At 56.0% G+C, this 57,671-nt stretch carries 44 protein-coding genes (2 of these 44 running past the window's edge); 15 read left to right on the forward strand and 29 right to left on the reverse strand.

Features of this window, described 5'->3' with window-relative positions:
* From G6R38_RS18705 to G6R38_RS18725, 5 genes are all read right to left on the reverse strand, one after another.
* Nucleotides 1-262 carry the beginning of an ankyrin repeat domain-containing protein gene (locus G6R38_RS18705; protein WP_166829696.1) on the reverse strand. Its footprint begins 389 nt before the window's first position, so the window shows 262 of its 651 coding nt (coding positions 1-262); it begins with the start codon at nucleotides 260-262; its stop codon lies off the left edge, out of view.
* Nucleotides 263-275: 13 nt separating this feature from the next.
* On the reverse strand, nucleotides 276-3,320 hold the full coding sequence (locus G6R38_RS18710; RefSeq protein WP_166829699.1) for a PSD1 and planctomycete cytochrome C domain-containing protein: 3,045 nt from the start codon (nucleotides 3,318-3,320) through the stop codon (nucleotides 276-278).
* 136 nt (nucleotides 3,321-3,456) lie between these two features.
* Nucleotides 3,457-4,482, reverse strand: coding sequence for a hypothetical protein (locus G6R38_RS18715; protein WP_166829702.1), 1,026 nt, complete (start codon nucleotides 4,480-4,482; stop codon nucleotides 3,457-3,459).
* Nucleotides 4,483-4,591: 109 nt separating this feature from the next.
* Nucleotides 4,592-5,377: a leucine-rich repeat domain-containing protein gene (locus G6R38_RS18720; RefSeq protein ID WP_206028637.1), complete on the reverse strand. Its 786-nt coding sequence runs from the start codon at nucleotides 5,375-5,377 to the stop codon at nucleotides 4,592-4,594.
* Between the two features lie 136 nt (nucleotides 5,378-5,513).
* On the reverse strand, nucleotides 5,514-6,053 hold the full coding sequence (locus G6R38_RS18725; protein WP_315852363.1) for a metallophosphoesterase family protein: 540 nt from the start codon (nucleotides 6,051-6,053) through the stop codon (nucleotides 5,514-5,516).
* A gap of 289 nt (nucleotides 6,054-6,342) precedes the next feature.
* On the opposite strand from G6R38_RS18725, the gene G6R38_RS18730 reads away from it, so the two are divergent.
* From G6R38_RS18730 to G6R38_RS18750, 5 genes are all read left to right on the forward strand, one after another.
* On the forward strand, nucleotides 6,343-8,436 hold the full coding sequence (locus tag G6R38_RS18730) for a type II and III secretion system protein family protein (RefSeq protein WP_240928284.1): 2,094 nt from the start codon (nucleotides 6,343-6,345) through the stop codon (nucleotides 8,434-8,436).
* A gap of 247 nt (nucleotides 8,437-8,683) precedes the next feature.
* Entirely contained in the window at nucleotides 8,684-9,430 is a 747-nt protein-coding gene (locus G6R38_RS27880; RefSeq protein ID WP_206028638.1) for a hypothetical protein, read from the forward strand.
* 239 nt (nucleotides 9,431-9,669) lie between these two features.
* Nucleotides 9,670-10,050 carry a hypothetical protein gene (locus G6R38_RS18740; RefSeq protein ID WP_166829711.1) on the forward strand — a complete coding sequence of 127 codons (381 nt, stop codon included), beginning with the start codon at nucleotides 9,670-9,672 and terminating at the stop codon, nucleotides 10,048-10,050.
* A 426-nt stretch (nucleotides 10,051-10,476) separates the two neighbouring features.
* Entirely contained in the window at nucleotides 10,477-11,670 is a 1,194-nt protein-coding gene (gene metK, locus G6R38_RS18745) for a methionine adenosyltransferase (protein WP_166829714.1), read from the forward strand.
* 59 nt (nucleotides 11,671-11,729) lie between these two features.
* Nucleotides 11,730-12,575 carry a hypothetical protein gene (locus G6R38_RS18750; protein ID WP_166829717.1) on the forward strand — a complete coding sequence of 282 codons (846 nt, stop codon included), beginning with the start codon at nucleotides 11,730-11,732 and terminating at the stop codon, nucleotides 12,573-12,575.
* 10 nt (nucleotides 12,576-12,585) lie between these two features.
* Here G6R38_RS18750 and G6R38_RS18755 read toward each other — a convergent pair whose 3' ends face one another.
* Entirely contained in the window at nucleotides 12,586-12,996 is a 411-nt protein-coding gene (locus tag G6R38_RS18755) for a hypothetical protein (RefSeq protein WP_166829720.1), read from the reverse strand.
* Nucleotides 12,997-13,447: 451 nt separating this feature from the next.
* Here G6R38_RS18755 and G6R38_RS18760 point away from each other — a divergent pair, with 451 nt between their 5' ends.
* The gene (locus tag G6R38_RS18760; RefSeq protein ID WP_166829723.1) at nucleotides 13,448-14,644 is read left to right on the forward strand and encodes a 3-oxoacyl-ACP synthase III family protein; all 1,197 of its coding nucleotides are present in this window, start codon (nucleotides 13,448-13,450) and stop codon (nucleotides 14,642-14,644) included.
* A gap of 62 nt (nucleotides 14,645-14,706) precedes the next feature.
* The gene (locus G6R38_RS18765) at nucleotides 14,707-15,519 is read left to right on the forward strand and encodes a zinc ribbon domain-containing protein (RefSeq protein ID WP_166829726.1); all 813 of its coding nucleotides are present in this window, start codon (nucleotides 14,707-14,709) and stop codon (nucleotides 15,517-15,519) included.
* A gap of 111 nt (nucleotides 15,520-15,630) precedes the next feature.
* Here the strand turns inward: G6R38_RS18765 and G6R38_RS18770 are convergent, their stop codons facing one another.
* The 6 genes from G6R38_RS18770 to G6R38_RS18795 all read right to left on the reverse strand — a co-directional run bounded on the left by G6R38_RS18770 (nucleotide 15,631) and on the right by G6R38_RS18795 (nucleotide 20,695).
* Nucleotides 15,631-16,149, reverse strand: a complete 519-nt coding sequence (locus G6R38_RS18770) for a hypothetical protein (RefSeq protein WP_166829730.1) — start codon at nucleotides 16,147-16,149, stop codon at nucleotides 15,631-15,633.
* A 71-nt stretch (nucleotides 16,150-16,220) separates the two neighbouring features.
* Nucleotides 16,221-16,784: a phosphonate degradation HD-domain oxygenase gene (locus G6R38_RS18775; RefSeq protein ID WP_166829733.1), complete on the reverse strand. Its 564-nt coding sequence runs from the start codon at nucleotides 16,782-16,784 to the stop codon at nucleotides 16,221-16,223.
* A gap of 202 nt (nucleotides 16,785-16,986) precedes the next feature.
* Nucleotides 16,987-17,838: a hypothetical protein gene (locus G6R38_RS18780; protein ID WP_166829736.1), complete on the reverse strand. Its 852-nt coding sequence runs from the start codon at nucleotides 17,836-17,838 to the stop codon at nucleotides 16,987-16,989.
* 121 nt (nucleotides 17,839-17,959) lie between these two features.
* On the reverse strand, nucleotides 17,960-19,348 hold the full coding sequence (locus G6R38_RS18785; protein WP_166829739.1) for an RtcB family protein: 1,389 nt from the start codon (nucleotides 19,346-19,348) through the stop codon (nucleotides 17,960-17,962).
* 47 nt (nucleotides 19,349-19,395) lie between these two features.
* Nucleotides 19,396-19,920, reverse strand: coding sequence for a GNAT family N-acetyltransferase (locus tag G6R38_RS18790; RefSeq protein WP_166829742.1), 525 nt, complete (start codon nucleotides 19,918-19,920; stop codon nucleotides 19,396-19,398).
* 31 nt (nucleotides 19,921-19,951) lie between these two features.
* A complete protein-coding gene (locus G6R38_RS18795) occupies nucleotides 19,952-20,695 on the reverse strand; it encodes a DUF1559 family PulG-like putative transporter (protein WP_166830648.1) in 744 nt (247 codons plus the stop codon).
* A 232-nt stretch (nucleotides 20,696-20,927) separates the two neighbouring features.
* On the opposite strand from G6R38_RS18795, the gene G6R38_RS18800 reads away from it, so the two are divergent.
* Nucleotides 20,928-22,220 (forward strand): porin family protein, encoded by a 1,293-nt coding sequence (locus G6R38_RS18800; RefSeq protein WP_166829745.1) that lies wholly within the window; start codon nucleotides 20,928-20,930, stop codon nucleotides 22,218-22,220.
* Between the two features lie 17 nt (nucleotides 22,221-22,237).
* Here G6R38_RS18800 and G6R38_RS18805 read toward each other — a convergent pair whose 3' ends face one another.
* Nucleotides 22,238-24,127: a sulfatase-like hydrolase/transferase gene (locus G6R38_RS18805; protein WP_166829748.1), complete on the reverse strand. Its 1,890-nt coding sequence runs from the start codon at nucleotides 24,125-24,127 to the stop codon at nucleotides 22,238-22,240.
* Between the two features lie 201 nt (nucleotides 24,128-24,328).
* The gene (gene ypfJ, locus G6R38_RS18810) at nucleotides 24,329-25,186 is read right to left on the reverse strand and encodes a KPN_02809 family neutral zinc metallopeptidase (RefSeq protein ID WP_166829751.1); all 858 of its coding nucleotides are present in this window, start codon (nucleotides 25,184-25,186) and stop codon (nucleotides 24,329-24,331) included.
* Nucleotides 25,187-25,468: 282 nt separating this feature from the next.
* Between ypfJ and guaB the strand changes: the two genes are divergently transcribed.
* Entirely contained in the window at nucleotides 25,469-26,953 is a 1,485-nt protein-coding gene (gene guaB, locus G6R38_RS18815) for an IMP dehydrogenase (protein WP_166829754.1), read from the forward strand.
* Entirely contained in the window at nucleotides 26,886-27,647 is a 762-nt protein-coding gene (locus tag G6R38_RS18820; protein WP_166829757.1) for a hypothetical protein, read from the forward strand. Before guaB ends, G6R38_RS18820 begins: the two co-directional genes overlap by 68 nt.
* 66 nt (nucleotides 27,648-27,713) lie before the next feature.
* Here G6R38_RS18820 and G6R38_RS18825 read toward each other — a convergent pair whose 3' ends face one another.
* Together G6R38_RS18825 and G6R38_RS18830 are read right to left on the reverse strand one after the other, a co-directional pair.
* A complete protein-coding gene (locus G6R38_RS18825) occupies nucleotides 27,714-28,205 on the reverse strand; it encodes a hypothetical protein (RefSeq protein ID WP_166829760.1) in 492 nt (163 codons plus the stop codon).
* A 104-nt stretch (nucleotides 28,206-28,309) separates the two neighbouring features.
* Nucleotides 28,310-29,071: an endonuclease/exonuclease/phosphatase family protein gene (locus G6R38_RS18830; protein ID WP_166829763.1), complete on the reverse strand. Its 762-nt coding sequence runs from the start codon at nucleotides 29,069-29,071 to the stop codon at nucleotides 28,310-28,312.
* A 426-nt stretch (nucleotides 29,072-29,497) separates the two neighbouring features.
* Between G6R38_RS18830 and G6R38_RS18835 the strand changes: the two genes are divergently transcribed.
* The gene (locus G6R38_RS18835; RefSeq protein ID WP_166829766.1) at nucleotides 29,498-30,466 is read left to right on the forward strand and encodes a hypothetical protein; all 969 of its coding nucleotides are present in this window, start codon (nucleotides 29,498-29,500) and stop codon (nucleotides 30,464-30,466) included.
* Nucleotides 30,467-30,485: 19 nt separating this feature from the next.
* On the opposite strand, the gene mch is transcribed toward G6R38_RS18835, so the two are convergent.
* The 5 genes from mch to G6R38_RS18860 form a co-directional block, all read right to left on the reverse strand.
* Nucleotides 30,486-31,436, reverse strand: a complete 951-nt coding sequence (mch, locus tag G6R38_RS18840; protein WP_166829769.1) for a methenyltetrahydromethanopterin cyclohydrolase — start codon at nucleotides 31,434-31,436, stop codon at nucleotides 30,486-30,488.
* Nucleotides 31,437-31,486: 50 nt separating this feature from the next.
* Nucleotides 31,487-31,999 (reverse strand): hypothetical protein, encoded by a 513-nt coding sequence (locus G6R38_RS18845; RefSeq protein WP_166829773.1) that lies wholly within the window; start codon nucleotides 31,997-31,999, stop codon nucleotides 31,487-31,489.
* A gap of 76 nt (nucleotides 32,000-32,075) precedes the next feature.
* Complete coding sequence (locus G6R38_RS18850) at nucleotides 32,076-32,759, reverse strand: hypothetical protein (protein ID WP_166829780.1); 684 nt, start codon at nucleotides 32,757-32,759, stop codon at nucleotides 32,076-32,078.
* A gap of 182 nt (nucleotides 32,760-32,941) precedes the next feature.
* On the reverse strand, nucleotides 32,942-34,339 hold the full coding sequence (locus tag G6R38_RS18855; RefSeq protein WP_166829787.1) for an MFS transporter: 1,398 nt from the start codon (nucleotides 34,337-34,339) through the stop codon (nucleotides 32,942-32,944).
* Nucleotides 34,340-34,431: 92 nt separating this feature from the next.
* On the reverse strand, nucleotides 34,432-36,051 hold the full coding sequence (locus G6R38_RS18860) for a nucleoside permease (protein WP_166829794.1): 1,620 nt from the start codon (nucleotides 36,049-36,051) through the stop codon (nucleotides 34,432-34,434).
* Between the two features lie 224 nt (nucleotides 36,052-36,275).
* Between G6R38_RS18860 and G6R38_RS18865 the strand changes: the two genes are divergently transcribed.
* Nucleotides 36,276-38,141 (forward strand): hypothetical protein, encoded by a 1,866-nt coding sequence (locus tag G6R38_RS18865; protein ID WP_166829799.1) that lies wholly within the window; start codon nucleotides 36,276-36,278, stop codon nucleotides 38,139-38,141.
* A gap of 83 nt (nucleotides 38,142-38,224) precedes the next feature.
* Here the strand turns inward: G6R38_RS18865 and G6R38_RS18870 are convergent, their stop codons facing one another.
* Together G6R38_RS18870 and G6R38_RS18875 are read right to left on the reverse strand one after the other, a co-directional pair.
* Nucleotides 38,225-39,286: a potassium channel family protein gene (locus tag G6R38_RS18870; RefSeq protein ID WP_166829805.1), complete on the reverse strand. Its 1,062-nt coding sequence runs from the start codon at nucleotides 39,284-39,286 to the stop codon at nucleotides 38,225-38,227.
* Nucleotides 39,287-39,537: 251 nt separating this feature from the next.
* The gene (locus tag G6R38_RS18875; protein ID WP_166829809.1) at nucleotides 39,538-42,150 is read right to left on the reverse strand and encodes a PSD1 and planctomycete cytochrome C domain-containing protein; all 2,613 of its coding nucleotides are present in this window, start codon (nucleotides 42,148-42,150) and stop codon (nucleotides 39,538-39,540) included.
* 109 nt (nucleotides 42,151-42,259) lie between these two features.
* Between G6R38_RS18875 and G6R38_RS18880 the strand changes: the two genes are divergently transcribed.
* A complete protein-coding gene (locus G6R38_RS18880; protein ID WP_166829815.1) occupies nucleotides 42,260-43,687 on the forward strand; it encodes a sulfatase-like hydrolase/transferase in 1,428 nt (475 codons plus the stop codon).
* Nucleotides 43,688-43,694: 7 nt separating this feature from the next.
* Here the strand turns inward: G6R38_RS18880 and G6R38_RS18885 are convergent, their stop codons facing one another.
* The 6 genes from G6R38_RS18885 to G6R38_RS18910 form a co-directional block, all read right to left on the reverse strand.
* Nucleotides 43,695-44,126, reverse strand: a complete 432-nt coding sequence (locus tag G6R38_RS18885; protein WP_166830649.1) for a VOC family protein — start codon at nucleotides 44,124-44,126, stop codon at nucleotides 43,695-43,697.
* Between the two features lie 154 nt (nucleotides 44,127-44,280).
* Entirely contained in the window at nucleotides 44,281-45,579 is a 1,299-nt protein-coding gene (locus G6R38_RS18890; RefSeq protein ID WP_166829819.1) for a Gfo/Idh/MocA family protein, read from the reverse strand.
* Nucleotides 45,580-45,802: 223 nt separating this feature from the next.
* On the reverse strand, nucleotides 45,803-46,267 hold the full coding sequence (locus G6R38_RS18895) for a hypothetical protein (RefSeq protein ID WP_166829824.1): 465 nt from the start codon (nucleotides 46,265-46,267) through the stop codon (nucleotides 45,803-45,805).
* Between the two features lie 215 nt (nucleotides 46,268-46,482).
* On the reverse strand, nucleotides 46,483-55,122 hold the full coding sequence (locus tag G6R38_RS18900; protein WP_166829829.1) for a beta strand repeat-containing protein: 8,640 nt from the start codon (nucleotides 55,120-55,122) through the stop codon (nucleotides 46,483-46,485).
* A gap of 378 nt (nucleotides 55,123-55,500) precedes the next feature.
* Nucleotides 55,501-55,929, reverse strand: coding sequence for a DUF983 domain-containing protein (locus G6R38_RS28485; RefSeq protein ID WP_166829834.1), 429 nt, complete (start codon nucleotides 55,927-55,929; stop codon nucleotides 55,501-55,503).
* Nucleotides 55,929-56,408 (reverse strand): cytochrome c, encoded by a 480-nt coding sequence (locus G6R38_RS18910; RefSeq protein ID WP_166829837.1) that lies wholly within the window; start codon nucleotides 56,406-56,408, stop codon nucleotides 55,929-55,931. Before G6R38_RS18910 ends, G6R38_RS28485 begins: the two co-directional genes overlap by 1 nt.
* Nucleotides 56,409-56,677: 269 nt before the next feature.
* On the opposite strand from G6R38_RS18910, the gene G6R38_RS18915 reads away from it, so the two are divergent.
* Nucleotides 56,678-57,496: a phosphoribosylformylglycinamidine synthase subunit PurQ gene (locus G6R38_RS18915; protein ID WP_166829840.1), complete on the forward strand. Its 819-nt coding sequence runs from the start codon at nucleotides 56,678-56,680 to the stop codon at nucleotides 57,494-57,496.
* Between the two features lie 97 nt (nucleotides 57,497-57,593).
* Nucleotides 57,594-57,671, forward strand: the 5' portion of a protein-coding gene (locus G6R38_RS18920) for a DUF6263 family protein (protein ID WP_166829843.1). It continues 867 nt past the right edge of the window; only the first 78 of its 945 coding nucleotides appear in the window; its start codon is at nucleotides 57,594-57,596; its stop codon lies off the right edge, out of view.

Raw genomic sequence — 57,671 nt, forward strand, 5'->3', positions numbered from 1 at the left:
TGGCTCCGGCTTCAAGCATCAGACGCATGCACTCGACATTGCCCGACGCACCGAGAACCGGTGAAATGTTTTCATTGCGTTGCGCATCCGGGTCGGCACCATGTTCGAGTAGAAAACGAGTGATTTCTGGATCGAAATTCAACAGCGGCCCCATTCCATGTTGGTCGACGCTGTTCGGATCGGCTCCCGACTCAATTAGTCTTCGAACCGTTTCAAAATCCCCCGTAACCGCAGCATGAATTAACTCGTCGTTTCGCGGCATGGTGCAGGGGTCCTTACTCCCGCGTGATGAATTCATCGAGGTTGATCAACACCCGGGCGACGGCGGTCCAGGCGGCGGCTTCGGTCGGGGTAATTTCTTTCGGCAAACCCGATGGTGCAGCAGCGCCGGCGGCGGTTGGGTCAGACTCGAACCGGGCGTACTCGCTGTTGTAGAATTCGGTGATGGTCGAGAGTTCCACGTCGGAAGGTTCGCGGGACAGAGCGGTCCGAAACGCAAAACGAATCCTGCCTTCGAGATACGAAGGTGCCGCCGACAGAATCCGCATAGCGAACGCCTGTGCCAATTCGTGGAACGCGATATCGTTCGCCAATGTGAGCGACTGCAACGGTGTGTTGGAACGGACGCGGCGAGTGCAAGTTGTAATGCCGTCGGCGGCGTCGAATGTCATCAACATCGGATACGGGCTCGACCGCCAGAAGTACGTGTAGAGACCACGCCGGTAGCGATCGCCATCGGTTTCGGTGTTCCAAGGTTTCTTGGTTTGCGTCAGCACATAAATGCCCTGCGGCTGCGGCGGGTGTACACTGGGGCCCTTCATCGCCGTTGAAAGCCGCCCACTGACTGCCAAAGCTGAATCGCGGATGGACTCCGCTTCCAACCGCATTCGACTCTGCCGAGCCAACTGGCGATTCCGTGGATCACGTTGCCAGCTTTCATCGGTCATCCGAGACGATTGCCGATATACCGCCGACGTGACAATCAGCCGATGAAGTGATTTCATGGACCACTCTTGCCGAACCAACTCGGTCGCCAACCAATCCAGCAGTTCAGGGTGTGTCGGTTTCTCGCCTTGGCGTCCGAAGTCGTTTTCGGTTTCGACCAAGCCCCAGCCGAAGTACCGTTGCCAGATTCGATTGACGGTCACACGGGCCGTCAATGGATTCGCCGGATCGACCAACCAACGTGCAAAGTCCAAACGGTTTGGTGTTCCATCACTTTCGATTGGCGGCAATACGTCGGGCACATCCGGTTTCACGCGGTCACCATGCCGCAGGAAATCACCGCGAATGTGGATGAAGGTTTCCCGTGGAGTTTTGCGTTCACTCAGCACCATCGTCGTGGGAACCGATTTCTCCGTTGTTTGCAACTTGCGTTTTAGCTTGTCGACTTCCGCAACGAACACTTTGCGGCTGTCATCGGTACTGCGATACGCTGCCCAAAGTTGATCGCGTTCGGCGTCGCTGCGTTCGGACTCGGTTTTGGCAAGAATCTTGTGAACCGACTCGGGAATTCGCAGAGCCTCCGCGTTGTTATCCGTGACTGCCAATCGAAAATGTCCCAATACATACCGTGAGCCGTGGTTCTGATGAAGTTGAACTTCCAACGACTCCCCATCGGCCAACTCAACGGGCTCGCCAAAAAAGAAAACCGCTTCGCGTGGCACATTGGGATTCCCGCGTTTCACATTGATTGCCCAACCGGTCTTCTGTGTGTCGCCATCAATGGCATCAATGACTGGGTAACCGGATTGCGAATGATCCGCGATGGCATCCGACAGTCGCAACGGCCGACGGTTTCCCTGGGGATCGACGGCGAAGACTTTCACTTCGTTCAATACAAAGTTCCCATTCCCAGCTCGCCCAGGGCCTTTCTTTGGCAGACTCGCATGTGTGAGGGCTTCCAAACGAATGGCCGTTGGATTCGAGAGTGAGACGGGAGCGGTGACGACAAACGTGTCTTTCCCCGGACCGCTGAAGTCGACGAACAACGCCTTATTATCCTGCGGGACAAGAGTGGAACCGTTGGTGGTTTTGTAGGACGTTGGTTCGAGAACCGTCCACGCCGGAGTTGATGAAACCCCGCGTTGCATTTGATCGACCCACTCCCCAAAACCGGCTTTCGCTTGCTCGTCGTGCTGACTGAGGTTGGCTTCCGCCGATTTGAGGTCATTCCGAAGTTGCTCAAGCGTCGCGGTTTGTGCCGCTGTGGGAACTTTCAACGTCGGTTCGTCTTGGCTGTTGAAAATCGCGAATAGCTCGTAGTAGTTCCGCTGCGAAATCGGATCGTATTTGTGTTGATGACATCGCGCACATCCCAGGGTGAGCCCCATCCAAGCCGCTCCGGTCGTGTCGACACGATCGGCAACCGCTTCGATCCGAAACTGTTCCGCGTCTGTGCCGCCTTCCTGATTGACGAGCGTGTTCCGATGAAACCCCGTGGCAATTTTGTCTTCGATGGTCGCATCGGGCAGCAAATCGCCCGCGAGTTGAGCGATGGTGAACTCGTCGAACGGTTTGTCGGCGTTGAATGCATCGATGACCCAATCCCGGTACAGCCAGATTTGCCGAGCACCGTCGATCGTGAAACCGTGTGAGTCGGCATACCGAGCCACATCGAGCCAATGCCGCCCCCAACGTTCGCCGTACTGCGGTGACGCAAGCATGCGATCGACAAGTTTTTCATATGCATTCGGCGAGCGGTCCGCGAGGAATTCCTCGACTTCACTCCAACTCGGCGGCAATCCTCGCAAGTCGAGACTCAATCGCCGAATGAGCGTGCGACGTTCCGCAGCCGGAGACGGTTTTTGATTCGACTCTTCGAGCCGACGCAGCACGAACCGATCAATCGGCGTGCGACACCAATCGGCCTGCTTGACTACCGGAATGCCGTGACGCTTCACCGGTTGAAACGACCAGTGTTTGACAGCATGATCGTTCTGAGCAACTTTCTCGTCGTCCGGAAAGTCAGCACCGGCGTCGATCCATTTTTTGATGATCTCAATTTCTGTCTTCGTGAGCGGATCGGAATCCAGCGGCATCGCGGTGACGTCACCCTCGCTCTCATCAACGAGAACTTGATACAGCAGACTCTCCGTGCTCTTGCCCGGCACGATCGCTGGTCCCCGGTCACCGCCGTCCAACATCAACTGGCCGGCATCCACTCGCAAGCCCGATTCGGCCTCGTCCGGCCCGTGACACATGACGCAGTGTTTCTCAAGAATCGGTTTGACGTGTTTCGTGTAGTCAACTTCCGCGGCAGCGAAACAGTTCGTGCTAAGTGCAAGAAGAACTCCGAACGACATGAAACTGCGAAGCATGGTGCTTTCCGATTTCTATCCAAACGACCCATCATCAATTGTTGATCTTATCGTAGCAGCGCGTGCAAAACCACGGAAACCGTTAACGGGTCCCGTGGTTCTGACGTGTCGAATTGAAATTTACGATTGCTCGACCTTAGCGTTTTTTCCGCTCGGCGAGACGTTTGAAGTATTCTTCCATCGCTTTGCGATAGTGGGGCGGGAAGTTCTTGTCCATGTACTGCTTAGCGGCCGCTTGCTCTTTCTCGGGCAACATTCCCCATCCCGATTGCTCCGCGATGCGTTTTTCATCGGCATCACCAGGAGCAGTGCTGCCTTTGACGGAGCTATCTTTGGCCGGATTGTTGGACTTGTTTGATTTGCCACCAAGACCGTTGCAGGGACAATCTCCGCTGCTCGCACCGCTGCTTTCGGCTTTTTCGATGAGGTAATCCAAAGCCGCGATGATTTCCGCTTCACGTTTCTGGACTTTGCGACCGGCCCGAGCCAGATCCAAACGCCGCTCGACATCGCTCATCATTCGAGCCACTTCGTCGAGGGTGTCTTTGCGAAGTTTTTCAAGTTCGAACTGCATCAGCTTGGCCACCGACGAATACCGCACTGGCACGTCTTCGGTCTGGCTGAGCAGCATTTCCGCCGATTTGAGACCGTCATCTTTGAGCATTAACTCGTGCTCGGCAACGGTCTTGTAGAACAACAGGGTCGCGGGGTCGATTACGGAGGCGGGATCGAGTTGCGTGAGTTGCTCCAATGCTTCGTCGTACATCCGGCGTTGGGCCAAGTATCGACCGTAATACAACCGCATGGTGTTCGTATAGAACTCGTCTTGCGAATCGACGGACATGAACTCCGGCGGTGCCAATGGCGCGTCGATCAAACGACATTCGTCGATGAATTTCTGCGAGACCGGATCAACCATCGCGAACGTCTGCACAACCTGATCGAATCGGGCTGTTGATGTGGCGGCTTCGGAATTGGTCCAAAGTTCCTTGATCTGCGTTTGAAGCTCTGGATCGGCTTGCCGGGCTTCCACCCATTGCAGCGTTTGATCTTGGAGTCGTTGGGCAGTTGGTGGGGCGAAGTGTTGATCGCCCGCGGCGAATGCGGCGGTGGACATCAGCAATGTCGCCGCAGTCAAAGTCCCGATCAGAGTGTTCGGCATCAATTCGACTCCTGCAGAAAAAGGGAGCACAGTCCGGAACGGACCATTCCTAACGATATCAATGAAGCTTCATGCGTCAAGATCAATTTTGGCTAATCTGTTGTGACAACTAACTTTCCGGTGCATCGGCCGCTTGAATCTCCAAATCTGGCAAGGATTCTTGCAAGGCATCGATGGCGGCTTGATCGATGGATTCGGTATCGAGTTTGATGACTTCTAATTGTTTCAGTGGATACAGCGACTTCAAGCCTTTTTCCGTAATGGTCCCGGTTGTCGCCAGGTGAAGAACGGCTAACCGGTCCAACGATGAAAGGTGCGGCAGCCCGTTGTCACTGACGGTCGTTTCATCCAAACACAGGTGTTCAAGACGTGGCAACTTCTCCAAGGATGGTAAACCCTGGTCCGACACCAAAGTTCCGTACAATGCAAGACGTCGAAGGTAATCAAATTGTTCCAGGTATTTGAGTCCCGTGTCGGAAACTTTGGACTCCGAAAGGTTTAGGTCCGCAAGCAGGAAAAATGGATCCAAGAGTTTCAAATGTTCGTCGGTGACAGGCAGCGAGCGAAAATCGACAGCATCCACGTCACCGTTCTTGTTGAAAGTGACTTCCGCCCCCAATTTTTCCAGTTCCTTGGCCGCCAAATCTTGCGTTGAAGGCAATTTGGGAGGCAGTTCCGGCAAACGTGGTACGGGCGGTTTGTCTTCTTCTTGCGGGGAAGGGGGTGCAGATTCCGTACCCGAATCACCAAGCGAATCCGCAGGAATGGCATCCGTCGCAACCTCTTTCTCCACAACAGGTTCTGCCGGCTGTTCCGGCTCGTTGTTTGAACAGCCCGCCAGACCGCCTAAGAAGCAAACGATGAGTGCCCATCGAGTAGGCATATTGCGATTCATGGCTTCAATCCATCCGACCATCTTCGGCCTCGCGCATCATTTTAACGGACGTTGTCATAACGCCCTCAATTATTAGACGTAAACACAACGCAATTCTAACCGGATTGATTTGGGAAACGAGTCTTTGATTTCGCGATCAGCGGGGAATCGTCAGGAATTGCAGGTGGTCGGTCCGTAAATCCAGGATGGCTACCGTAAATTCCGAGGCCCGAAATAACGCCCCAGGATTGATTCGCCGCGTCGCCCCGACCATCCGATCGTGAGTCGCGTGGGAGTGACCTGTCAAAAGGTAGTCCGGTTCGGCATCGAGCAGGGGTTGGAGATCCGAGCGGAGATGCCCGTGCGTCATTGCAATCCGTCTGCCGGCCAGCTCGACTTCCCCTCCCCAAGCCAGGCATGTCGCTCCGAATTCCTGAGCCGCACGAGTGAGGTCGGGCACTTCGTCCGCATCGTGATTTCCGAAGACGAAATAGAACGGCAATACGGAACACGCAACGAGAATTTCCGGCGTCGCCAGGTCACCACAGTGAAAAATGGCTTCCACCGAACATTCCACAAGCCGATCGACCGCCACTTTGGTCCGGTCTAGGTGATTGTGAGTATCGGACATGATTCCAATTTTCATCTTGACATTCCGCGTAGAGACCATCGCCGTTCGCCCGTAAAAAACGGGCATTTTGCAACAAAACACGGTTTTTAGCTGGCTCAAAATGAGACACTTTGTCAATGGTCTCGTCTACCAAAAAGCGAGAAATCTGATGAATTTCTTCGACATAACGCATATTTCTCTCAGTTGTGATTCAACCCGGGCAAGTTGCATAACCGATACATTCAGTACGAAATAGCTCGCTGTGCAGCTCGGTCGAGTTCCAGACAGCGCAATTCCACCTGATTAGAAAATGGCATCCCAACACAGCGAGTGAAGCTGAGGGTGTCGGCTTCTGATACCGAAGGAGTGGCAGTCCATGAGGGGTTTACGCGACTGGAACACGGTCGGTTCAAACGGCACGATGGGATGGTGCAACATGCGACGACTCGGGAAACGACTCTTGCTCGCTTCGCTCTGGGGACCCGCCGCTCTTGGAAGTGCGGTTTGGGCTCAGGGACCCAACTCTTCGGCACCGTATGATCCGGTGATGGGCCCTCCTGGAATCTATCAGCAAACCGATGCTGGTGGACCGCAGATGGCTCCGCCACAACGACACATGACGGCACCACAACCGTTGATCATCGGTCCTGCACCGGACTCCCGACAGTTCGGAACCAGCCCGATCCAACAAGCACCGGGCGCACCGATCCAACTGACGCAAAGCCAAGCGGCTCCTGAGAAGCCATTGCCACCAGAGATTGCGGCAATGCCGAAGCCGCAGGAAGAACTGGAAATCATCAACCACCGCAGTCAATTGATTGTGACTCGCAAACGTGTCAGCAAAATCGCGGTGGCTGATCCCAGCGTAATCGATGTCGTGCAGTACAGCCCGACGGAACTTTCGGTCATCGGAACCGAACGCGGTAAAACCAACCTGATGTTCTGGTTCGAAGGCGAACAGAACCCGTTGATCTACGAAGTCACGGTGATTCGTGACCCCGACATCGAAGATCAAAAACGAATCGATTACGGTCGACTCGAACGAAAACTTCAGATTCTGTTCCCCGACAGCAAAGTCTACCTGATCCCGCTGTCCTACAAGATTCTGGTCAAAGGTCAGGCTCGGAACGCCGAGGAAGCGGCGCGAATCCTGCAAATCATTCGCGGCGAAGTCATCAACCAGGAAGGTTTCCTCAACGGACCTCAACCGGTGGGTGCTCTCGGCGGCGGTGTGGGTGCCGGATTCGGGAACGACAACTACCTAGGATTGAACGGCAACTTTGGGACCGACCGGCTGTCCTCGTTGATCGTTAACATGCTCGAAGTCCCCGGCGAACAGCAGGTGATGCTGCGAGTGCGGATCGCCGAATTGTCGCGATCGCAGTTGCGACGTATGGGGATCGATCTGAACTACATCTTCAACAACGCCGCTCATGCTGTGACCAGCACGGTGGCCGGAACACCTGCGAACCTTTCGGGGATTTTCTCGAACGGGGAAGTCTCGGTGCTGTTGAACTGGCTGGAATCCAACGGGACCGCCAAGGTTCTCTCCGAGCCAGTGCTGACCGTGCTCAGCGGACACTCGGCGAGCTTCCTCTCGGGTGCGGAATTTGCGGTTCCCACGATTGTGGGCATCGGCGGAGCTGCCGGTCAAACGACGAGTTTTCGTGGATTCGGAACTTCCGTGATCGTCACGCCAACCGTGGTTGATCGCGACCTGATCCGCATGCGAATCGTGCCGGAGTTCAGTCAGGCGAACCAAGGTTTGGCCGTCGGTGGAATTCCGGGATTGAACTCTCGACGGGTGCAAACGACGGTGGAACTTCGAGAAGGTCAAACGATCGCGTTGGCGGGTTTGATTCTGAACGAGACCAACACCGAAGTGAGCCGCATCCCGTTCCTTGGGGAAATCCCATATATCGGTGCGAAACTGTTTGCAGCTAAGCAAGCCTCGCAGGACGAGACGGAATTGTTGGTCCTCGTGACACCGGAAATCGTGCGACCAATGGACGCTGACGAGGTGCCACCGGTTCCCGGATACGATGTCACTTGGCCAAGTCGCTGGGAACTGTGCGAACTCGGCATGACCGAAGGTGTGCCCGATACCGGGGTCTACCAAGTCCCGCCGTTGGGAACGGACAGCAATCACGGCATCAACGTGCCTTATCGGTTGTACAACCCAACTCCGGCGGCGGCTCAGTACTCACCGGTTCCGACAAACAGCTACGGTGCCCAACCGCAAGGGGCTCCGAGTATGAACAACGGCCCGGCATATCCGACACAACCGACATATCCGAGCCAACCGGGTTATCCGTCGAACCCGAACGCCCCTATGGGTCTATCGCCGAACATGCCTCCCGCACCGGGAGCAGCGGCGAACAATCATCCCGGCGGAAACATCGTGCCGACCGGCTACGAAACGGAAGCCAAGAAGACCGGCGGACTTTGGGGCCGGTTGCGAGGTCGCTAGACCGGATTGAGGTCTGCTGTGTCCACGGTGGTTGCGAAAACAATTTGTTTCCTGGCCTTTTGGACACAGAACCAAAAATTCACTGCCTTTGTGCTGAATCCGGCTTGGATCAGTCAGGCATCGCGGCAACCGTTTTTACAGAAGAATCAATCTTCGCGATCATTTCGCCGATAACGATTTGGGAACCCATGGAACGGGACGGTCCTCCCGCGGACCAAGTGACGGATCACCAACCGCAAGGTATGTCATGACTCAGCATAGCTTAAAAACAATCCTTTGGGGGACGCTGCTGGTCACCGTCCCCATGCTCGCCGGCTGTGGCGGCATCTTCGGCAAACGTAACTGTGCCAGTACCGCATCAACGGATGCTGGCTGCCGAGATGGTGCATGCCCGCCAGGAGGCTCCTGCCCACCGGGAGGTTCCTGCCCACCAGGAGCTGGTGGCGGTGGACTCTGCAACGGCCACTCACTGTGCAACGGAAGTTGCTTGGCGTTCCTTCACGGGCACGCTCCGAACCTCGCCATTCCGGATCGGCAACCGCTTGGCAGCGTGAACCGAGCCCACTATCACACCATGCAGACCAATGGCGAAGCGACCGACTTCATCCTGCACCGAAACGACTTTGTCGGCAAAACCGCCGAGTTGTCACCTGCGGGGAAAGATCACATCATGGAAATCGCCGCACGGATGCGAAGTGCACCGTTTCCTGTGATCGTCGAACGTTCGGAACACAACTCCGACCCGGAACTGGATGCTCACCGACGTCATATCGTGGTGCAAATCCTTTCGCACATGGGCAATCCCGACGCTCAACAACGTGTGTTCGTCTCACCGAATTACGGCCAGACACGAAACTCGGTTGAAGCCGAAACCGATTACTATCGCACGATTTACACTCGCGGTGGGTTCGGCAACGGATTCAACAACGGTGGATTCGGTGGCGGCGGGTTCGGTGGTGGATTCGGTGGCGGCGGTGGAGGGTTCGGTTTCTAGACCAAACGCCTCACGAAAACCAAACTTTCAAGACGGCCTCGAACCATGTTGTTCGGGGCCGTTTTTCGATGGATTGACCAAACTGAAAAGATTCCCGAAGTCCTGCTGGACAATGGCTCGGAATGGACAGTATATTTTACCTGAATGCCCTAACGTCGCGCGCAAAGCATCGTGATGGAGATCGGCACGTTCCCAACCATTGAGTATCCCTCAAAACATCCAGCAGGAGTGACTGACAGATGAAACGCAGTGCCTTTGTTCTTGGGTTCGCATTGCTGGTCGCAGCATGCGCAACCTCGTTGATGCAAGAAGAAGCCGAAGCCGGCATCTATTTCCACGCCGGATTTGGAATCGGCCACAGCTACCCCGCATACGGTTATGGCTACGCACCGGCATACTACGCCGCTCCAGTCTATACCGCACCGGTTTACACGGCACCTGTCTACGCAGCCCCGGTGACCACCTACTACGCACCAACTCCGATCTACCGCAGCAGCTACTACGCCGCTCCCGCATACTGGGGTTACGGCTACGGTCCACATTACGGTCGGGGAGAATTGGAGATCGAGTACAAGTTCCGCAACGGCTACTACTCCGTCGAATATGATTACGACGACTAAATCGTAAATCGCTTGTGGTTCGCATCAGTCACGACAAGATTCAGCCTTGGACGAGAGCTGCCAAGCTGCACCGACAAAAATCGAAACCCCGCTTCACATCGAAGCGGGGTTTTTCGTTGGCCGAGGTAATTGCCCCCCAAGAATCGAAACTATGATCCGATGACCACCATAGAAACCACGGGCCTCAGGTTCGGCCCCTGAGCGTTGCCGAGGCGAGAAAAGTAAGATCATCTTGTGCCAATTTGCCTAGAACCCTAGAATTCTCGGGGTTTATTCGTAAAGATCGGTCAGCGGCGACGGATTAATCCCTCACGAAATGCGTGCTGGTCGATAGATTCGCGAACTGGCGATTGTTGTTCGCAGTTCGAAACGCCGATGGTTTTCTGCCACGATGATTTAGAGTTGCGAAGAGATTAGGAGTTTCGAATGTCGCAGTATGCGTTCACCAGTGAATCGGTCAGCATGGGCCACCCCGACAAAGTGTCGGATCAAATTTCAGATGGGATTCTCGATGCCCTATTGACTGGCGATCCGCAATCGCGTGTTGCATGCGAAACTCTCTGCACGACCGATTTGGTCGTTCTTGCCGGTGAGATCCGCTCAAACGCAAACGTGGACTATGAAAAGATTGCTCGCGAAGTTATTCGTGACATCGGCTACGTCAAACAAGACGAAAACGACGACGACATCGGCTTCGATGCCGAAACCTGCAAAGTGCAAGTTGCGTTGCACAGCCAAAGTGCCGACATCGCTCAAGGTGTCGATGCGGACGGTGCTGGCGACCAAGGTCTGATGTTCGGCTACGCCTGCACGCAAACCGAAGAACTCATGCCATTGCCGATCGCGTTGTCACATCGCATCATCAATCGCATCACCCAACTCCGAAAAGACAAGAAAGTCGACTGGCTACGTCCGGACAGCAAAAGCCAAGTCACTGTCAACTACGAAGGCACGAAACCCGTCGAAGTCTCCGCCGTTGTGGTATCCACCCAACACCGGGATACCGTCTCTCAAGAAGAGATTCACGAATTCGTGATCGAAGAAGTCGTCAAGCCGTCGATCCCGACGAACATGCTTTCCGAAAACGTCAAGTACCACATCAACCCAACCGGAAATTTCGTGGTTGGCGGTCCGCACGGGGACTGTGGATTGACCGGCCGAAAGATTATCGTCGACACTTACGGTGGTTGGGGACGTCACGGGGGTGGAGCTTTCAGTGGGAAAGACTCGACCAAAGTCGACCGGTCCGCAGCTTACATGGCTCGTTACGTCGCCAAGAATGTGGTCGCCGCCGGATTGGCCACCGAATGTGAAGTTCAACTCGCCTATGCCATCGGTGTGGCGGAACCAGTCAGCATTCACGTTGAAACCAACGGAACCGGCGTTGTGAATGATGACCAGATCGCAAAAATCATTCGCGAATTGTTCCCGCTGACACCGCAAGGAATTATCAGCCACTTGCAATTGCGTCGGCCGATTTTCCGTAAAACCGCTGCTGGTGGTCACTTCGGTCGCAGCGACAGCGACTTCAGCTGGGAACACACCGACAAAGCCTCCGAAATTCGCTCGGCGGCCGGTTTGGGGTCTGATGTGCCGAAAGTGCAGCCCGCGACCGTCTAAATTTTTCTTGTCGCTTTGGAGATTGATTTCCAAAGCCACACAGTCAAGGAATGGGCACGATGCTTGGGATGGCGTCCGTGTTGCCGGAGTCCCGGCGTGATTGGTTTCAATTGGCGGTGAATGGTCTCTGGATGGGGCCCGCCGTCATTGTCTTCGTGTTAGCGTGCCGACGGTTTGTCGGTGCGTTCGCCGATGGCATGACCGAGCCAGCCGTTTGCCTCGTCGCCAGCGGCACCAGTGTGCTGGTTCTGTTGGCAGTCGCACTCGAACGACTCAACTTCGACGAGTTCCAAGAATCCTTCGACTTCCGTTGGCGGACGGCGATTCAATTGGCCCCCGCCATCGTGGTCGGCTGGTTGCTCCTGGTGAGCCCTTCGGAAGCGACCATCGCCTTTCTCACCATCCAAACCGTCTCGGTAGCGACCATCGGTTGGGGTATCACCCGACTCCAACATGAAGTGCTCGCCGACATTGTCCTGGCGTTCTCGAAAGACCCATTCCTCAGACAACCCACAACCGAGCACCCCACGCTCAAGGTCTCCATCGAGCCTCCTGCGACCGAAGCTTCCTCTGAACAAGAGGAAATGTTCCACGAGATGACTCGACGTCACGTGTTGGAAGACGAAACTGGGTGGGATGTCCTTCAAGGGGTGTTGACGGTCGACTTTCAACCGAATCAACGGAAAGTCGCACTGCACATTCCAATTTGCCCTCCGATGCACCAACTCCCCGAAACCGAATGTGTCGTGCTGGACGACGACACCGCCGATGTCGACATCAGCTCGGTTCACCCCTACGGCGTTCGGTTGGAAGTTCGGCGTCCGTCCGGCAAGGGAAACGCTCGTGTTCGCTTGGACTACACGATCGCCAGCGAATTGACTTCGCCGACTAGACACGTCGCCTAAATGGTGTCGGTCATGCGTTCGATTGAATCTCGATCACGGCTCCCTCGAAGACTTCGTGCGTAGACAGGGTGTCCGGATCGGTCCGATTGAGTTCTATCGTGAGCCTGTTTGCCGGTTCAAGCTGTTGTGTGATCTCGAACCGGTACCCGTCCTGCGGTGTCGCCTCGGGGTGAATTTCGCCATCGTTCAACAACACTCGGATGTTGTGCGTGGGAAGTTGCGGGAGCAGAAGACTGACCTGATCGGTCTCTCCCAATCCGGTCGGGCAGTTGAATCGACGCGACAGCACAACCAGCCCCGCAGCATCTTCCAAGAGGGTTTCCCATCGCTCGGGAAGCGTCACCCGACGGTTCCCGGTCGCTCCGTCGGCTTCGGTGTGCAGATTCCAGGGGCCTCGAAGACGAATAGAGTGACAGTTCATCAGATGGTTGCACGCGGAGAGAAGCAATTTCGCTGAGTTTTCGACGCCAGCGAAATGGGAAGCGGTGTCATGGTCCGCTCAAACTACCGAGTTTGCCCTCGATTTCCAATCCCGAGAAACGTGCGATGGGGTTCCATTTGGGAAGAAGCAGTCTGTCAATAATTTTCTCGCTAGTTCTCATTCCCTAAAGGCGGTATACTCCGAACCGTTGACAGCGTCCAGGGGAAGGTCTCGTCCGGATTTTCGAGCACTGGATGCGTCCGATCGGAACACGTAGGGAACGCCGATCCGATGGAATCGAAATCTAGGCTACCCAATAGCTTATTGAAACGCCCCATCACCAATCGCGTGTCGTTTTACGATCCCGCGTCGCATGCCGATGCGCGGATTAGCACGCTTTTCACCATCCCAATCCTCTTCGACTGAAATCCATCCGCGGAATTGTTCAACCATGCCGCATTCGAGTCCGCATTTTCCACCGAATCGACTGGACGACCAGTCTGAATCGGTTAATCATTCGACGACCACTAAAGTCGCAGTTGCTCCCGAGTCGGCCGTCAACCTGCATAAAAACCGATCCGGTGGCCCCCATATTCGTCCGAACGTCCCGGTCGAACAGCCGAAAAAAGACAAGCGAAAACTGTTTCGCACCAGCCCGCGAACACAGTCATTGACCGGCATTCAGATTGTCGGCACTGGAAGTTATGTTCCTGAGAAAGTTGTCACGAACGCCGAACTCGAAGAACAATACGGGTTCGAAAAAGGTTGGATCGAACAACGCAGCGGCATCCAAACGCGACGCTACGCCGGTCCTCATCAAGCGACCAGCCACTTGTGTGTCGAAGCGGCCCAGAATGCCATTCGAGCCGCTGGTGTTACCGCGAAAGACATTGATCTCTGCGTGGTCGGCACATTTACGCCCGACTATCCCTGTCCGTCGACCGCATGTTTGGTGCAAAATGCACTGGGCCTAGACGCCCCCGCATTCGATGTGCAGGCGGCGTGCTCGGGGTTTGTGTATGCATTGGTGACGGCGGCTCAGTATGTGGCGTCGGGCAACAGTAAGTTGGCGTTGGTTCTGGGTGGTGATGTCAACAGCCGAATCGTGCAACCAGACGATCAGCGAACCGCGCCGCTGTTCGGAGACGCCGCAGGAGCCGTCTTGCTTGCCAAGGGTGACGATGAGCAAGGGCTGACTTGCTACCAACTTGGTTCCGACGGAAGCGGTGGACCGCTCTTGACGGTGCCCGCCGGTGGCACAGCACGTCCGCTGACAGTCTCCGACTTGAACGTGGGTGAACAATATCTGCAAATGGATGGACGAAACGTCTTCAAGTGGGCCATTCAAGCACTCACCGAAACCATTCGGTTGATTCTCGATCGCTGCCAAATGGAAGCCAACGACGTCGACTATTACCTCCTCCATCAAGCGAATGTGCGAATCCTCAATCATGCGACCGACACATTGGGCATCGCGCCGGAGAAGGTTTTCAACAATCTGACCAACTACGGCAACACTTCGGCGGCTTCGATCCCGCTGGCACTGGATGAGGTGTTTCGACAAGGCCGTGTGAGTCAAGGAGATTCGCTGCTCGTCAGCGGTTTCGGTGCCGGATTAACTTGGGGTACCGCCATGTTCCGATGGTAGTGGCGGTCTGATTCGCTCGAAGGATTGGCGAGCGCCGCCGTTCAATCACTCGAGGAATGATTATGTCGAGAACCGTTTGCCCTCATTGTTTGGCACGTGTCGTCGTCCGTCGCGATGGGAAATGCCCGTCCTGTCAGCAAGCGATCGAAACCGAAACCGACTTCGAAGACTACGAAGCCGAAGACTATGAGGTTGAAGATTACGAAGCGACCGACGACGAGTTAGAAGACTACGAAGCGGAACCGGCGACGCCATCCCGAAGAGGGCAACGCTCCCGACGTTCACGGGGCCGCTCTGGCAAATCGATCGAGTGCCCCGCTTGTGCCGAGTTGATCTCGTCGACACACGAATTCTGCCCGTATTGCGGCGAGAACCTCGACGAAGGTGATTCCGCTGGTGTCTGGAGAGATGGCAATGTCCTGGTCTTCGAAAAGGGGGCTCGCTTGCCCAATCGTTGCATCAAGAGCAACGAACCGGCCGAACGGTTTCTGAGCCGCGATCTCGTTTGGGCCCCGCCTTGGGTTTACCTCGGACTATTGGGCGGGGCGATTTTGGTGATCGTGTTTTACCTGATCGCCAAGAAGACGGCTCACGCGGACTTTGGCATCACGAAGGAATGGGTCAAACGTCGTCGTCTTCGCATCGCCACGGTTTGGTTGCTGTCGTTCTTCGGATTGTTCCTGATCGTCGCGGGAGCGGCCACCGAATTCTGGGCGATACTCGCGGCTGGCGTTCTCACCTGGATCGGTGCATTGTTCTACGCAGCTATCGCCGTGCCACTCTATTCGGTCCAGCGGATCGACGAGCGTTACGTCTGGCTCAAAGGAATCAATCCGGAATACCTGGCCGAACTACCGTCGTTTCACCGCCGTTGACCCAATGCGATTCGCCCAGAGGGTGGCAGCGGCGAATTCCGATCGAGTATCCACAAAAAAAGCGGGGCTCGTCTGGAAGACGAATCCCGCTGGCGATGATTTCGGCGAACGCTACTGAGCCGCTCGGAATGGGAAACCTTGGTTGAGAGGGATCAACGGAATCGGTGTGGCTGAGCGTTGGTTGTCGCTGTATGGGAAGCCGTAGGCCATCACCATGCCGCTATTGAGTTCGCCCACGTAGATCACGCCCGTCGACATTTGCACGCGGCCCTGGTTCGGCAAGTTTGCGACTCCCGTTGTGATCGCGTACCGAGCCGTCGCTTGCGGATCGACGTTGAAGTCTGCCGCCACCGACCGCAAATACGCAGTGCTGAATTGACCGCTTCGTGGATCGAGCACGGCTCCTCGCAATTGACCGGTCAGGAAGTCCAACACGAAGATGCCGTCCAGCGAGTCTTTCACACCGGCAAATTGCACGTCCTTCACGGGAACGGTGATCATGGCGAACTTTTCGTCACGGTCCGCCGTCGCCGCGTGCATCGGCTCGTGCGGCCACATCCAAGAGATACACAAGCCCAACCCCAGCCCGGCAATAATCCAGGGCATGCGATTCGTATTCGACTTCGTCATTCGTCTCTCCTCGACAGGTTTCATGGGGAAATTTTGTTGCACTTGAGTCTACCACTGAATCCAAAGACTCGCTAGACAGAGTCGTCTTGACGCAAGTCCATCCGTGAGGCTTCCAACTCGGGCCGGAAGTCCTCGATTCGTGGTGTTTCCAGGCCGACAATTTTGGCATCGTCGTCCCAGCGTCGCAGTTGAACAGCGGCTTCCGCGTATGGATTCTTTTGAAACGCAGCGATTTCCTCGGGACTCATCGGACCGCCCTGCAGTTGTAAACTTTGCACCGATGGTTGGCTGAGATGGTGCAGGTAACTTTGATCCACCGCGCACAGGTAGCGTTTCGCGGGCACATGGAGCACAACCGGTTGCCAAACTTCCGGCGGGAAGTGCTGTTGCAGCCAGCGTGCACCGATTGTCTCGTGCCGATCGTCAATGCCTTGGTCCGGTGCGTCCTCGGGAAGTTTGTGTAACAGATGCCCCACGTCATGGAGCAACGCCGCGGTGACCAACTCCGCAGAGGCATCCGCCTGCCGTGCCAACATCGCGGTTTGTAATGCGTGTTCCCGCTGCGTGACGGCCTCTTGCCCGTACTGCGAATCTCCCCGGGTTTCCCAAAGTTCCAGAATCTGCTCAACAACCATCCGGTACGTCCTTCACACGAGACCAAGTCATGTCTTGATGAAGCGATTGGCCATGTGCTCCCAATAGAGAATGTCGCTTCCCGAATGCAGCCCACGGTCGAAACTGCTCTACGGTTTTTTCTCCGTTTGTTGAATCTTCACAATGTGGCGGCGTTTCGATTCATCGCGTTTGAAGATCGGGCCCACTTCAACGCGGCATTGTTCACCATTGGGGGACCACATAAGCGCAGTCGGGAGAACTGGTCACGCCGGTGGACTCAGTCGGATAGAACGCGGTCGTTTTCTTGACGCCGACCTTCTCGCCGTTGATGCGGGGCCAGCCGAACGTCACGTTCACTTTGGGAATATGCGACTTGGGAATTTTGGCAGTCGAGTAAACTTCCACGAATGCCGAATGTCGTCCCCAGAATGTGAACGTCTCGCCTTCAAACAATAGACTGCCGACCGGAACAACCTCACCGCTGGCATGGTCGCGGACGGAACATCGGAACCATGTGGCCGGTTTTCCCTTGTGAGTCACGGTGTCGGCTTTGTTGATTCGCCAGGTGTATGTGCCTTTCGTCCACGAGAACGGTCGCCGCACGCTGGCAAACTCGCCCTCGTATCCCGCACTTTCGACGAGGCAATTTTCAGCGACCGTTTGCACATGATCGAGACCGATCGGGGTTTTCTCGTCCTCCGACCATCGCGAGAAAATCGCCCCTTTGCCGCGATGCACGCGTTTGCGTTCGTTCTTGCTGGGCCAACCGTTGATGTTCGTTTGGATGCCGCCATAGAACTTCAAACCGTTGATTTGAGCAATGCCACACGGCGACACATACAAGTTGTACGTTTCGGGCACATCCCGGTCGATTGTGATATCCATCTCCAGCGAGCGGAAATCCCGTGTGGGGCCGTCGAGGTCCCACCAGACGTTCGCGAGGTGCCACGGTCGCCGAGGCAACTTCACTCCAACAGCGGCCGCCATCTCTTCGGGAGACGACTGGGCACACGGGTCTTCCTCCGCGAAAAGTATTGATGGAGCCAACACCACAATGGCAAGAAACATTCGCATGAGCAGGGGTCTTCCAGTCCGGGGACGGTCGAATTCCGACCGAGTTTTCACATTCGAGTTGTGAAAATCTAACGGATTGCGTTCCCCGTCGAAAGTTGAAGCCCACTCAACGATGGCGATTTCAGTCCTCCGCGCGGCTGTTGTCACCACACATTTTGACAATTCGCGGATTGAAGCGGCCGACAATTTCCACCAAATCGGCTTGTTGCTGCATCACCGTATTAATGTCCTTGTAGACACCCGGAACTTCATCCGCACCGGCGGACAGAATGCGGATTCCTTTCTTCTCTAAGTCTTTGCGGACGGCATTGAACGTGAACTTCGCCTTGGCTTTTTTGCGACTCATCTGACGACCAGCCCCGTGCGACGCGGACCGCAAACTCGCTGCATGACCAGTCCCACGAACCACAAATGCCGGGTCGGCCATCGAACCGGGAATCACACCAAGTTCCCCCGCCGACGCCGGTGTTGCCCCCTTGCGATGCACGATGACTTCCTTCCCATCGTGCACTTCCTTCCACGCAAAGTTGTGGTGATTCTCCACGCCACTAATGATGTCCACGCCGAGCAACTTCGAAACCAGCCGATGGATCACATCGTGATTGGCCGCCGCGTAATCGCCCATCAAGTTCATGGCGTTCCAGTAGTCCTGACCTTCGGGCGAGTCGAGATCCAACCACGCGAGCCGACCGAGATCTTTGTACTTTCGCGGCAACTTTGCCTGGGCAATCGCCGAGTACGTGGAACACACCGACGCCCCGGTTCCGCGACTTCCGCTGTGCGTCATCAACGCGACATATTCGCCCGCATCGAGGTTCAATTCCTCATCGCGAACGGGCAGGGTGAACACACCGAATTCGGCAAAGTGATTCCCGCTACCGGATGTGCCAAGTTGTCGCCAGGCTTTGTCTTTGTTTTCGCGAGTGACGCGGGTGATGGACCAATCCGCATCCATCACGGCGTGTTCTTGCGGTCGCTTGTGTTTCGCCCCGATCCCGAACCGTGTCCCCTTTTCCAACGCGGTGCGATAATCTTCGAAGCGGGTTTTCAAGGATTCCGTAGGCATATCCAAAATCGACAGCTTCATTCGACACGCGATATCCACGCCGACTGCGTACGGAATCACAGCGTTCTCGCAGGCCAACACGCCACCGATCGGCAACCCGTAACCCACGTGCGCATCGGGCATCAATGCAGCCCCGACGGCACTCGGCACGGAACACGCTTGCCGCATCTGTGCATGGGCGGCTTGATCAATGTCCTCGCCCCAGGTGCGATACTCGATCGGCTCGGCGGGTTCAAATTGTCGATCTTCGATGATCGAAGTGGCCAACCCGCCAAAGTAGGGATGGTCGGTATGCTGATCGGGGGCACTCACAATGTCGCGAACAAGTTTTTTGACGTTCAGCGATTTCAGTTCACCGGCTTTCGCGGCCGCTTGAATTGCCGTGAGCGCCGCCGGAATACAGTCATCCGGCACACCGAGCTTACGCAGTTGATTGTTGTTCATGTTAGAAGGACATCATTTTCGCGAACGGGTTCGCCCTGCGGTGACGTTCAATATTCCCGCTGGATTTGTTTTTCGTCGTAGAGCACGAAGCCCGCTTTCTGGTACATCGCCAAAGCGGCCGGATGGTCGAAAGTGCACGTATGAAGCCAGAACCGTTGCGGCGAACCTTGCCAAATCTTGTCGATCACCCACCGCAAAAACCAGGAGCCAATTCCCTGCCCATGCCAATCGGGCATGAGTCCGAATTGCACGAGTTCTATGTTCGCTGGTTCCCGTCGGCAGATTTCCGCGAAGCCGATCGGTGTACCGTCGAGATGCAACACGAGAACGTCATCGAGCGGATCATGGATGATCTCCGTGAGTTCCTCATCCGAGAGTTTTCGACGACTCAGCCAGCGATAGTTCTCCCCAACCGCGTTGTAGAGAAATCGGTAATACGGAACCGACGGATTCACCGCATGAATCACCGTCAGCCCGTCACGCGGCGGCTCCAACGAGAGTTCCGGTCGAGACAGCATCTCCAGGTAGTACACGGTGACATCGTGAAGTTTCGGCGAGTCGGCTTGTGTCATGGGCGGTCTGTGTTGCAAATGAGAGTTGGTTTCAAGTTCCGTCAGCGTCCGAAGTGTTCTTGGTAGGATCCTGGGTGATGGTGACAATCGCTCGTCGTTCCGCGATCGGCATGTCGGCCCCGATCGGTGCACAAACTCCGTCGGCGAAACTCAGATGCATGTTGTGATCATGCGGGAAATTGAGTTCCTCTGTCAAACCGATGAGATATGCTCCATCGGTGTCCTGCGGTGCCATCCACGGGACGGCGTCATCGACAGAAACTTCGAGCACCATCCCGGTGTGTTCCAACCCTTGCGAAAATTCCGAAACCGGCCGGCCACGAGTCGGATGAAATGCGTGATCCTGACCGACGATTCCCAAATATGTCGTGTGAAAGGCGGGGAGTTCGATCGACGGACACCGGTAGTATTGCAGATCGAGATTGGGCGTCACTGCATTGACTGGGTCATCCCAAGGTTTGGATAGATCGAGGGAATCATACAAGCTTCCTTGTTCGAAGAAGGGCAGAATCAGCGTTCGCCAACTGTGCAACCGCTCGCCATCGTCATTGGTGGTCGATGCGGGCGGAAAGACACCGTGCACATCCAAGTAGTTATGGAGTGCAAGACTGTGATGCTTGAAGTATCCGCGACACTGCGTCCGTCGGGCCGCCTCTCGGGCATCGATGACCGCGGGAATCAACAATGCGAGCAGAATACCAATGATGGCCAAGATGACGATCAACTCCAACAACGTGAAGCCATCACGGCATTTCGCATCGGTTTGAGCTCGCATGAAAACCTCGGGAAAATGACGGGGATGAAATGCTCCCGTGTCGTCAACTCTAACAGTTCACAACCGGGATTGCAGGAATTCTTGGTTTTCCGGACCTCGGAGCGTTGTCACGGGTGGGCATTGGGCCAAACCAAGAAAAGCTGGAGAAGTTAGCGGAAGATTGCCGATTCTTCCGATTAGACCTCCGGGTACCGGTCTACACATTAGAGGATGACCAGAGGCGGAATCACTCGTGCATCGTTTGCTTCGATCTGCGGACATCATCTGCCTGATTGCAGCGGGTCTCCTCATCGCCTGGTCTCCAGCCAACGTATTCGGCGAAGACGTCAAATCGCAGACGGAATGGTTCGAAGCGGGCTACGATAACGGCCTCTTCCTACATGCTTTGCAGGACAACGGACATTCATTCGCGCTGAAGTCCAACGTTCGTGGACAGTTTCGCTACTCGGCATTCATACCGAACAGCGATGTTCCACCGCCGCTGGTGCAGACGGAATCGAATAACGAAAGCCGAAGTGCTTTCGATGTGGAACGAGCGAGGCTCTTGTTCTCCGGCCATGCATTTGATCCCGATTTGACGTTCTTCACGCAAATCGATGGCGACACGGACGGCGACCAAACTCTCGAATTCCTAGACTATTGGGTCGCCAATCGCAGAAACGAACACCTCACACTGTTGGTTGGTCGGCGACGCGTTCCCGGTGTCCGGCAGTGGTTATTGAGTTCAATGAACACGCGATTGGTCGATCGCCCCGTGCCCGTGGACTTCTTCCGTCCCGGCCGAACAGTCGGGCTTTGGGCATTCGGAAAAATCGTTGACGACCTGCACTACGAAACAATGGTCGGGAACGGCTATCGCACGTCGAATTTGGCGTCGGGGGAGTTTGGCGAAGGGTTCGTGGTCGCGGGGCAGGTTCGCTGGACGCCGCTCGCGGAATTCGGCGTTGGCGTGACGGATTTTGAATACCACGATGAACTGGCGGTGGCTCTCGGTCAAACGCTGACGTTCTCATCCCAGAACGATCGACGCTTGGGAGAAACGTCGTTGCCGGAAGTGGACACGGTCCGCGAAATCAACGGTGTTCGCCTTGCGGAAGCGTTCGCAATGTTCGGCCGAGTGACAGGTTACGACGTGACCGTTTACTCCGTCGATGCCGCTTTCAAGTATCGCGGTTGGAGCATGAATGGCGAGTACATCTTTCGATCCATCGGAGATCTGCACACACAATCGGGGCTTTCACCGTCCGTGGTGATTGATCAGCACGGGTTCTATCTCGAAGGTGGAAAGTTTTTGATTCCGCAACGTCTAGACGTCAACGCTCGCATCTCGAAAGTTTTTGGCCGACTCGGTTCCGCGTACGAGTACGCCTGCGGTCTCAACTACTTCCCAACGAGCGATCGCCGCATCAAACTCTCGATGGATGCCACCCGGCTGATCGACGTTCCCTTGCAAAACCCGAGCAGCGACATCAACGTCGGCGACAACGGCGTGTTGATTCGCACGCAATTGCAACTGATGTTCTGAGATCGCCTCGCCGCCCCCTACGGCACGGTCCGGGTTGTGCCTTCGAGTTCGTTCAACGCTCGGTTGATCACACGGACGACGTACTTGCCATTCGCGTAGAGATTCTTGCGAGGTTTCAGAGCTTGATGCATGGCATCAAGCACGGGGCGGGCTTGGTCGTCAATTTCATCGAGCACGATCGCCGCGTGCAACCGCTCCCACTGAGCACCGTTGTCCAGAACGTTGGTCAGAACGGGGAGGGCTTGCTGATCGGCACCGAGTCGGCACAACGCTCGGGCAGCCGCGACCCGCACAACGGCGGAATCGTCTTCCAACGCATTCGCGACCTCATCTTTGGCGGAAACCGCCTCGGAACCTATGTTGCCCACGCCAACGGCCCCCCAATATCGGACGGCAGCATCATCATGACTCAACGCATTTTTCAGAACCGGTAGGGCATCCAAACCATCGGATGCCGCCGCGGAGACTTTCGCAACATCGGCTGCCAAGGCGTCTCCACCCTCTTGACGCAGAATCGAATACCGATCACCCAATTCCTCCTCCCGTTCGACGAGAATCGGTTCGGCGATCAACCCGGTGTCTTTGGTTCGCCTGACCCAATCGAAATGGGCGTCGCGAAGACGTTTGAGCACGTCCGCATATTTCGGATCGTCCGCAAGGTTGTGAACTTCGTGTGGGTCGGCTTCGGTGTCGTAGAGTTCCTCGACCGGTTTGGTCGGGGCGAAGAATTTCTCGGCGTGCACCCCCAATTCCCCCGCCGCATGCACCCGCCGAAGTTCCCGCATAGTGGCTCCTTTTTCGGGTGTGTTCATGTACTGATAATACGTCTTCAACGGTTCGTAATTGCGGATGTACTGAAAGCGTTTGTCACGAGCCATGCGGATGATGTCGTAGCGTTCATCCATCCGATCCCGAGCGCCAAAAATGTACTCACGCGGAGCGGGTTGATTCGGACCAAGAAACGGTTTTCCTTGAACGTGCTGCGGAATTTCCACTCCCGCGAGATTCAACACGGTCGGACCGAAGTCGATGGAACTCACCAGCCGATCGGTCACGGTTCCCGGTTCGGTGTTCCCATCGGTCCGGAGATTCGACGGCGTCCGCACGATGAGCGGAATCCGTGTGCCGGAGTCGTACAACCACCGTTTTGCTCGCGGCAAACCGACACCATGATCCGACCAGAACCAAACAATCGTGTTCTCGTAAAGGCCATCATCTTTGAGTTGTTGAATCAGATCGCCCGCCCAGGCGTCCATTGCGGTGATGAGTTCGTAGTTGCGTTTCCAATCCTCCCGCACGATCGGCGTGTCGGGGTAATACGGCGGCAGCGTGGTCAGTTCTTTCGCGTTCTGTCGCTCATCGGGTGACAGGTCTTTGGTGACGCTTTCATACTTCGATTTTGAAGCGATCCCGCTTTCATGACAGCCGGTGAAGTTGAACACCGCGAAGAACGGTTGCGACTTGTCCGGTCGATTTCGCCAATGGGCTTTACGGCTGGATTCGTCCCACGAACCCTTCGGAGTTTTGAACTGGTAGTCTTGCTTGGAATTGTTGGTGCAATAGTAACCAGCGTTTCGCAGATAGGTGGGAAACGGTTTGACGTATTCCGGCAGCTTGGCATTGCCTCGCATGTGTTGTGTGCCGAGCGTGGTTTGATACATCCCCGTGATGATCCCACTCCGACATGGGGCACACACGCCCGCCGTCGTGAATGCATGGGTGTAGCGAACGCCTTCGGTCGCCAACTGATCCAAGTGCGGCGTGATCGCATGGGGATCACCGTAACATCCCAGATGCGGACTGATGTCCTCCGCCGAAAGCCACACGATGTTTGGTCGCTCGGCCGCGAACGCGGATTGGGAAACAATCACGAAGGTCAGAGCAACAAGGGTTCGAAGCGCGTTCATAGTGTTCAACAATCGTGTTTCTTGGCTGAGTTGCGTGGAACATTCTAGCAAACCGCGTTTGTCAGTGAGGAGCGTGCCACTGCTGGCTCGTCCCGCAGCGTTTTCAACCGTTTTTTATTGTAAGCTGGTGATTCGCACTCTTTCCTCAAGAATGTTCCGTCCTCGATGATCTTGAGTTCTGGTCTTACTGACCCTGACGAACTACAACCGATCGTAAGGGAGTTCAAAGAGTTCATCCATGAGACTGACGTCGCCGGTTTCGAATCCTCTGCGGAACCAACGGGCACGTTGGGCTGCCGTGCCATGCGTAAACGAATCCGGTACGGCGTGGCCTTGGGCTTCGCGTTGGAGGGTGTCGTCGCCGATCTGGTTGGCGGCGTTGATGGCTTCTTCGATGTCGCCCGGTTCGAGAAATTTCTTTTCTTTCTGTCCGTAATGGGCCCAGACCCCGGCGAGAAAATCGGCCTGCAACTCCAGGCGGACGGACATCCGGTTCTTGCCCTCGCGGGATTCGCCTCGTTTGGAACGCGCCATTTGCTCGGTCATGTTTTGCACATGATGACCGACTTCATGGGCGACGACATAGGCCATCGCGAAGTCCCCCGGTGCCCCGAATCGCTGGCTGAGTTCGTGGAAGAAACCCAGATCGAGATACACCTTCTGATCGGCCGGGCAGTAGAACGGCCCCACTTGCGAACTGGCATACCCACAACCGGAATTGACGGACTGTGTAAACAACACCAGGTCCGGCTCGCGGTATTGTCGGCCGAACTCCTCGGGGAAGACTTTGTTCCAAACGTCTTCGGTGTCGGCCAGAACGACGCTAACGAAGTCCTTAAGTTCTTGGTTCTGTTGCTGAGCCGCCGGATTCTGGGGAGCGGGTGCACCGCCGCCACCGCCGCCCATTTGCAATAGAGCCCGCGGGTCGATCACCCCGAGCAGCACCAACACAATGATAATGATCGTCCCCAATCCACCGCCGCCGAGCGCGACACGGCGACCAGGCGAACCGCGACGATCTTCCACATTTTCACTCTGCCGTCGTCCACGCCATCGCATCGCCGATTCCTCACGACCCGTCGATTGGGAAACAATTGAATGCTCTCAGTTTGGCGAGTTTCCCAGCGTTCGCAAGCCTGCCTGGATCTCCCTTCCGGGAATTCCCCACAGGAAGATCCGACTCTCACCGATTCCACTTGGAGATGGCTAGCAATTCGGGACGGAGTTTGCCACAATCTACGTGAAACCCTTTCCGCTTCGGGATCGCGGTCTATCCAGACATTTGGACAGGCCGCGAAGCCATAGAGGGAAATCGTTTCACCTTCCGATGGAATTCTCGCCATGCAAGACCGCATCGCCTACCGCGGAGTCACTTTCGACGACGTGCTGCTGGAACCCGCTTACAGCGAAGTGATGCCCGCCGAAGTGACCACGCAATCCCGTTTGTCGCGTCATATTCCGCTCAACATTCCGGTCATCAGTAGCCCGATGGACACCGTCACCGAAAGTGACATGGCTGTCGCGATGGCTCAAGAGGGCGGAATCGGGATCGTGCACAAGAATCTCTCGATCGAGCAGCAAGCTCTCGAGGTCGACCGTGTCAAACGCAGCGAACACGGAGTGATTGTCGATCCGGTCACATTACCCCCAGATGCGTCCGTCGGAGAGGCGGCCCGCATCATGGACGAACGCAACATTGGCGGCGTCCCGATTACGCAAAACGGTGTCCTCAAAGGGATTCTGACACGTCGCGACCTCAGATTCCTCGAATCCCGAGACACGCGAATCGCCGATGTGATGACGAAAGAGAACCTCGTCACCGCTGCCGCCGACACTGATTTGGCTTCAGCTCAACGAATTCTCTTGGAAAATAAAGTCGAGAAACTTCTCCTGGTTGACGAATCATACCATCTGAAGGGGTTAATCACGATCAAAGACATCGACAAGAATATGCAGTACCCTCGCGCGTCGAAAGATGCCCGTGGTCGGCTGCGGGTCGGTGCGGCGGTCGGGGTGCGAGACTATGAACGAGTTCACGCTCTGATTGAAAAGGGTGTGGACGTGCTCATCGTCGACAGTGCTCACGGCCACACAAAGAACGTGCTTGAAACCGTCGCGGAAATCAAGAAGCGACACGATATTGAAGTCATCGCGGGTAACATCGCGACGAAACAGGGGGCGATTGATCTACTCAAGGCTGGGGCGGATGCGATCAAGGTCGGGATTGGACCTGGTTCGATCTGCACCACGCGAATTATTTCCGGAGTGGGCGTACCGCAACTGTCGGCCATTGCTCATGCCGCCGAAGCCGTCAAAGGAACCGATGTCCCTTTGATTGCCGACGGTGGAATCCGGTACAGCGGCGATTTGGTCAAAGCACTGGCTGCAGGGGCGCATTCGGTGATGCTCGGCGGGTTACTCGCCGGAACCGACGAAAGCCCCGGCGAACGAATTTTGTACCAAGGCCGAAGTTTCAAACGGTATCGCGGCATGGGTTCGCTGGGCGCGATGGCCAAAGGAAGTAGCGAACGATATCGGCAAGCAGCAGACGATGGGACGGGGGGCACTCAAAAACTCGTTCCCGAAGGAGTTGAAGGACGAGTTCCGTACAAAGGCCCAATTAACGCTCTGCTCTACCAACTCACAGGTGGGTTGCGAGCTGGAATGGGATATTTGGGGGTACGGACGGTCGATGAACTGCGGACGAAAGCCCGCTTCATTCAGATTTCACCGGCCTCGGTGAGGGAGAACCATCCACATGACATTGCGATCACGCAAGAGTCGCCAAATTACACCGCTGAACATTCACCAGCGGACATTTTCTAATCCACGCCGTCTCGGTTGGTTGTCGTTAGCCGTCGTGCTAATGACAGCCAGCGGGCAATCGGCGTTTGCACAGTCGAATCTTGGCGACTTGCCGAGCTATAAAATCGAATCGATTCGTCCCAACGGAGTGGAAGCCGCACAGTACCAGGTCACCGAAGAACGACGCGACCTGCTGCCCAGTGATCCCAACAAACTCAAACAAATCACCGAAATCCTGCCGTTCGCCGACTACGAACCCGATCCGGCCACCCGACTGGATGACCGCACGAAGTTTCAATGTCCTCGACCGGACGGTGAGGAATGCAGCGACGATGAAACCATCCGCTGCCCCGACGAAGTCCAACTGGCCGATGGTCCCTACCAAGCACGTAACATCGCACCGAGCGTGTTTCACTGGGAAGCGTCGAATATTCACTACAATCCGTTGTACTTCGAAGACGTCCAACTCGAACGCTACGGCCAAAGTCATCACGACATCTTCCAACCGTTCTTCTCGGCTGGGAAATTCGGATTGCAACTTGTTGGGTTGCCGTACCAAGCCACGATCGACCCGGTCTGCAAGAAAATCTATCCGCTCGGTTACTACCGACCCGGCGATTGTGCACCGAAGTTGATTCACCAAATCCCATTGAATGGTCGAGCCGCCATCAACCAAGCCGCCGTCACCACCGGGATGTTCTTTGCGTTCCCGTAGGGTAGATGTCGAGAATGGAGAGTAGTGGGTAGAGGGTCGAAGACAAAACCACCCTCTACTCTCAACTCACTCGACTCGCCATTCGCTCTCGACGACGGGTTCGTATTGTCCCTGGAGTCGCGTGACAGCGTCGGCGGGGTTCATGTTGAATAGGCAACGTCCGCCGGTGCCCCATTGCCCTTTCTGATAGTGGAAGACGGCAGCGGCATCGCGGACTGTGCTCACAGCTTCCACCTCTTCCATTCCGCCACCTTCGACTGCTTCGAAGTGAACGTTGATTGCCACGAATGCCGTGAGCAGTCCGTTATTCAAATCACGAGCGAAACTCACACCGTTCTGCCAATCACACTCGACCCAACGCAATCCCCGTGGTTTACCATTGGCTTTCGCGAGTTGGAAAAAACGGTGTTCCAACGACTCACGTTGCAATCGGAAACGACGAACCGCTTCGTTTAACTCCAGTTGTTCCAATCGCTGACCGAGCGTCCCTCGCATCAGAAAGAAAACGACGAGGCACAGAACGACAACCGCGACCAACCCGCCGACGATCCATTCCATGTCCACACCTCCCAAGTCAATTCGGCACTGCAACTCGATTCTCTGTTCAGATTAACGCCCCGAACGTGATCTGTCGCCACCGATCCGGCGGAACATGCATGAGTTCACTCAGAATCGGAGGGTTTGGAGTGGGCGATTTTCTCGAGTGCGTCTTCGCCGATGTGAAAGTCGATGACCAGCGGCAAATGGTCCGACGCCACTTTCGACATCCGTGTCCGAACAATCTTCGCGTGCCGAATGTGAACGTCGCCCCGGACGAAAGCTTTATCCAACGATCCGACCGCCATATACGCCGGGAAGGACCGAAATCGCGAAACTGGTGCGGTCACTTGGGTAAAATTCCCGTGGGCAAAGACCGCATTGGCGAGGGTGTTTCGCCAATCGTTGAAGTCGCCAATGACCATCGCCGGCAGTTCGCAGCATTCCTGGCAAATCTCGTGGTCGAGAAAATGCTTGACCTGCCAACGACGTTCCTGTTCCAACAGTCCAAGATGCCAATTGATCAACTGAAACGGTCCCTCGGGCGATTGAATCACGGCGGACTGCGCCCCGCGGGGCTTTCGTTTTTTCAGCCGAAGTGAAATTTGGTGCTGAGATTCGATCGGCCACCGCGAGAGGAGCAAGTTGCCATAGCCTCCCGTCTTGAGCTTCACATTCAACTGAAACATGGCGGCATCGAATTTGAAATAGTCCGCCAGAATCTGCGGTTGATCATGGTGCTTGGATCGTCGCACGTTGGAATCAACTTCCTGAAGACAAATCAAATCGGGATTCTCTTCCTCGATCACCTCGATGATTCGCTCCAACCGGTACAACCGATCGCGTCCGCCAATTCCTTTGTGAATGTTGTAACTCAATACCCGCATCTGTTGTCTCAATTTTGAGGCGTGATGTGTTTATGCAACCCGTACGACCGTCAGTGGGATGGCGAAAGTCGACACTCTCTGGTGAGAATTCCCCCGACTTTCCCCGTGCCCCCGAACTTTATGGACTACAGTAACGCTACGGTGTGACGACCAATTGACAATAGTCGGATTCCCAAGAAACCAAGCATCAGCCGTCACTCTCCGAAGAAATCGGACGAAGACGGTCGGTTGAGAAAGGGCCAATTCTCAATTCAATGCTCTTGGGAACTGCTATTGTGCCACGAACGGGAGAGACGTCGTAGTGTGAGGACGTTTCTTCCTGAAAATCACATTCGTTTCTCGTGAGAATCGAATGCTGACACCCTAAGTCAGATTGGGGTGTTCAACACACAGTTTGTTTTCGCGAACGGAACAAAGCGAATACCGATGGACTCCAGTTTCCCCTCATCCGAATCGGCTTCGACCGATCAGATCGCCGAGTTGACGCAGCAAGTGCGTGAACACGAGGCGACGATCGAGAAATTGACCGAGTTCTTGGAGTGGGCAGCGAGTCGGCTCGAAGAAGCGGATGTTCCGCCGCCCCCTCCACCCGCCGAGCAAATTGCCTTCCCGGCGGACATGGTCGAGCGACAATGGAAGCTCACCGAGCGGTTTGCGAACGTGGTCGATGAGTGGCGCGAAGCCGAAACACCGGCTCAGATTGCCCGACTCAGCGATGAAATTTCGGCCATCCGCGAACTGGCGACACGCTGGTTCGACGATGAACTGGGACGGACACCATCCGACGAAGAGATGCCTGCCGGGTCTCTACTCTCGCAAATGCAGCACGGTGACGACCGGCCAGAATCGTCGGGGTCCATCAGTTGGGCCGCGTTGAAAGCAGAGATGCTAGGCGAAGAGCCTCCACCGGCCGAGCCCGAAGAACCCGCCGCCGCGGCCGAAGAACAGGTCAATCTGCAAGAAGAATTGCAGATTTTGGACAAACGACCGGCCCCCGTGGATGCTTCACAAGCCGAACGGGAAGATTGGCAAGCTGCGATCGAAGAACGGGAACTCTACATCGTTTCGCTCGTTCGAATGTTGCGAGTTCTCCAAGCGCGATGTCGCGGCCCGATTGAAGACGTGCCCGAAGACGAAATCTCCGACGAGCAACGCAGCCGGTTGGTCGACCTCGAAAACACTCTGCACCAAAAACTTCGGCAGGGTGAAGTGGAATTGTCGATGGAACGGGCACGGGTCGGACGATTGGAGTCACGAATCCGCCAACGGGAATCGGAAATTCAACGCATCTTGAAGCAACGTGATCAAGCCAACGGAGAGACCAACGAATCCGACTCGCGAAATCGTCGTTGGATGCGATTCATCGGCCGTGCCAAAGAAGATGGTGCCAACTAAGCGGCAAGTTCAGAATAACCTACGACACCCCGAACGACGCCTGCAACACAGCTTCATCGGTTTCACCGAATCGAAAAACACGACCGGTATCGAGATTATGCAGCACGATTTCCGCTGGACTGAAGAGTAGCGGGTCAATCTTGTAGAAGTCGTGATTGGCGGCTTTGAAAATCTCTTGGAACGGCCGCCCGTAATCGTTGGACGATGAAGCCGGGACTTTCGGTCCGATTGTCTCAAGAGATTCGTCGTCCCCCGTGACCCACAGTGTGACGCGACCGCCATACAAAATGGCATCATTCGTGCGGCCGAGTCCGGTGAGGAAATCCGTCGCCACGGGTGGCAGCGGTGCGGTCCCAAAACCACTGCGGACCCGCTGCACATCGAAGCCAACTTCGTGAAGTTTGTGTAGAGCAGTCTCGACGGAGCGGGCCACGATCTGCACGTTCCCAGCTTGGCTCGCGGTCGGCGCGACCGCCAACGTGATTCGTGGCGACGAACCCGATTTCTCTGCGAGGTGGTCGAACACATCCGCCGTCGGTAGCGTGTCGGTCTCTAAGATGCCGACGAGATGCTCACTGTCTTCGCGGTACTGGAATTCCTCGAACAACGGTTCCTGAGACGCCGCCGCTCGCATCGGTCCCGAACCCATCCCGAAAAACTTGTCGACGGAAACACTCCAGCCCGCATACTGACTGAACAAGCAAGCGGGCAGCGGATGATCGGTTTGCACGGCGACGGTTGGCCAATCCATTCCAGCCAGGGGGCTCGTTGTGAGCGAGACGTCCGCCAAACCAGCCAAACAAAGACGACTGAGCAACAAACCCGCGTTGAGTCCGCCTTCAGTCTCGACGCCAAAGTCCCAAAGCGTGTAGCGATCGGAAATTTCCTGCCGGGCAATTCGCAAGGAATCGGTTTGCTCGGCCACAGAACCAAGCAATTCGGCGGAACGAAGATTGAGTGCGAAACTCATGGGTGGCATCCTGCGTCAGTGGCGTTCGCGAGTATCAGTCAGGCAACGACCTACTTTTTCGCGTTCTGGTCTCGGGTGAGATAATCCGGCAGATCTTGCGGTTGGAAGCGGAGACGAATGTCTTGTTGGCAACAATCACACGGCTTGATTTCGTACATGGGAATCGAGCAGATATCGCACCAGTAGTCTGTGTACATCCGCTGGTTGTCGTCGTCGAAAGTGAAGACCATCAGCACTTGCAGATACGGCAACCCTTTGCGTTGGTAGCCGACAAGTTCGACTTTCCGGTTCCGCAATCGTTTGTCCTGATAGAACGCCCGCCCTCGCCAATCCGCCACGATTGGCAGCAACTTCCCCTCCGGCGTTTCGAGCGCCACTTGCTCTTTCATTTCCTCAAATGCCGTGATGCCGCGTTTTTCGAGGGCATCTTTCACGATCACCACCCGCCCCCGAAAAAGCTCTTTCTTCGGCGTTGGCTTGGTTTCTTTTTGGTCCGAGTTTGCAAGACCAGATGAACCAAGACACAAACAAGTAATGCCAATCAGAAGACTGCGATAGCACATCACGAGCATTTCCGTGCAAGAGGTGCCACCACTCAACATCGGTGGCTTGGTGTCGTGCGTGAATTCCGGTCAAAAACTACACAGCCGATTGTCCAACGACAACAATTTTGACCGGTACTTTTTGATTCTTCTTGCCACCAACTTCGGCGGGGATGCCGGCTTCGAAGACCCAGAAATCATTGTCCTCATCGTGCGTGAGTTTGGCGTCTTTTGATTCGGCATCGGGGAGCAGTGAAAGAATCGCGGGGTGCGTGGAACCGGCGGCGTCGGCACTTTTTTCGTTCAGCGAGTCTTTCATGTCGATCTTCGCTGGGTCTTGGTCGGCCTTCGCGGGTAACGCCATCAGGAAGTCGGCAGTTTCGCTGGTGCCGATGTGGTTGCCGTCCATCGGTTGTTGACCGTACCGCAGTGTGTACGTGCCTGGTTGAAGTTCCTGTCCCCGGAAGTCTGCAAACTTCGAACCTTTCGGAACATGAATCGCACCGATGAGTTGACCATCCTCAAAGGGGTACTTCACATAGAAACCAGGTTCAAAATCGCCAGGGATGCCGGTGAGATTCGCAAACCATACCGTCACCAAATCGCCATCCGCGGTTTTGATCCGATGCCCAGACTTATCGAGGACGGCGGCGATCTTCTTGGAAAGCCCTTCCGGAGCGGCATCCACCGACTTCACCGACGGTTTGGAGTCGGCCGCAACCGCACCTACACAAACAAGGCAGCAGGCGAAAACTGTCATCAGGATGGAACGAGTCGGCATGGCTATTCCTCTCGGCTCGGTGAAACGCGGTGTGATCGACCTCCACATTTTAACCGGCCGGAAGTGACATCACACCCCAGCTACGGAAAAACCATCTGAGATCGCGTTGCCAAAGCACCACCAATCCATCGATCGAACATGCCACCCCCGTCGAGAGCCGGACCAACGGGTGTCTCATGAAATCAATCGCCGGTGTCTGCCGGTGATTCGTCGTCCTTGGTTTCTAGTCCCAATTTGGTGTCGGTGAATGTCCAAAAAATCAACAACAGGCCAGCCACAATCCCAGCGGGAACGGCGAAGAACAGCGAGAAGTTCGCCATGTCCGGAGTAGTCAGACGACAAATTCGGCCCCACCACCCAGCCAACAGGAACCCCAATGGCAGTGCGATGCCGAGTGTTAGAAACGCGAAGATATTCTGAGCCGTCGCTTTGGTATCGGGCGGACAACGACGGTCCAAGTACAACTGCACGACAATCACCAGAAACACATGACACACCCCATGCAAGCTGACTCCGAACATCACCACAGCGAACGGCGTGTCCGCAGCGAACAATCCATACCGCACCAGCCACGCCAACATGCCGAGTGCAAACGTGATTTTCGCTCCCCACCGTGCTAAGCACCAATGTAATAACGCCAGACAGGGGAATTCGGAGATCTGCCCGACCGTCATCACCGCCGGAACCCAGTGAGCACTGATTCCCAGATGCTCCAACAGAATCGGCACCGCAAGACTGTATGTCGGCACGACCAATGCCAACGCGAAACTAATCGCAATCAACAAGGCCACTTGCGGATCAAGAAACAACCGCAACACGGAGAGAACCGCAAATCGTTCGCGGATTCGTGTTTTCTTGCGATTGGCTTTCCGTTCGGCTCGTGAGAGTTTTTCTGTCCGAACGTGCAACGGCGGCGTTTTCGGAAGGAACACGCAGAAGGCGCTCAGCGCGAACGACAGAATCGCAGCGATGTCGAACGCGTCGTCGCTGGACGGTGAACCGAGGAAATCGAACACCGTTCCCGCTTCGTTGAACAGTACTCCTCCGCCGGGAAACGCGCGGTACAACCAAACGGAAAATTCTCTCTGACCCAACCACAGCGACAACCCCAACCCCGCCAACACCCAACCGACGGTTCCCCAAATTCGAATCGAACCAAATTGGGAGTCAGGGTCGGTCAGGTGTCGGAATGTCAGCGAACTCGCGAGCGGAATCGTCGGAAAATACGCGGCTGCGTAGACAGCAATCAAACCGAGCAGCACGGGGAAGTTGTCTTGCGTTTCCGCGTACACACGGGCCGCTTCGGGGATGTACGTCAGCGTGAAGCCGCCGAGAAAATGAGCGATCGCCAGATACTTTTCACTGTGCATCCAGCGATCGCAAACCTGCCCGACCACCAACGGAGCCACCAACAACCCAAGCGCCGCGACTGCCATCAACTGCCCGAGTTGCTGGGCATCGACCCGGTGCTCGGTGAAATACAACGGCAAATACGTCAGCGTGGAACCAGTGATTCCCCACTGCAACGCCCACAAGACCGACAACCGCCAGCGAAGAGACGTGGAAATCGGCGAGGACATGAAGTCGAAATCCGTTACTTGTTGTCAGTTGTCGGCTCAGAAGACGCAAACGTGCATCACATCATCGTGGTTGCTGGCGTCGACTTATCCGGTCATGGGTTTTCCGGGGCATCATCGGTCGGTTCTGAAGCCTCCGGCAGCGGATCGGTCGTTTTGAGTGTATCGGCGGCCAATTCCTCTTCCGTCGGGGCGGCTTGAGTGTCGTCTTGGAAGAGGACTCCGAAGACGATCATCACAATCGCGGCGAAGATACATGGTATCGTCCAAATCCACTGCCAATCCAACAATTGTAACGCCTTCATCGACTTTTCGTCGCGTTGGGCGGCATCGGCATCGATCGAATCTTGATAGTCCAACGCGGTGCGAATGTCGGACGAAACCTCACGGGAGGTCAGTTCGGTTACGGTGTCGATTCGCTCTTCAACCGACGGAACGTCTAGATCACCGGCGGCGTACACGTCACGCAATGCACCGGCCATGCCTTTCCACTCGTTGAATTGGGCTTTCTCCTCTTCGGACCAGTCTTTCAATTCCGCGTCGAGTTTATCGCTGGTCGCCTTCAGATCGTCGGCATGTTCCTTCGCTTCTTCGTTCAACGCGACCGCTTCCGGCGGCGTGAATGTGCCTTCAACCACACCGGCAATCCATGCCCCGATGAACATCCCGATCCCCAGCGTAAACAGAACGAGCATCCCTTGGGCTTGCCCGCGGATTTCCTTCGGAGCAGCTTTGTCGGTGTAGATTTGACCGGTCACAAAGAAGAAGTCGTAACAGATCCCGTGCAGCACAATCCCGATGAGCATCAAGCTGATCATGGGATCGGGCGTCGGTGCACCGATGGCGAACAACGCATACCGAATCACCCAACACGCCATCCCGACAAGCAACATCCACTTCACACCAAGCCGTTTGAAGAACAACGGCATTGCCAACATGAATACGATTTCGGAAATTTGTCCGTAGGACATCTTCGTCGCTGTGTTCGCGACGCCGGTTTGCTGCAAACTCTTGGCAGCCAGTTGGTAATAGAAGGCCAACGGAATGCAGATCAGGAACGAACTAATGATGAAGACCAAGAACGAACGGCGTTTGAGCAACACGAACGCGTCCATCCCCAACAATTCCCGAGCCGACGCCTTTTTGCCTTTGTTTGGCGGCGGAGTATGCGGAAGGGTGAAGCTGTAGAGGCCCAGAGCCGTCGCCGCGCTGATTGTCAGCCAGAACATCGAACGTTCGGAAGTCCATCCGAGCCAGTCGAGAGCGAAGCCGGCGATGATCCAACCGATCGTACCGAACACCCGAATCAGCGGAAATTGTTTTTCCGCGTCCGTCATGTTGTGCAACGCCAACGTGTTTGTCAGCGACAGGGTCGGATAGAAACAGAGCATGTGCAGAAAGAACGCCAGGTTAATCGCACTTGGCTCGGGATTGGGAACCGCCATCAGAGTAGTTGCCCAGTACATCGCCCCCGCACCGAGTAAATGCATAACCCCCAATACGCGTTCGGTGGCGAAGAAGCGGTCGGCAATCATTCCGAGAAAGAACGGCGAAAGCATCCCCGCGATCGGGCCCACACCGTACGTCCAACCGAAATCGCCCGGCGTGAAACCGATTTTCCCGAGGTACAACGGTGCCGTCACATACCACGACCCCCAAATGAAAAACTCCAAAAACATCATAATGGAGAGCCGGGGGCCAATCAGAGTGTGCATTTTTTAGGTCCTGCGATGGTGAAGTCTCAAAGGAGCGTCGTCAGAAATTTCTCTGTGCTCCGATGATGTCGAGTCATCTTCCCGATTGCAAACGCTCAGGCATCAGCTAACTTAAGGGAAGCAGGAGACGGTCGAAAAACCATGGTCTTTGCTGACAATCTGTCTCCTGATGCCTGTCATCTGATTCGTCGGAATGACTACTCGTTCTCTCTCGGTGAAACGATATGACTGCGATTCTTCAAGATGAATCCGACGTAATTCCGATTTCTCCCACCGCCGCATCGGTCTTGTCCGACGAAGACTTTCTGCGACACCTCGTGTGGGCAGAGACGGCCGATCGGCAGTTGACAGAGGCAGCCGATCAGGGCGATGTCGCAGCGGTCATTGCGCGACTGCGAAAACGCAATTTCGGCTTGGGAGCCAACTCAAACCGCAAATCCGTCCTGAAGATGCGGTTCGATCCTACGCCCGCGGCCTGGTCGATGGAAATTGCAGACGAGACAGAATCCACCCGAGATCTTTTCGACATCTGGACCGGCAAAGGGTTCCATTCCGGCAAAAAGAAGCATCGTCAGCAAGCCCTTCGAGACCTCGCCCGGTGGACCGAAAACCGGGAACAACGTATCCCGCTTTCCACCGGTGAAATTCTTGTCATCTGTGAACTCCTGCGGTGGGAACACGCCGCACTCAGTGATGACCAGATTTGGAAGCTCTGGCGAATGGCCTTAACCGCCACCCTGTCCCGGCCTCCCGAGAAAAACGACCCGATCGGTTCGCTTGTCCGTACCGGCGAATTGGCCTGGACAGCCGGACTGTTGTTCTCCGATGTTTTCGGCTTGGAGGCACTCCGAGAACAAGGACGAAGCACGTTATGGAATCGCTTGGAAGAATCGACCGACGGTGACGGTACACCCCGGGCGGAAATTCTGGAGAACCTGAGCGGTTGGCTGAGTGTGTGGACCCGTGCCGCCGAATGGGCACACGCTGCAAAAATTCCGTTGTGGCAAGACGAAGACCAATCCGAACGGTTCGCCGGTCTGGTCGAAACCTCCGCGGCCATGTTGGGACCAGACGGAAAACTTCCCGGTCACGACCGGCGTCTGAACGCGGTGCCGATGCTCGCTACGGCGGCCAAGTTAGCGGGATGGAAGAAGAAACACTCTGTGTTTCACTTGCTGCTCTCTCACGGTTTGGAATTCCCGATCAAGTCGTCATCCGGCAGTCCTCCGGCAAAACCAGAGCACGAATCGAGCCTTGCGTACCAATCCGATTTCGCATCCGTGGCCTGTTTGCGAACCGATTGGAACCGCGAGGCCGGTCGGATCGTCTTAACATATGATGACCCAATCCCCAGTATCGACCTGTCCGCGAATGGTGTTTCCTGGTTCTCGGGGGAGTGGGGTTGGCAGCTGAACGGTCCCACCGACCAACGAAAACAATCCGCGGAATGGACGTGTTCCTGCTCGTGCTGGTTCGACGATGACGAAGTCAGTTTTGTGGAACTGCAATGGAAGGTGTCCGAAGACATCCACATTGAACGGCAGATTCTTCTGGCTCGCGAAGAAAAATTCGCCGTGCTCGCCGATTGCGTGAGCGGGTTGGACGATGCCCCGCAACGTCTTCGCAGTCGTTTGCCACTCAGTATGGGTATTACATCGGCACAGGAGAAAGAAACCCGTGCATGGCAACTTCGATCCGGTAAACAATCCATGCGGGTCTTTCCGTTGCCCTTGCCGGACGATGTCGTGGAAGGCACAGCTGGTCAGCTCCAAGTCGATGCCGAATCGCTCACATTCGAGATGCCCGTCACTCGTGGCGCGTACCTGCCGATGGTGTTCGACTGGCATCCAGACCGCCAACAACGGCGTGCCGACTGGCGACAGCTCACGGTCACGGAGGAAGGACAACGTGTCGGCCCCGATGCAGCCGGCGGCTACCGCTTACGGGTCGGGAGTTATCAAATCTTGCTGTACCGCAGTCTTACGGAAAAACGGTTGCGAACCGTGCTCGGTCATCACACGGGACATGAGACCGTCATCGGGCAGTTCGACGATCACGGCGATGTCCAGCCCTTACTCTTGGTCGAGTAGTTCGGCCCATCGCGGAACATTGGATCAACGGGAAGAACTCGGACGGTCGTACGTGTCCGGGTTCTTCACCTACGATGTCTGTTTTAGGACCCGAGTTTCACGCCGCGATATTGCCGAGGTGCGGAACTGGATTTGCGAAGCGACAGCTGAATCGTGGTGTCGTGGTGGCTGAGTAAAATCAGCGTGTCACCATCGTCCAGAGTGGCCGAGACTTTCGGCTTGCGAACGACGGTTCCATCTTGTCGACGCAACGCCACAGTGACCACGCCTGGCATTCCCGTCACGTTGAGATCACCAATCGGCGAACCGACCAACCCAGAATTTGTGGTGATCGGCACATCGGTCATTTTGAGCCCGATGCGGTTGAGGTCGTCGTTTAACGTCTGTGTGCCTTGGGCCTCGGAAAGTAGCACTTCCGTCGAAGGCCGTGTGATGAGATGTGAAATGAGACTGGCTCCAATCGCAGCCGGTAGCACAACGCGATTTGCTCCCGACCTAAGAAGTTTGCTTTCCGTGGTTGGTTTTTCACCCCGAGCGATAATCTCCATTTGCTCGTTCAGCCCGCGAGCGGTCAGCGTGATGAACACGTTCGCGGTATCGTCGGATAAAACGCTGGCGAGCACTCGCGCTCGTTCCACACCAGCGGCTTGCAAGACGGTTTCGTCGGTGGCGTCGCCGTGAATCACAAGATGCCCCGCCGTTTCCGCCGTTTGCAATCGGTCTTTTTCGACGTCGATGATGACGTGTGATTGATCACTTTCCTTCAAATCACGGGCCAGGATCTGTCCGACCCGCCCGTAACCGCAAACGATGACGTGGTTGGTCAATCGGTCGATGCCCCGCGTCATTCGCCTGGCTCCCAATGCCTTGTTGATTTCGCCTTCCGCCAACATCTGCACGCAACCGCCCAGAAAATAAATGGACGACGTGCACCCGGAGATGATGAATCCAATCGTGAAAATTTTGAGGCTGGTTTGCTCAATCGGTCGGACTTCACCGTACCCCACTCCGAAAATGGTAATCGTCACCATGTAGACGGCTTCCAAGAAACTCCAGCCGGCCAAACAATAGGCGCAGATCGCGATCCAACAGGAGCAAATAAAGAAAATTGCTCCAACAAGGATCTTGCGTAAGGACGATTGCATCGGCCGAGTCACCGATCGCGGGAATCAAATGGAACGGAACCGTTCCATGACATTAGCAATTGCGATGCCACGAGACGCAGGAATTCGCGTTCGCCACAAGCCATTGGCACAAAGAATGTTACGCTCATCCACAAATAGTGACTGGCCGAGCCCCCACTGTGGTTGTGCCTACCAATCGGGCAGATGCCAATTTGTTACGCGATGTGGCATCGGCCTGAATGGAGTGCAACGGCTACGATCGCAATCAGCGGTTAGTCGACGAAAACAAACTCGTTCGCTAACAACAAGACTTGAGCATACTGTGCCCATCGGGACAGCGGATCGGGAGCGCGTCCCTGGAAGTCATTCGCGGAGTGGAACCCTCGACGTTGACCGTCCAGAACGCCTCGAACGTTGACGGTCCAGGTGAACGAGTCGTGATTGACCGACGCTCGCGAATCGACCACGAAATCAATCTGATCACCGGCTTGAACTTCAACCTTGGACACCGAAGTCGGCACCGATCCGTGGGCAGCGGTCCAATCACCTTGCTGACCGATTCGGTTGGAAATGATCCGCCCGCGGACACCATCCCCCTGACCGGGTTTCGCCGGATGATTCAGCGTTCCACCGATGGAAACGGTTCCCGCTGCCGGTGCCGTCCAACGTCGAATTGCCATATAATTCGGACTCTTTCCCGGATGTCCGCCGTCCTTTCTGAGACTCACCCACCCCGTTTTCGGATCAGGCAGCTTCGGTCCTCCCTGCCAAGTCGAACCGGTGAAGTGTGGCAACTTCGTCCATTCCGTCACCCGGCCCGTCGCTTCATCGAATCGACCGTAACCGTACTGCCAAACCTGTTGCACCACAGCGGCGGGTTTCTCGTTGTTTTCTTCCAGAAATGCATGGGCCAGCTGCTGTTCCTCCGCGGATGGTTCACGACCGTAGATGATCCGATACAACGTGCGAACACGCTCATCCGTCGAGACTTCCTGCCCATTCGGTGCCGCCGTACGATTGGCTAACTCGGTCGCCTGCTGCAAAAGGAACGGCGAGTTTAGTTGGAACAGGGCTTGTTGCGGGACCGTGGTGACGTACCGTCGGGGCGAATGAATATCGGGACTTGCAAAGTCGAACGTGCGAAACAGCCCCGGGAGATTCGACCGATCAATGAAACCGTAAATCGTTCGACGGGTCGTGAATGGTTCGCTCGTCATCGGAACCGATTTTCCACCCATCGACAGATCCAACGTCCCGGCGGCGGCCAGCAAGTTATCCCGATGAGCTTCAAAATCCAGACGCTGTCGATTCATTCGCCACAACAACCGATTTTCCGGATCGGCCGCTGCTGCTCTCTCTCGGTGACCGCTCGCTTGCCGATATGTTGCCGACATCGTGATCAACCGCTGCAAATGTTTGACCGACCAACCACTGTCGATGAACTCCTGCGCGAGCCAATCGAGTAACTGCGGGTGTGTCGGTTGATCCGCTCGCACGCCGAAATCGCTGGGCGTCTCAACCAGATAGCTCCCGAAATGTTTCCCCCACACGCGGTTGACGAATACGCGAGCCGTCAGCGGATTCCGAGGGTTCACAATCGCCTCGGCCATTTCCAACCGACCGCTACCGTCCTTGAATGGTTGCCGATCTTTACCTTCGATGACTTCCAAAAACTGACGCGGCACACGCGGACCGCGATTGTGAGCTTGGCCCCGCAGGAAAATGTGGGGTTCTCGTGGCTTTTCACGATCCACCATCCGCAATGGAGACGGTTCCCCTTGTGGTTCGTCTGACGAATTGAAGACGCCATAAAGCGAATAGTAATCGGCGGCGGGGATCGGATCGTACTTGTGATCGTGACACCGAGCACACGAAACCGTCAGCCCCATCAACCCGCGAGTTGTTACATCAATACGGTCGTCGATGATGTCGTGCCGATTGTTCAAGAACCGTCGCCCAAGCGTCAGAAAGCCCATCGCACACTGTTCGGCGGCGTTGTCATCTGTCGTCAACTTGTCGGCGGCGAGTTGAAATTTCACAAACCGATCAAAAGGCATGTCTTCGTTGAATGCCCGCACCACCCAATCGCGATACGTCCACGACTCAGGGTAATTTCGATCCTCTCGGAACACGTAGCCTTTCGTATCGGAATAGCGTGCGACATCCAACCAGTGTCGTGCCCAACGCTCACCATAGCGAGGAGATTCCAACAGCCGATCGACGACCTTTTGTTCCGCATCCTTGGACTGATCCGCCTCGAACGCGGCGTATTCCTCGAACGTCGGCGTGAGTCCGGTTAAGTTCACGCTCACCCGTCGCAACCACGTACGGCGGTCCGCCGGTGGCGATGGTTCGAGACTGGCTCCTTCCAACTTCGCCAGCACAAACCGGTCAATGGGCGTCTTGACCCAACTTGCGTTTTGAACTTCCGGCAGCTTCGGTTTCTGAATGGGTTGGTAGGCCCAGTGGGTAATCCACGCCGGTTGGTTGTCTTTGTCGAGATGGGGCTTGTACGACTCTGGCCAATACGCTCCCTGTTCAATCCAAGATCGAAACGCGGCAATCTGATCGTCTGGCAATTTCGACTTGGGCGGCATTTGAATATCACCTTCGTCGTACTGGATGACATCCCATAACCGACTCAGATGCAGCTTGCCCGGCGTCACGGCGGCACCGCTGAGATTCCCCTCCTCAAGGAACTTCGGCGAATCCAACCGCAAGCCACCTTCCTGTTTCTTGCCCGAATGGCACTCGAAACATTTCTCCACCAACACCGGCCGAATATGCCGTTCGAAGAACTGCTCTTGCTGAGCCGTGTCCGCAGCGGTCGCCGAGAGACACAAACAGTTCAAAACCAGGAAAGTCGTCGGGATGAAAAATTTCATAATCGGTCCGACAAATATGGGAAGGATGACAGGCGGGTTTGATCCTTTTATTCTAGTGGATATCCAAAAGCGTGACGAGCCATTGATATCTCATCCAAGGTTTTCCGAGATGAATTTGCTGAAACTGGGAGTGACTTGCATCGTGACGTTTTGGGCGGGTTTGCCGCTCGCTCTGGCTGATTCGCCGCGACCGAACGTTCTGCTGATTGTGAGTGACGACCAACGCCCCGACACCATCGCCGCTCTTGGAAACACAACCATCCGCACGCCGAACCTCGACAGTTTGGTGCAACGCGGCACCACATTCACACGGGCCACGTGTGCCAACCCCATCTGCACACCCAGCCGAGCGGAAATCCTCACCGGAGCCAGCGGATTCGAGAACGGTTCCCTCGATTTCGGTCAGGGCATCTCATCCGACGTGACAACACTCGCGGAAACCCTCCGGAAATCGGGATACCGCACCGGCTACGTGGGCAAATGGCACAATAAAGGCTTGCCGAAAGACTACGGCTACCAACGCACTGCCGGGATGTACCGTGGAGGTGGTGGGAAATGGTGGAAACCGCAGAACGATTCTAACGGCCGCCCTGTGACCGGATATCGCGGTTGGATTTTCTACGACGAGAATGCCCAGAAACAGCCGGAACGCGGTGTGGGACTGCACGGCGATATCAGCGAATCATTTGCCGACGCCGCCATTTCGCTCATCGAAGCCGACCAGCCAACCGAGAACGATCAACCGTTTTTCGTCCACGTCAACTTCACTGCTCCCCATGATCCTCTGTTTCTGCCAACGGACAAACAGTTCCACTATCAGCCCGAGCAAATCACGGTTCCGAAGAATTTTCTCCCGCAGCATCCGTTCGATCATGGCAACTTCGATGGCCGTGACGAACAACTTTTCGAGTGGCCCCGCACGAAAGACATGATCCGCGATGAACTCGCCGTGTATTACGCAGTTATCTCGCACATGGATGCCCAAATCGGGCGAATCTTGGAGTCCCTCGAAGACACCAACCAAACCGAAAACACACTTGTCATTTTCACGAGTGATCACGGTTTGGCGATTGGCAGCCACGGTTTGCGAGGGAAGCAGAATATGTACGAGCACACGATTGGCGTTCCACTGATGATGGTCGGGCCGGGCGTGCCGACCAACACCCGTCGAACGGCTCAGTGTTACCTGCGAGACATTTTCCCGACGGTTTGCGATCTCGTTGGTTTGGACATCCCCAAACCTGTGGGCGGTCGCAGTTTGAAACCGGTACTGGCTGGCGACACCGAAGAAATTTATTCGGCCGTTTTCGGTTACTACCGTGCCTTTCAACGCATGATCCGCACACCGGAATGGAAACTCATTCGCTACCCGCAAGTCGATCGGGAGCAGCTGTTTCACCTCACGTCCGATCCGCACGAGCTGACAAATCTCATCGACGATCCGCAACACGAAATGGTCGCTGACCAACTCCGCCAGCAAATGCAGGACTGGCAAAAGTCCGTCGGCGACAAACCGGAGACTGCGAAACCGGATTGAAGTGTCGTTATTCGATGACTAAACTTCCATCGTCGTGAAACTTCCAACTCTCCGACCAGGCGACCTCCCAAAAGTAGCCGTCAGGATCGGAGAAATAGCCACTGTATCCGCCCCAAAACGTATCTTGCGCGGGTTTCTCAATTCGTCCGCCACAGCGTTCCGCCAGGGACAGCACCTCATCAACCTCGGGCTTCGTCTTCGTGTTATGGGCCAGAGTAATGCCTGGGAACGCATTTCGGTCCGCTTGCAAATCCGGCGCGACATCCTCCGCCAATTTGTCCAGCGGATACAACGCCAGACACGTTCCCGACGTCTGAAAGAAAACGATCCCCGTCTCTGGGTTATGCGACGTCGGGAACCCGAGTCCGTGATGATAGAACTGATAAGAACGATCCAGATCCTTCACACCAAGCGTGATAATGCTGACTCGAGGTTCCAAAGCGGGCTCCATCTGTTTTGAGTAATACATTCATTCCATTGGGCTCGCGAGATGACTCCCACGCCAGCAATGCAATGTCCGTAAAAAAGGGGTGACGAGAAGAACCATCGTCACCCCATGAACTATGAGAGTACCGTTTCGATTATTGAATCGATCAGATGAACGGTGTGATGCCAGGAATTGCCACAGGTGGTTCCGGTAGCGGTGCGTCCCAATCGTAGGTTTCTGGGCCGAGTTTCTCTTTCGAGTTGAGGCACTGTTCCCACGTCAGTGTTTTGCCGGTGTAAGCAGCCATTCGGCCGGCAATCCCCATCAACGAACTTTTCGCCATGTATTCCCCGTTGTTGAGGATTTCCCCGCGGCGAAGGGCCGCGTACATGGCGTCGTGTTCAAGTTGGTGCATCACCGTACGTTTTGGTTTCATTTGGAAACTGTTTTCGCCGGTGATTCGGTAAGCGCGTACATCACAAACACCTTTCGATCCCAACGCGATCACGCTGTTCTCGTTGCTACATCCCGGAGCCTGACGGGTTTGAGCATAAACTCGTTTTCCGTCGGCGTACTGGAAGGTGACTGCAAAGTGATCGAAAATATGCCCGAACTCTTTCCCGGTGCGGGTTTGTCGCCCACCGGTTGCGGAGATTTTCACGGGGTACTCATCGCCCAAAAGCCAAGCCACGTTGTCCAATTCGTGCACGAATTGTTCGGCCATGAAGTCACTGCTGAGCCATGTGTAGTAGTACCAGTTGCGGAGTTGGTATTCCATATCGGTCCAACCTTCTTTGCGGGGCGTGTTCTTCACCCCACCGTTGAACCGTTGTGTAACCACGCTGGAGATGTCCCCCAGTGCGCCTTCCTGCAACTTCTTGACCATTTCGATCATGTTGGTGTCATAACGCCAACACAATCCGGAGAGCACCGTGAGGTTTTTCTTCTTGGCCAACTCGGTGGTTTCGAGCACACTGCGGACGCCAGGCGCATCGACAGCAACTGGTTTTTCGACGAACATATGCTTGCCCGCTTCGATACCAGCTTTGAAGTGAGCCGGTCGGAAGTGGGGCGGGGTGGCCAAGCAGACCAAATCGACATCGGCTTCCAAGAGTTGCTTGTAAGCATCGAAGCCGACGAATTGCTGCTCTTTGGGAACATCGACTCGGTCCGCGACGTTGGTCGACTTGATCGCCTTCAGGCTGCGGTCGAGTTGATCTTGAAAGACGTCCGCCATCGCAACCAATTTGGTGTAGCCATCCGCGCGCAGAGTTTGGACCGCAGCCCCGGTTCCACGTCCGCCGCAACCAACCAAGCCCACTTTGATCTGGTCGGAACCAGCCGCATGGGCCGAGCGAAGCGTCACCGAATCCAAAGCAGCGACCGCGCCCACGGCAGCAGCGGTTTTCACGAACGTTCGCCGAGAAGGGGAATGCTCAGTAGAAGATGGTGTTGATTCAGTCATGTGGAAAATCATCCTTTCAGTTTGGCCGGCGATGAATTTCGGCCGGCGAATTTTGTCCCCAACAAGCCGAACCAAACCCGAATGCGACAAAGTTTTCAAAAAATGAAACGCAGTTTGGCACGAGAGACAACAAGCTAGGGGGAAAGCGCGACGAAACAGCCGTTGTTGATTTTAAGCACGACACGACGGCAAACACAAACCCGAGCAGCGGATTTTGGCGAAGTCACTTATCGGTGGCTTCTTCGAAGTAGCTGAGGACCTTCTCCAATGGAACACCCCATAAATCCGCCAATAGCAATGGTCCACCAACCCCAAGTTTGTTCAGGTCGCTCGCCGGTACATCCAGGGCGACAGCAAGTTGCGTCTGCCAATCCGCAGGCCAACCGATGAACTGTCGCTGAGCGGCGACATCGTCATAACGCCTGCGTTTGCGGGCGGTCATCGCTTCAAAAGCATCGACCCGCGAATCTTCGGTGATCGCGCCATCTTCGATATCAAGCCGAATAAAATAGACAACGATCGGGATGAGATCTTCATCCGATAGTACGGTGATTAGTCGCAAGGTTTCATCGATGGGCACTCCCATCTCGGCGGCGGTGCAGTCACCATGCCAGAGGGCTTCCACCAACCGTCGACTTCCACGTCGAAGTTGCCCCGACCGATCGACAACAAAATAGGAAAGTCTCATACGCCGCGAATCTTTCCGATTCCAAACCTCCAACGGAAATCAACACCGGTTTCATTTGGCCCGATTCCAGTATACCGAAACCGCCCCGACATTGCAGAGCGTTTTCGAAGTTCCCTCAAATTGTGATTCCACCGACACCGACAAACAAAAAAGCGTGAGGAGTTTCGAAAACTCCCCACGCCTGGTTTTGAACTAAGACAATTCAGAAATCATCCTCACACGACGAAGTCGGTGGAGACGATTCGGTTCTTACCGGTGACTGGATTCCAGAAGAACAACCCATCGGTGATGGCACTGCTCGCGGTTTCGATTGTCACTGGCGTGAGAACTGGGAAGTCACCGTTGATCACACCAACCGCGACGGGGGAATCGGTGAGTGTGTAGCTCGAGCCGTCACCATCGTTGGTGAAGAGCCGATTCTTGCCGCTGGCGAAGTCCCGGGCGAAGACATCGACGATATCGTCGCCGTTGACATCGGCAATCACGATTTCGGAGAAATCATTGCCGTTGAGCGCCGTGACATCGATGACGTTGGTCAGCACCGTATCCTGAGCCGAAGTCACACCTGGGGTCGTAGCATCGAAGCTCACCAGACGGTTTCGACCAGTCGTCAGGTTAGTAAAGAACAGTTCGTTCGAGCCGGTGTTGTCGAAGTCACCAAGCACAACGTCTTCGAAATCGTTGCCGTTGATCGCGGTCACATCAACCACATTCGTTTGAATGTTGCTGACCTCCGTGTCCGCCGCCGGCGTCACTGCCGTCAGGTGCACAAGTCGGTTGCGACCCGTAACAGGGTTCCAGAAGAACAAGTCGTCGGCATCACCTTCATCGAGATCACCAGCGACAAGCTCCGTGAAGTCATTGCCGTTGATCGCAGCATCTGGGACGACGCTGTCCTCAACGACTCCGGTGATCGTTATGGGCATGGTCATTTTGTCGACATCGAGGTGAACCAATCGGTTCTTCCCGGAAGCTGGGTCCCAGAAGAACAAGTCATCGTTAGGATCACCATCGAAGGCACCGGAGACGAGATTGGCAAAATCGTTTCCGTTGATGGCCGACGGATCGACTGGATTCGTAATGATCGTTCCATCCCTAAGAACGATTCGGTTCTCGCCGGAGACCGGGTCCCAGAAGAACAAGTCATCGTTGCCATCGCCACCGGTCACCAGTTGGACTCCGTCGAAATCACCGGCGACGACCTGCGTGTAAGGACCGTTGATCGCGAGCGGATCCACGAAGTCGTTGTCGAAGTCATCCAGCAATGCACCTGGATCACCGAAGACGCTTTCCAATGCTCCGATGTCAACGATCCCGTTGAGAATACGTGGGAAACCGGTTCCGCGTTGATCGACGGAGGCATCGACCAACGAATTACTGCCGGCGTTGACGGCGGGGCTGTCCATCACGAGAGCGTGCGTTTCCGTCAGACCGCCGTTGTTGGCCAATGTCGGGTCGAGAACCGTTGCCAACCCACCGGTGATGCCAACGATGTTTCCGTTGGTGGCATCCATGATGCCGGACGTGCCCGCGTCCCCGAGAAGGTTGTTAGCACTGCTGGCGTCCGCCGCCCCCATGCCGTCGAAGTCACTATCAACACCACCGCCGGTCGTGTTGCCAGCGAGGATGGTGTTGTTCAGCGTTGTGGTGCTCGTGGCATCGGTGAAGATTCCACCACCGGCACCAGTTGCGTCGTCTTCGCTATCCGCAGTGTTGAGAACGATGGTGGCGTTGGTGATCGTCAATGTGCTGTTTTCGTCGTTTGTGATCCCACCGCCATTGCCATCCGAGTCGTTCCCGGAGATCGTGCTGTTCGAAATGCTGGTTGTCGCCGCGGATGCAGCTCCACCATTCTGAATAGCACCACCGGAGTCCACCGCGAAGTTGGCGGTGAAGAGGCTGTTGGTGACCGTGAGCGTTCCGTTTTGGTTGTACGCTCCGCCGCCTTCGGCTCCCGCTTCGTTGGCATCAACGGTTGTGGTGTCGACGGTCAAGGTTCCGGTGCCGATCCAGAGACCACCACCATCCTCCGCAGCCAAGTTGTTCAAAACGTTGCTACCGGTGATCGTGACATCAGCGCTCGCGGCATGAAGACCACCACCGTTACCGGGATTCGGTGTCCCGAAGGTTGCGGTTCCATCGACATCATTGCTGATGAGTTGAACGTTGGTCAGAGCCACCGTTCCAGCGATGGCTTCGATACCACCACCCGCACGATTCGCACCATTGAGGCTGATCGTCGTGTTATCAATGGTCACACTGCCATCGGTTGTCAGGATACCACCACCACTCCCGGCGGTTCCATCGGCGACATTGAATTGAATCGTCGCACCATCGACTTGCAACGTTCCACCATTGTTGAAGATCCCGCCGCCACCTTCGTCTGCGGCATCGCCACTGGCAATGTTGCCTTCAATCGCAGTGCCGTTCTGAACGATCAGAGTCGCACCGACATTGTTCCACAGGCCACCACCTTCGGATCCAGCGGTGTTGTCGGAGACTGAACCACCGGAGATGGTCACCGTTGTTGGCGTTGTCATGCCCATGTCACCGTCGCCAGTGATGTGCAAGCCACCCCCATTGCCCGGATTCGACAACAAACCGTTACCGGTGAGATCGTCGTCGGAAGCATCGTTGCCATCGAGCGTGACGTCGGTCAGCGTAACGGTCCCGGTCACGATTTCGATCCCGCCACCGGCGCGGACGGCTTCGTTGCCGCTGATTTCGGTATTCGAGATCGTCACGGTTCCATCGACGGAGAAAATACCACCACCGCTGCCGGAGGTGCCATCGGCAATGTTTCCGGAAATGGTTCCGCCGGTGATCGTCAGGGTTCCGCCATCGTTGAAGATTCCGCCACCGCCGTTGGTGGCATCGTCACCACTGGCAATGTTATTCGAGATGGTCGTCGCCATACTCATTACGGAGATCGGAACCGGTTCGCCGAAGATGAAATCGTCCATGACGACGAGATCATCGGTGCCACCCTGGGTGATGTCATCGTTGCCCATCGCCAAGTTTCCGTTACCGGAGGTGATCCGCACGGAAGCGACGACCGGTGCGTCAAACGTGAGGCCGGTAAACGAAAGACTTCCGTCCCCGGCGGTTGCCAGCACCATCTGGGTTGCCAACACGTTGTCATCAACATCCAGAAATTCGATCATCGTGGAGTCGTCGACATCGACATCCGAGAAGACGGCGCCAAAGCCGGTGACTGCGGCCGGAATGTCGGTGCCTGGCACAAAGAAGTTGACGAGGACGACGTTGCTACCAATCGGTGTAAACAGACGCTCGGCAGAGAATGTCGAGAAGTCAGTCGCATAGTTGGAGTTGATGTTGGAGAAATTAACGCCCTCTCCACTGGCTGCGGTGGCACTGAGTTGGAAATCGGTGCCCGGCGTGGTGAATTCAACGCCACGTGCTCTCGGTGAGAAGTTCGCGTTAAAGAAGTCGCCGGGGAAGGAGTTTGGAGCCGAGACCGAGTCAGGAGCGGCATCCCAGTTGATCTGCCGTCGACCGGGACTTTGCGATCCTGGGGTATTGGAATTCAAAGTCCCGAGATCGTCGCGGAATTGATCAACGGTCGCGGTGATTGCTGCCGCGTCCGCTCCGGTGGCTTCACGAGTCGTTGCGACATTACCAGTTGTGACGTCGCCTCCGACGGTCAACGTTCCGGTGGATGAATTCCACAAACCACCACCTTCCGATTCAGCGGTGTTGCCGTCGACCGTCCCCCCGATGACATTCACGGTGGCATCGCTGGTCACATGCAAGCCCCCCCCATTGCCAGGAGCGGCCACAGAGATCGATCCGCCTGCGACGGAGACGTCGTTGTTGGTGAGGTCCGAATCGACGATGTTGACGAGACCGGCGACGACTTCGATCCCACCACCGGCACGAATGGCTTCGTTGGCATCAATCGACGCGCCGGCAATCGTTACTGAACCGCCGATCGAGAGAATCCCACCACCGCTGCCGGCCGTTAGCCCCATGCCGGAAGCCCCATTGGCAAGATTGTTCGTGATGGAGACGGTCGAAGCGGTGCCGTTGATGATCAACGTCCCACCGTCGTTGAAGATCCCGCCACCACCTTGCAGATCAGCCGTGTCGGTTGAACCATCCGCGTTTCCGCTGGCGAGGTTGCCATCGATGATGGTGCCGTTCTGAACGATCAACGTTCCGGTGGAAGAGTTCCACAGACCACCACCCTCGGCAGCGGCTTCGTTATTACTGACGGTTCCGCTGTCGATCGTGACCATGGCGTCGCCGGTGATGTGTAAGCCACCACCGTTGCCAGGATTCGGGGCAATCGCCGTCGTTCCGCCACCGTTGACATCGTTGCCGGAAATCTGAGTCCCGGCACCGGAGATCGTGGCCGTGCCCCCATTCATCTCAATCCCGCCACCAGCTCGGTTGGCACTGTTGCTGGTGATGCTGGTATTGTCGATCGTGACCGTCCCGCCCAGGCTGAGAATCCCGCCACCACTTCCCAAGGTGCCGTCAGCTTCGTTCTGCGAGATGGTCGCATTGTCGATATCCAACGTCCCACCGTTGTTGAAGATCCCGCCACCACCGTCATCGGCGGCGTCACCACTGGCGATATTTTGGAGAACGACCGTGCCGTTGACGGTCATCGTGCCGGAGCCGTTCCACAAGCCGCCACCTTCAAGAGCGGCGACATTGTTTTGGAAGATGCCGCCGGTGACGTTGACATTGCCGTCGCCTGTTACGTGCAGACCGCCACCGTTACCGGGAGCGGCAACCGGAGTCGTCCCGACAGGCGCCATGATGTCCACACCAGCGCTGTTGCCACCAATGGTTACGTTCGACAGTGTGGTCGTGGTGCCAGCAGTGGTTTCGATCCCGCCACCGGCACGGTTCGCGACGTTGTCAGAGATGAAGCCGCCAATCACGGTGAGTGTGCCCATGGCATCATTGAAGATCCCACCACCGCTACCGCTGGTTCCGTCGGCGGCGTTGTTGCTGATCGTCGAGTTGATAATGGTCACTTCACCACCGGCATTGAAGACCCCGCCACCACCGTTGGTCGCGTCATCGCCACTGGCGACGTTGCTGTCGATGACGGTCGCGTTTTGGATCATCATCTCACCGGAGCCGTTCCAGAGACCACCGCCTTCGGACGCCGCGACGTTGCCGCTGACGGTTCCTCCATCGATCGTCACATCACCGTCGCCGGAAACGTGTAAGCCACCACCGTTACCAGGAGCGGCTACGGGGGTGGTGCCGACCATGTTCATAATGTCCACGCCCGCACTATTGCCATCGAGCGTGACGCCGGTCAGTGTGGTTGTTGTGCTCGCAGTGACTTCGATCCCACCACCGGCACGGTTCGCGACGTTACCGCTGATCTCCGCGTCGGTTACGCTGAGCGTGCCCATCGCATCGTTGAGAATTCCACCACCACTACCGCTGGCACCATCGGCAGCGTTGTTGGTGATCATCGTGGCGGCACCGGTGATCGTCACCGTCCCACCGGCGTTGAAGACCCCACCACCACCATTATCAGCGGCGGCACCGCTAGCAACGTTGCTGTCGATGACCGTCCCATTCTGGATGGTCATTTCGCCCAGCCCATTCCACAGACCGCCACCTTCCGACGCGGCGACATTGTTGCTGACCGTACCGCCGTCAACAGTGACATCGCCATCACCACTGATGTGCAAACCACCGCCATTGCCGGGAGCGGCTACCGGAGTTGAGCCAGCCATGTTCATGATGTCGACACCGGCACTGTTACCGTCCAGTGCGACGTCGGTCAGCATCGTCATGGTGCCGGCAGTGGCCTCAATCCCACCACCAGCACGGTTGGCGACATTGCCGGTGATGCTTGCGTCGTTGATGGTAAGTGTGCCCATTGCATCATTGAAGATTCCACCACCGCTACCGCTGGTTCCGTCGGCGGCGTTGTCTGCGATGGTGACAGTCGTCATGGAACCATCGATGGTCAGCGATCCCCCGGCGTTGAAGATCCCGCCACCACCGTTGGTCGCATCGTCACCGCTGGCTGTGTTTTCAAGGACATCGGTGCCGTTCTGAACCGTGGCTATTGTGCCTGAGGAGAACCACAAACCGCCCCCTTCGGAAGCTGCGGCGTTGTCTTGCACGAGAGAGTCATCAACAGTCAAGTCCGCGACGTCTCCGGTGGTGTGCAGACCACCTCCGTTACCCGGACCGGCGCCAGTACCGGTTGCCGAGTTACCGGACAGTGTCATCGAAGTCAGATTGACCGTAGCGGCTTCGACGATTTCGATTCCACCACCGGCTCGGGTGGCGGTGTTGTCGGTGATCATGACCGTGGTGATGTCGATCGTCGCCATGGCACCACCGATGGCGAGAATCCCACCGCCGGAACCGAAGTCGGCACCCGTTGCGGAGTTATTGGAAATCGTGATGCCGTTCGTGCTGCCGTCGAGGATCAGGTCGCCGCCGTCGCTGAAGATCCCGCCTCCACCTTGCAGGTCAGCATTGGAACTCGCATCCGGATCGGCGTTGCCGAAGGCGGTGTTCGAGTCGATCAGAATCGAGCTGTTGGTGTCATCGAGGGTGAGCGTTCCAGTGGCCGAGTTCCACAGACCACCCCCTTCGGCAGCGGAGTTGTATTGAATGGTTCCGCCGTCAATGGTGACAACGCCATCACTAGTGATGTGCAAACCACCGCCGTTCCCGGCTCCGTTGGTCGCTGCGTCGCCAGCGATCCCGAGCGCGGTGTTTCCTTCGGATGACGTCATGCCACCGAGGGTGACGTTCGTGAGAGTCACATCCGTGCCACCGGTGGTTTCGATCCCACCACCGGCTCGGTTCGCGGTGTTGCTACTGATGGTGGCAGTGTCGATGGACAACGTACCGGATGCATCGTTGAGAATCCCACCACCACTACCGGCATTACCATCGGCGGTGTTGTTAGTGATTTCAACAGCCGCCATCGTACCGTCGATGATCAGCGTGCCGCCGGCGTTAAAGATCCCGCCGCCACCGTTGTCGGCACCTGCGCCGCTGGCGGTATTACTGTCGATGACCGTTCCGTTCTGGATGGTCATCGTCCCCGTGCCATTCCAGAGACCACCACCTTCGGAAGCCGCCACGTTGTTGTTGACGGTCCCGCCGTCGATGGTGACATCACCGGGGCCAGTCACGTGCAAGCCGCCACCGTTGCCAGGATTCGCGACCGGCGCTGTTCCGACGGGGGCCGAAATATCCACACCGGCGCTGTTGCCATCGAGGTTCACGTTGGTCAGCAGGGTCGTGGTCATTGAACCGGAGTTATCTTCGATCCCCCCACCAGCTCGGTTGGCGACGTTGCCGGTAATCATCACGGCTGCCGCGGTTCCGTCGATAACCAAGGTCGCCCCGTCATCGACGAAGATCCCGCCACCACTCCCGGATGTTCCATCCGCGACGTTGTTGGAGATCGTAATGCCGTTGGTCGTCGGCGCGATCGTGAGCGTTGCGGTTCCCGCTTGTTGGAAGATCCCGCCACCACCTTGGTCGGCGTCAGGTCCACTCGCAACGTTGCTATCAATGAGAATCGCAGCGAGTGTGTCATCGAGCGTCATCGTGCCGGTGCCGGAATTCCACAAGGCACCGCCTTCCTCACCGGCGGTGTTGTTCTGGAAGGTCCCACCGTTGATGGTCACCGTGGCGTCACCGCTTTGGTGAATCGCCCCGCCGTTGACGTCGGCGTTGTTGCCGTCCGCTGGGGTCATACCGCCAAAGTCCACATCATTCAGGGTCAGAACGGCAACGGAACCACTGTTCTCGATCGCACCGCCGGCCCGTCCGGCGGAGTTGCCGGTGAAGGTGGTTGTGCCGCCCATCATCGCGTCGATGGTCAGCACGCCTTCGTTGAGGATCGCCCCGCCGTCAGCGGCTTGATCGGTCATACCGTCGTCGTCGGAATCACCGGCGAGGTTGGTGGTGAAGGTGGAATCCTCGATCGTCACCGGAGCGGCAGCCGCGTTGACGTTCAGAATCGCCCCACCACCGGAGCCAGCCGCTCCACCAATGGCGACGTTCGAATCGAAGGTGCTGCCGGTGATGTTGACCCCACCACCCGTGCTGCTCAAGGCGATCGCCCCACCGCCTTCACCCGCGGTGGAACCCTCGGCTTCGTTACCCATGAAAATACTGTCGACAACGTTCAATGTCGGCAATGCGGCATTCGAGCTGATATCGGCAATCGCACCGCCCGAGTTCGTTGCGGTGTTGTCGGTAAAGGTCACGGTATCGACGGTGACCGTGCTTTCGACCAACGCACCGGTTTGAATGAAGAGAGCCCCGCCTAACCCGGCATTCCCACCAGTCAGCGTCAAGTTGGAGATTCCGACGTCGTTCGCCGATCCGCCTGCCAAGGCAACTCCGACCTGGAAGATGCCGGACATGCCATCGCCATCGATGGTGATGTTGTTCATCTCGCCATCGATCGTCACGTCGTCACTGATATCCAGAGTACCCAGCATCAACGTAATCGTGCCACCCGCGAGGCTGGGATCGAAGACGATCGTGTCGCCATCGAGTTCGCCTTGATCGTCACCCACTCCAGCACCACCGGCACCGGCAACAGTTTCATTCGCCAAGCGAATCGCTTCACGAAGGGACAGGTCGTTTTCACCACCGGCACCGTCGACATCAGTGGCGGCTCCCATCCCAAAATCGTCTTCATCATCCAGTGTTGTCACGACGAATTGCGTGAGCAGCGTGCGGTCTTCGAGGGTTTCTGACGATGCGGGAAGAACGGAGGTCCGTTTGGCCAAGTGACGGCGGGAATGACGTGCCCGTCGGTTCCAAGGCAAGCGAGCGTTGTTGCGTAGGTCGGTGAGCCAGTCGAAAGTTAACATGCAGCTTCCTTATCTACAGGAGATGGATCCCACCGATTGGCAGGAATTCAGGGGCATGGTTTCGTGTCACAATCCGAAAGAGTCTCGGATCAGCATCCGTTCAGAACTATTGATCGCGTTGAACTGTTTGATCAGAAATACCGGGAATGGTTGGCAATTCAACAACGGCAGTTTACCGGTTCAGTAAACTGTCCACCACCACATAATCCGCAGAACCCAAAAAATCCCTATATTCGCCTTTTCCACCAAAACACCGACACCCGCTAGTTGTTCTTCGCGAAATCGACGAATATCAAAAAATCTTGTACATCCGCTATATGGTGATCACCAGATGTAGCGAATGCGGATCCGGATTCGGGAAATTTCAACCAGTTCAGGCTAGATTTCGTCGGCGCGAGATTCAGAGACTGGCTGAGTGTCTGGTGTCGACACGGTCTCGCCGTCGCTGGGGTCAAAGACGATATCCATTCCGAGCCACAATGCGCGGGCATGCCGGAAGAAGAGTAGGGGAAAGCCAAAACAGAAAAGCAGAAGTGGCCAAAGCAACTCGCGTCCCGGTATGCCCCAACCAAACCGGAGAGTGACAAAAGAAATCGTAGTGATCAACGCGGTGAAGGCGTAATTCACGTACGTGGAGCCCAGAAAATATCCGGGCGCGCGTTCAAACTTCAAACCGCAATTCGAGCAGTTTTCGTGCATCCGAAACCAGCCCGCGAACAACTTCCCTTCACCGCAACGTGGACAACGCAACCGCAGCGCACGGGAAAGAGACTCGCCAACCGACACCTTCGACGGAGACGTATTCATTATGGTTTCAGCTTCGGTTTGCCATGATGAAAACCATCGTGACACTGATTACATTGCCCGATCATCGCTTCATAGGCCGTGCGAGCGGCGGCGTAATCTTTCTTCTTGGCGGCAGCGAACAATTCTCCACCATGTTTGCGAACGGCGACCGAGTGCTCCCGCCAGCTTTTGACGTCATCACTCTTGTACGGTTTGTGCATTAACAGCAAATTGCCACCCTCGGCGAGCACCAACGAGTGGGCTTTGATCGCCTTCCAACCGGTGTTGTTCTCCGGTTCACTGGCCATCTCACTTCGCAACTCTTTGTATGCCGGTTCGAAGTAGTACTCCATGAACTCGTGCATGTTTGACTCGACCGGTTCACCGTGAGCTGCTGAGTGCTCGTGTGAAGCCTGAGGTTCGGCAGACGCGAAAGTGCCCGCGAACGCGAAACCACAAACCGCCAATCCAAGCAACCATTTCGAATCGATCTTTGGCATTATTGCTCCCTCGAGCTGCAGAAGTTGCATTTGCTTTATCTTTACCAGGATTACCATTCCCCCGTCGGATTTTCCACTCCGCACATGGAATCTCACAAGATTCCCCCCAGGCGACATGCGATCCCTGTGGGAAAGGCTTCGCAGAGTCCGGTCAGGCTGGAACTCTACTCGACCGCCTTCTACGATGTCGTTTCGGAGTTTCCAACATCATCGCGAACCAGTTTGCTTTTTGGATTGGTTCGTTTTCAACCGTCAACCCGCGACCACCCATGCCCACGCCCAAAGTTTGTGTTCTCCGCGCCCCTGGCACCAATTGCGACCTGGAAACGGCCTTTGCATTCGAAATGTGGGGAGCGAACGCCGAGCGGGTGCACCTGTTTCGGATCTTAGAGAAACCGGAAACCCTGCTGGATTACCAAATTCTTTGTCTCCCTGGTGGATTCAGCTACGGAGATGATGTCGGGGCGGGTGTGGTGTTTTCGCGAAAACTGCGGAATCCGCTTTCCGACGTCTTCGGGCGGTTCCTGTCGGAAGACCGATTGGTTCTTGGGATTTGCAACGGATTTCAAGTGCTGCTCAAGAGCGGAATTCTTCCGAACGGCTCGGAAACATGGCCGCCCCCCGCGACCGCACCAGCCACACTGACTTGGAACGAGAACGGTCGCTACACCGCACTTTGGGTCCGCTTGCGGGTTGCGGCGGAGTCCAACGTTTTTCTGCGAGGCATCGAGGATATCGAATTACCGATCGCCCACGCCGAAGGCCGATTCGTCACCCACAACGACAACGACGCCGCTTGGGTCGAGAAGCATATCGCGTTGACCTATCACGATGCGAACGCAGAAAGTTCAAGTCCATCGAGATCCGCTCCAGCAGTTTTACCGTTCCCCCAGAATCCAAACGGATCGATGGCGAACATCGCTGGTTTGAGTGATTCCACGGGACGAATTTTAGGTCTGATGCCTCACCCAGAGCGTTTCATTCACAAAACTCAACATCCCAATTGGACCCGTCAGGCAAACGGAGCCAACGAAGAACACGGAGCCGGAGCCCAAATCTTTCGTAACGCCGTCGAATATTTTCAGTGATTTCTTGCGGGAATTCGTCAATAATCGCGACTAGCCGACGAATTCCTCGCAATGGCCGAGATCCCATCTCTTCTCAATTCTGAAAGCGAACCACACGATGAAACGACTGATTTGCGGCGGACTGCTGACGTGTTTTCTCGGTGCGATGCAGGTCGTTCAGGCGGCCGATCCGGTG

The sequence above is a fragment of the Thalassoroseus pseudoceratinae genome, from assembly GCF_011634775.1.
Classification (GTDB): Bacteria; Planctomycetota; Planctomycetia; order Planctomycetales; family Planctomycetaceae; genus Thalassoroseus; species Thalassoroseus pseudoceratinae.

Bases quoted from the DNA above. Each gene is read 5' to 3' on its own strand.
- G6R38_RS18710 (WP_166829699.1), bottom strand. From the start codon at position 3,320: ATGCTTCGCAGTTTCATGTCGTTCGGAGTTCTTCTTGCACTTAGCACG.
- G6R38_RS18715 (WP_166829702.1), bottom strand. From the start codon at position 4,482: ATGCCGAACACTCTGATCGGGACTTTGACTGCGGCGACATTGCTGATG.
- G6R38_RS18720 (WP_206028637.1), bottom strand. From the start codon at position 5,377: ATGAATCGCAATATGCCTACTCGATGGGCACTCATCGTTTGCTTCTTA.
- G6R38_RS18725 (WP_315852363.1), bottom strand. From the start codon at position 6,053: ATGCCCGTTTTTTACGGGCGAACGGCGATGGTCTCTACGCGGAATGTC.
- G6R38_RS18730 (WP_240928284.1), top strand. From the start codon at position 6,343: ATGAGGGGTTTACGCGACTGGAACACGGTCGGTTCAAACGGCACGATG.
- G6R38_RS27880 (WP_206028638.1), top strand. From the start codon at position 8,684: ATGACTCAGCATAGCTTAAAAACAATCCTTTGGGGGACGCTGCTGGTC.
- G6R38_RS18740 (WP_166829711.1), top strand. From the start codon at position 9,670: ATGAAACGCAGTGCCTTTGTTCTTGGGTTCGCATTGCTGGTCGCAGCA.
- metK (WP_166829714.1), top strand. From the start codon at position 10,477: ATGTCGCAGTATGCGTTCACCAGTGAATCGGTCAGCATGGGCCACCCC.
- G6R38_RS18750 (WP_166829717.1), top strand. From the start codon at position 11,730: ATGCTTGGGATGGCGTCCGTGTTGCCGGAGTCCCGGCGTGATTGGTTT.
- G6R38_RS18755 (WP_166829720.1), bottom strand. From the start codon at position 12,996: ATGAACTGTCACTCTATTCGTCTTCGAGGCCCCTGGAATCTGCACACC.
- G6R38_RS18760 (WP_166829723.1), top strand. From the start codon at position 13,448: ATGCCGCATTCGAGTCCGCATTTTCCACCGAATCGACTGGACGACCAG.
- G6R38_RS18765 (WP_166829726.1), top strand. From the start codon at position 14,707: ATGTCGAGAACCGTTTGCCCTCATTGTTTGGCACGTGTCGTCGTCCGT.
- G6R38_RS18770 (WP_166829730.1), bottom strand. From the start codon at position 16,149: ATGACGAAGTCGAATACGAATCGCATGCCCTGGATTATTGCCGGGCTG.
- G6R38_RS18775 (WP_166829733.1), bottom strand. From the start codon at position 16,784: ATGGTTGTTGAGCAGATTCTGGAACTTTGGGAAACCCGGGGAGATTCG.
- G6R38_RS18780 (WP_166829736.1), bottom strand. From the start codon at position 17,838: ATGCGAATGTTTCTTGCCATTGTGGTGTTGGCTCCATCAATACTTTTC.
- G6R38_RS18785 (WP_166829739.1), bottom strand. From the start codon at position 19,348: ATGAACAACAATCAACTGCGTAAGCTCGGTGTGCCGGATGACTGTATT.
- G6R38_RS18790 (WP_166829742.1), bottom strand. From the start codon at position 19,920: ATGACACAAGCCGACTCGCCGAAACTTCACGATGTCACCGTGTACTAC.
- G6R38_RS18795 (WP_166830648.1), bottom strand. From the start codon at position 20,695: ATGCGAGCTCAAACCGATGCGAAATGCCGTGATGGCTTCACGTTGTTG.
- G6R38_RS18805 (WP_166829748.1), bottom strand. From the start codon at position 24,127: ATGAACGCGCTTCGAACCCTTGTTGCTCTGACCTTCGTGATTGTTTCC.
- ypfJ (WP_166829751.1), bottom strand. From the start codon at position 25,186: ATGCGATGGCGTGGACGACGGCAGAGTGAAAATGTGGAAGATCGTCGC.
- guaB (WP_166829754.1), top strand. From the start codon at position 25,469: ATGCAAGACCGCATCGCCTACCGCGGAGTCACTTTCGACGACGTGCTG.
- G6R38_RS18820 (WP_166829757.1), top strand. From the start codon at position 26,886: ATGACATTGCGATCACGCAAGAGTCGCCAAATTACACCGCTGAACATT.
- G6R38_RS18825 (WP_166829760.1), bottom strand. From the start codon at position 28,205: ATGGAATGGATCGTCGGCGGGTTGGTCGCGGTTGTCGTTCTGTGCCTC.
- G6R38_RS18830 (WP_166829763.1), bottom strand. From the start codon at position 29,071: ATGCGGGTATTGAGTTACAACATTCACAAAGGAATTGGCGGACGCGAT.
- G6R38_RS18835 (WP_166829766.1), top strand. From the start codon at position 29,498: ATGGACTCCAGTTTCCCCTCATCCGAATCGGCTTCGACCGATCAGATC.
- mch (WP_166829769.1), bottom strand. From the start codon at position 31,436: ATGAGTTTCGCACTCAATCTTCGTTCCGCCGAATTGCTTGGTTCTGTG.
- G6R38_RS18845 (WP_166829773.1), bottom strand. From the start codon at position 31,999: ATGTGCTATCGCAGTCTTCTGATTGGCATTACTTGTTTGTGTCTTGGT.
- G6R38_RS18850 (WP_166829780.1), bottom strand. From the start codon at position 32,759: ATGCCGACTCGTTCCATCCTGATGACAGTTTTCGCCTGCTGCCTTGTT.
- G6R38_RS18855 (WP_166829787.1), bottom strand. From the start codon at position 34,339: ATGTCCTCGCCGATTTCCACGTCTCTTCGCTGGCGGTTGTCGGTCTTG.
- G6R38_RS18860 (WP_166829794.1), bottom strand. From the start codon at position 36,051: ATGCACACTCTGATTGGCCCCCGGCTCTCCATTATGATGTTTTTGGAG.
- G6R38_RS18865 (WP_166829799.1), top strand. From the start codon at position 36,276: ATGACTGCGATTCTTCAAGATGAATCCGACGTAATTCCGATTTCTCCC.
- G6R38_RS18870 (WP_166829805.1), bottom strand. From the start codon at position 39,286: ATGCAATCGTCCTTACGCAAGATCCTTGTTGGAGCAATTTTCTTTATT.
- G6R38_RS18875 (WP_166829809.1), bottom strand. From the start codon at position 42,150: ATGAAATTTTTCATCCCGACGACTTTCCTGGTTTTGAACTGTTTGTGT.
- G6R38_RS18880 (WP_166829815.1), top strand. From the start codon at position 42,260: ATGAATTTGCTGAAACTGGGAGTGACTTGCATCGTGACGTTTTGGGCG.
- G6R38_RS18890 (WP_166829819.1), bottom strand. From the start codon at position 45,579: ATGACTGAATCAACACCATCTTCTACTGAGCATTCCCCTTCTCGGCGA.
- G6R38_RS18895 (WP_166829824.1), bottom strand. From the start codon at position 46,267: ATGAGACTTTCCTATTTTGTTGTCGATCGGTCGGGGCAACTTCGACGT.
- G6R38_RS18900 (WP_166829829.1), bottom strand. From the start codon at position 55,122: ATGTTAACTTTCGACTGGCTCACCGACCTACGCAACAACGCTCGCTTG.
- G6R38_RS28485 (WP_166829834.1), bottom strand. From the start codon at position 55,929: ATGAATACGTCTCCGTCGAAGGTGTCGGTTGGCGAGTCTCTTTCCCGT.
- G6R38_RS18910 (WP_166829837.1), bottom strand. From the start codon at position 56,408: ATGCCAAAGATCGATTCGAAATGGTTGCTTGGATTGGCGGTTTGTGGT.
- G6R38_RS18915 (WP_166829840.1), top strand. From the start codon at position 56,678: ATGCCCACGCCCAAAGTTTGTGTTCTCCGCGCCCCTGGCACCAATTGC.